Annotated in this window: 26 protein-coding genes (1 of these 26 running past the window's edge); 10 read left to right on the top strand and 16 right to left on the bottom strand. The window is 48.2% G+C overall.

The window, feature by feature from the left end; all coding sequences use genetic code 11:
• On the top strand, positions 1-2,003 hold the final stretch of the coding sequence (locus GO755_RS24300) for a hybrid sensor histidine kinase/response regulator transcription factor (RefSeq protein WP_157587905.1). 2,092 nt of this gene lie to the left of the window's left edge; only the last 2,003 of its 4,095 coding nucleotides appear in the window; the start codon falls outside the window, past its left edge; it ends in the stop codon at positions 2,001-2,003.
• 2 nt (positions 2,004-2,005) lie between these two features.
• Here the strand turns inward: GO755_RS24300 and GO755_RS24295 are convergent, their stop codons facing one another.
• The 7 genes from GO755_RS24295 to GO755_RS24265 all read right to left on the bottom strand — a co-directional run bounded on the left by GO755_RS24295 (position 2,006) and on the right by GO755_RS24265 (position 19,282).
• On the bottom strand, positions 2,006-4,381 hold the full coding sequence (locus GO755_RS24295) for an alpha-L-rhamnosidase-related protein (RefSeq protein WP_157587904.1): 2,376 nt from the start codon (positions 4,379-4,381) through the stop codon (positions 2,006-2,008).
• A gap of 83 nt (positions 4,382-4,464) precedes the next feature.
• Complete coding sequence (locus tag GO755_RS24290) at positions 4,465-7,887, bottom strand: VCBS repeat-containing protein (RefSeq protein ID WP_157587903.1); 3,423 nt, start codon at positions 7,885-7,887, stop codon at positions 4,465-4,467.
• 9 nt (positions 7,888-7,896) lie between these two features.
• On the bottom strand, positions 7,897-8,922 hold the full coding sequence (locus tag GO755_RS24285) for a GntR family transcriptional regulator (RefSeq protein WP_157587902.1): 1,026 nt from the start codon (positions 8,920-8,922) through the stop codon (positions 7,897-7,899).
• A gap of 18 nt (positions 8,923-8,940) precedes the next feature.
• Positions 8,941-9,111: a hypothetical protein gene (locus tag GO755_RS24280; protein ID WP_157587901.1), complete on the bottom strand. Its 171-nt coding sequence runs from the start codon at positions 9,109-9,111 to the stop codon at positions 8,941-8,943.
• A 187-nt stretch (positions 9,112-9,298) separates the two neighbouring features.
• Positions 9,299-10,891 carry a RagB/SusD family nutrient uptake outer membrane protein gene (locus tag GO755_RS24275; RefSeq protein ID WP_157587900.1) on the bottom strand — a complete coding sequence of 531 codons (1,593 nt, stop codon included), beginning with the start codon at positions 10,889-10,891 and terminating at the stop codon, positions 9,299-9,301.
• 13 nt (positions 10,892-10,904) lie between these two features.
• Entirely contained in the window at positions 10,905-14,099 is a 3,195-nt protein-coding gene (locus GO755_RS24270) for a SusC/RagA family TonB-linked outer membrane protein (RefSeq protein ID WP_157587899.1), read from the bottom strand.
• Between the two features lie 1,061 nt (positions 14,100-15,160).
• Positions 15,161-19,282: a two-component regulator propeller domain-containing protein gene (locus GO755_RS24265; RefSeq protein WP_157587898.1), complete on the bottom strand. Its 4,122-nt coding sequence runs from the start codon at positions 19,280-19,282 to the stop codon at positions 15,161-15,163.
• A 496-nt stretch (positions 19,283-19,778) separates the two neighbouring features.
• Here GO755_RS24265 and GO755_RS24260 point away from each other — a divergent pair, with 496 nt between their 5' ends.
• The 6 genes from GO755_RS24260 (at position 19,779) to GO755_RS24235 (ending at position 32,345) form a co-directional block, all read left to right on the top strand.
• Positions 19,779-22,913: a SusC/RagA family TonB-linked outer membrane protein gene (locus GO755_RS24260; RefSeq protein WP_157587897.1), complete on the top strand. Its 3,135-nt coding sequence runs from the start codon at positions 19,779-19,781 to the stop codon at positions 22,911-22,913.
• 39 nt (positions 22,914-22,952) lie between these two features.
• The gene (locus tag GO755_RS24255; RefSeq protein ID WP_157587896.1) at positions 22,953-24,446 is read left to right on the top strand and encodes a RagB/SusD family nutrient uptake outer membrane protein; all 1,494 of its coding nucleotides are present in this window, start codon (positions 22,953-22,955) and stop codon (positions 24,444-24,446) included.
• Positions 24,447-24,508: 62 nt separating this feature from the next.
• Positions 24,509-25,810, top strand: a complete 1,302-nt coding sequence (locus GO755_RS24250) for an SGNH/GDSL hydrolase family protein (protein WP_157587895.1) — start codon at positions 24,509-24,511, stop codon at positions 25,808-25,810.
• A gap of 12 nt (positions 25,811-25,822) precedes the next feature.
• Positions 25,823-29,815, top strand: coding sequence for a fibronectin type III domain-containing protein (locus GO755_RS24245; RefSeq protein ID WP_157587894.1), 3,993 nt, complete (start codon positions 25,823-25,825; stop codon positions 29,813-29,815).
• A 12-nt stretch (positions 29,816-29,827) separates the two neighbouring features.
• Entirely contained in the window at positions 29,828-31,759 is a 1,932-nt protein-coding gene (locus GO755_RS24240; protein WP_227687068.1) for a glycoside hydrolase family 88/105 protein, read from the top strand.
• A gap of 82 nt (positions 31,760-31,841) precedes the next feature.
• Entirely contained in the window at positions 31,842-32,345 is a 504-nt protein-coding gene (locus GO755_RS24235; protein ID WP_198174913.1) for a hypothetical protein, read from the top strand.
• A 666-nt stretch (positions 32,346-33,011) separates the two neighbouring features.
• On the opposite strand, the gene GO755_RS24230 is transcribed toward GO755_RS24235, so the two are convergent.
• A complete protein-coding gene (locus tag GO755_RS24230) occupies positions 33,012-36,041 on the bottom strand; it encodes a tetratricopeptide repeat protein (RefSeq protein ID WP_157587893.1) in 3,030 nt (1,009 codons plus the stop codon).
• A 236-nt stretch (positions 36,042-36,277) separates the two neighbouring features.
• On the opposite strand from GO755_RS24230, the gene GO755_RS24225 reads away from it, so the two are divergent.
• From GO755_RS24225 to GO755_RS24215, 3 genes are all read left to right on the top strand, one after another.
• A complete protein-coding gene (locus GO755_RS24225; protein ID WP_157587892.1) occupies positions 36,278-38,227 on the top strand; it encodes an autotransporter outer membrane beta-barrel domain-containing protein in 1,950 nt (649 codons plus the stop codon).
• Positions 38,228-38,270: 43 nt separating this feature from the next.
• A complete protein-coding gene (locus GO755_RS24220) occupies positions 38,271-39,986 on the top strand; it encodes a hypothetical protein (RefSeq protein ID WP_157587891.1) in 1,716 nt (571 codons plus the stop codon).
• A 115-nt stretch (positions 39,987-40,101) separates the two neighbouring features.
• A complete protein-coding gene (locus GO755_RS24215; protein WP_157587890.1) occupies positions 40,102-42,474 on the top strand; it encodes an SBBP repeat-containing protein in 2,373 nt (790 codons plus the stop codon).
• Between the two features lie 357 nt (positions 42,475-42,831).
• On the opposite strand, the gene GO755_RS24210 is transcribed toward GO755_RS24215, so the two are convergent.
• The 8 genes from GO755_RS24210 to GO755_RS24175 all read right to left on the bottom strand — a co-directional run bounded on the left by GO755_RS24210 (position 42,832) and on the right by GO755_RS24175 (position 57,396).
• Positions 42,832-43,902, bottom strand: a complete 1,071-nt coding sequence (locus GO755_RS24210) for an NADH:flavin oxidoreductase/NADH oxidase (protein WP_157587889.1) — start codon at positions 43,900-43,902, stop codon at positions 42,832-42,834.
• A 470-nt stretch (positions 43,903-44,372) separates the two neighbouring features.
• On the bottom strand, positions 44,373-46,088 hold the full coding sequence (locus tag GO755_RS24205; protein ID WP_227687067.1) for a PQQ-dependent sugar dehydrogenase: 1,716 nt from the start codon (positions 46,086-46,088) through the stop codon (positions 44,373-44,375).
• A 64-nt stretch (positions 46,089-46,152) separates the two neighbouring features.
• Entirely contained in the window at positions 46,153-48,930 is a 2,778-nt protein-coding gene (locus GO755_RS24200; protein ID WP_157587887.1) for a c-type cytochrome, read from the bottom strand.
• A 48-nt stretch (positions 48,931-48,978) separates the two neighbouring features.
• Complete coding sequence (locus GO755_RS24195) at positions 48,979-50,766, bottom strand: FISUMP domain-containing protein (RefSeq protein ID WP_157587886.1); 1,788 nt, start codon at positions 50,764-50,766, stop codon at positions 48,979-48,981.
• Positions 50,767-50,793: 27 nt separating this feature from the next.
• A complete protein-coding gene (locus GO755_RS24190; RefSeq protein ID WP_157587885.1) occupies positions 50,794-52,218 on the bottom strand; it encodes a RagB/SusD family nutrient uptake outer membrane protein in 1,425 nt (474 codons plus the stop codon).
• Positions 52,219-52,238: 20 nt separating this feature from the next.
• Positions 52,239-55,631, bottom strand: coding sequence for a SusC/RagA family TonB-linked outer membrane protein (locus tag GO755_RS24185; RefSeq protein WP_157587884.1), 3,393 nt, complete (start codon positions 55,629-55,631; stop codon positions 52,239-52,241).
• A 19-nt stretch (positions 55,632-55,650) separates the two neighbouring features.
• Entirely contained in the window at positions 55,651-56,664 is a 1,014-nt protein-coding gene (locus GO755_RS24180; protein WP_198174912.1) for a FecR family protein, read from the bottom strand.
• A 54-nt stretch (positions 56,665-56,718) separates the two neighbouring features.
• A complete protein-coding gene (locus tag GO755_RS24175) occupies positions 56,719-57,396 on the bottom strand; it encodes an RNA polymerase sigma-70 factor (RefSeq protein WP_157587882.1) in 678 nt (225 codons plus the stop codon).
• Between the last annotated feature and the right edge of the window lie 275 nt (positions 57,397-57,671).

Genomic DNA, 57,671 nt, shown 5'->3' with positions numbered 1-57,671 from the left:
TCACCCTTCGGCACGATCAGACCGTTATGACCTTCGATTTTGCCACCGTGGCATTTCAGGCGCACCGGAACATTCGATATGCCTACCGCCTGGACGGTTTTGAAAAAGCCTGGAACTTCGTTGGCCCGCAACAATCAGCGACCTACACCAATCTTGACCCCGGTACATATTCGTTTCGTGTGAAAGCCGCCACTTCCGATGACTTCGCAAAGGCCTCAGAAACTGTGCTTCAGCTTATCGTGCTTCCGCCCTGGTACCGCACCTACTGGGCCTATTTTTTATATGCAGGGTTAGTGGCCAGTCTGTTGATGCTCATTCGCCGGATGATTCAGATTCGGGAAGGCTATAAAACCGAGTTGCGTATTGAGCACATTGAAACCGAAAAAGCCCGTGAACTGGATCGGTTACGGTCTGGCTTTTTCACCAATATTTCGCACGAGTTCCGTACGCCTTTAACACTCATACTGACTCCCTTAGAGCAGTTTTTATCGGACCGAGCACCTGATCCCCGGCGACTTTGGTTCCAGACCATGCACCAGAATGCCAACCGGCTTCTGCGACTCATTAATCAGTTACTGGATCTCTCCAAACTTGAATCGGGTTTGCTCCGTCCCGAAATCAACCGGCAGGATGTATTGGAATTCGTTCGGCGGGTGGTAGGTTCCTTTGAACTGATTGCCGTACAGCAACGCGTAACCCTGCGCGTAGAAACAGAACTCACGACGTTCCCCGCCTTCTTCGACCCGGATATTGTCGAAAAGATATTGTACAACCTGATTGCCAACGCTCTGAAATTCACGGCAGAAGGTGGCACTGTTACCATTCGCTGTCAGGTACGTAACGCCAGTGAATCGCCCGAGTTATTGCTGGAAGTAGAGGATACGGGCATTGGCATTCCGACCAATCATGTTACGCACATTTTCGACCGTTTTTATCAGGTAAATGGGCAGCACCAACTTAAGAAAGCAGGTACAGGCATCGGCCTGGCACTAACGCGTGAACTGATCGAATTGCACCGGGGCAGCATTCAGGTCGAAAGTCAGCTTGGTGTTGGTACGGTGTTCACCGTAAGTCTGCCGGTATCCGAACTATCGTTCCCCATCGATTGGCTATCGAATCGTCCGGCAGATGTAGTTCCAGTAGCTGACAAGCCCGAAATCTGGCTAGAGACAGCCCCTAACGAAACGATTCCAGTCGTGCATATGTCCAGCGATTTACCCTTGGTTTTGATTGTGGAAGATCACGACGATTTGCGGCATTATCTGAGCGATTGTTTCAGTCAAAACTACCGGGTTTTACAAGCCACAAACGGCAGAGAAGCGCTGGAACAGGCAGAAAAAGAAGTCCCCGACCTCATTGTAAGTGATTGGTTAATGCCCGACATGGACGGCGTGCAGTTGTGCGAAGCCATCAAAACCAACGAAAAAACCAGTCACGTTCCACTCATTTTACTAACCTCAAAATCGAGTACAGAAAGTAAGCTACAGGGTCTGAGCGTTGGTGCCGATGACTATGTAACGAAGCCCTTCAATGTGGACTTACTCCGAACCCGAGCGAAAAACCTGATTCAGAGTCGGCAGAAGTTACGCGAGAAATACGGCCGGATGATCTATCTCCAACCATCCGACCTTCCGATTGAGTCCGCCGAAGAACAGTTTCTCAAAAAAGTCCTTTCGCTCATCGAAACGCACATCGCTGACCCTGATCTCGATATACAACGACTTGAGCGGGAACTAGGCATGAGCAATACGCAATTGTATCGCAAACTCAGGGCCTTAACCGGCAAAGGCGGGAATGACCTTATCCGTAGTATCCGGTTGGAACGAGCCCGGCAATGGCTCCGTGCGGGTGGGCATCAGGTAGCCGAAACCGCTTATCTGGTTGGCTTCAACGACCCCAATTACTTCATCCGCGCCTTCAGAAAGGAGTTTGGCGTTTCGCCTGGGGAATATATTCAGTCTACAAAATCCCAACAGGATATGGGCGACGTTCTGAAAGCGTAAGCTTATCGAACATGCTCACCAACAACCAAATGCTGGCTTCCGCCGTGAAGTTTTACTATTTTGTTATTCCAAACTAGTTCACCGGTCAATGTTGAGGGCAGTTTGATATCCGCCGTCAGTACTCCAGCCTTTTGGCTGAATTTCACCTGAATTAAACCCAAGGGATGTGGTACGTTTCCCGATGCCCAAGCTAACGGACCAAGTTGTGGAGTAATCCGAACGCTACTAAAACCAGGCGAGGCAGGTTTGATGCCGCATACCGTTGCCAGAAAGTCGTAAACCGGGCTTGCACTCCAGGCGTGACAGTCAGATCGGGTAGGTTCTGGTCGTTCGGCAAAGGTCGTCAGGCCCAGCGAAAGCATTTGCCTCCAAGGAGTTAACATAGGAATGTATTGACTCCCAAGGCCCGCTTTCAGGAATGCCTGATTCAAGTAGAATCGGTAATAGATCGTACATTGGACGATCGTTGTATCCACCAAAATTCGCTGGAGTAGAGCCGCTTGCTGCTCTTTCGGAATGGCATCTGCTAGCACACCTAGTACATTCACGTGCTGACTAAACTCCGTTCTAGCGGGTGTGTCGGCGAGCATTTTCCGGGAAGAATCCCAGCATAATTGATAGGTAGACTGGCTCAATTTATCGGCTAGTTGGCCATAGTGAGTGGCATCTGATTTTTCGCCGTACGCCATCAACAGAGCGGCTGCCTGACGTAGTGCCAGCACATATTGCAGGGTTAAAATAGACGAATTTCCCTCCAACGCACCGGCAGGAATACCGCTTAATTCTTCCTGACCTTTCCAAGGCCACTCGTTGGGCCAGTCGACAAAATTCCAGTACGGCATCTTGTCCAGCATGCCCTGTTTATTGACGTATTTCTCATGGAATTTCAACACGTCCCGAATTTGATTCAAGTATGATTTAACAAATGCATCATCCCGGCGATGCATCCAATAATCATGAATCATCGTGATCCAGAACAAAGAAAATGGCGGAATTACCTGATGCATATTGGACGGAAACCGGCTACTCGTTAGCCCTTCCGGTATCTGTGAATCAGCGAATTGCTGGATGGCGTTGCGCATTAACCGGTCATCACCCGACACGTAAAGCGAAATCAATGCCTGAATCCGCGTATCGCCAATGTACTGAAGCTGCTCATAATACGGACAATCCATATAGGTTTCATTGGCGCACAGCCGGGCAGTGCGCCAGCCCACTTCCCACATAGTCGCTAAAGTTGAATCACTACTAGCAAACGAGGCCTTTTCGATGAAGGAATAAGCGGTAAATCGACTGGAATAGTCATGAATAATTAACGGGTCCTGATGATTTTCAATCGTTAATTCAACGTAGCGAAAGGTGCGATACCAGAGCGGTCGATACAGTCGCTTCGTTTCCCCGTCCAACAGGAAAACGTCATAATCGCCCCTGATTCGTTTGTTCGTTATGTCATTCCGGTTCCCCTTCTGACCGGTTTTCGTATCGACCAATGCTTCTGCGTAGGTTGCCGTGATCTTGGCTCCGCGCCCTCCGCTAACCAGCAATTCCGGGTAAGCGGTTGTTAAGGAATCCTGATCAATGAGCAACGTAACAGTCGACCCGGCTGGAATGTTGATTGGTCCATTACCTGTCAAAAAAGCCGTATTGGCCGTTATCCCCTCTGCTCGCCGAATACGCGCGAACCGCTGTTGCCGTTCCTCCAAAAGGGGAATATTACGGGGCATTAATTTTCGAGGGGCTTTTTCAGAAGATGCGAACGGAATAGGTCGTTCGGTTTCGCAGGCGGATAGCCATTGATCATCCGCAAAAGTCGGTTGCTCCCAATTCCAGGGATATCGCTGCGCAAAAACCTGGTCAAATGGCCCGACGATATGGTTTATGTTGGACAGTGGTGTATACGCCATATTCTCCATGACTCGCCAGTTATGATTTGTATTGACGATGGCTTCAGCGGTAGAATGACCCTGAATCAATAGACCCGTCTGGTGCGACAACTGCGCCCAGGCCACTTGCTCACCCTGATTCCAGACCCAGGCAGCTAGTACATTTTTGCCATTCCGAAGAAAAGGCCCCAGATCAATTGTCTCGTACCGCCAATGTGCTGGATCGGAACGTTGCGGCCCCAGGATCACAGATTTGCCGTTTACAAATAACTGATAGCGATTGTCGGCGGATAGATGAACAACGAACGATTTGGGTTTGCTGGCCAGACTAAATTCTTTACGAAACATGAAAACGCCGTACCGTTTCAGGGACGTGTTGCAAGGCCCAATCCAACTGGCATCCCAATGATCAGGTGCTGTTGGATCGGGCTGTTGCGCTACTGCGGTCAGGTTTAGGAAAAGGGTTATAAAAAGGTGGAAGGTGATGTTTTGCATTAGAATTTATGATTGATAGAACGCTGATTTTTATAACTATTAAGATTAATCATGATTTTTAGATCAATCCTAAATCATAGTAATCATAAAAATCTGCCGGTCCGCCGGCGCGGGGCTATCACCTGCAATGGTCCATTGTTATTTGCCACTAACCACCAGACCGAACCGTCTTTACGTCGGAGTGGGGCTACCGCTTTGGCGTCTTTGTCGATAACTAAACCGGTATTCGAAACCGTCCGAAAATGCCCGGCACCATCGCCCGACAGTAATAATCCTTTCCCCGCATCGTGCTGGCCACCAATGGTTTCAGCTCCGTAGAAGTTGCCGACTAGTAACAAATCTAGCCGACCGTCGCCGGTGAAGTCTTCTGATTGAATCCCATAGATCGGAGCCATCTGGGCTTCTATGGGTAATTGGTGGACGACAAAACCGGCTTTGCCTTTATTTTCAATGTAGCAACTGGCCATCTGCTGAGCTTCCCGAACGTAGGCTAACTTTCGTTCGTCCTCCGTAAATAAGTCCTCGAACGGGTGGCTGGCGTAGTCATGAAACGTTGGGAAACGCTTTTTGATGGAGGGAATTTGTACCATCAATATGTCGCGCTGCGCTACTGGAACGTGCTCATGGTTCAGGTAAAATGTTAGAATTGGGTCAAGCCGACCGTTGTGATCGAAATCATCAGCGAATACGCGTACCGGCTCCGTTGGCGACGCGCGGAATTTGCAGTTTAATCCCAGATTTCCGGCTACGAAATCCATATCACCATCGCCGTCAAAATCCTTTGCCAGCAGCGAACACCACCAGCCCGACGCCTGATCGAGCCCATCTACTTTTTGCAGTACCAATCGACCACCTTCGTTATGAAACAGTGTTGGCGTCATCCACTCTCCTACCAACATTAGATCGACACGGTGATCGTTGTCCGCATCGGTCCAGAGGGCGGCTGTTACTAAACCAATGTGGCGAAGACCGGGCGCTAGTTGAACGGTCACGTCGGTGAACCGGGGCCCAGTCGATTTGCTCCCGTCATTCCGAAGTAAATAACTATCAGCCGGTTTAGGATACTGGCCTGGAATAATTCGACCTCCCCGGAATAAGTCCAGATCACCATCTCCGTCAAAGTCTCCAACCGTAACGCAGGCACCACTGGATCGGGTAGCGGGCAGGGCCGACGGTGGTGCGGGTCGGAAGGTTGGCTTCGTTGTACCATCATTGAGATAAAGTCGGTCCTGATAAGCAGCCGATAATCCTTCTTCACGGCTGCCACCACTCACCACGTATATATCCTGATCACCGTCACCGTCGGCATCGAAAAAGGCGGCACCCATGTCTTCAAAGGCATCGCTTCCGGGCAAGGTTATCGTTATAAACTGTCCATTTGCCTGTTGCATGTAAATGTTCGAAAGCTTGCCATAGTCGTTGCCCATGAAAAAATCGTCGAGGTGATCGCCGTTTATATCGCCAACAGCTAGGCATGGGCCGTTTTTCGAGTATTGATGTGGCAACAAAGGTGTTCGATTAAAATCGACGACTGAATTTTCCTGATGAGCTACCGTCAAACCGCTTTGTTGAGCAGAGAGTTCGGTAAATAGAGGTGGTTGGTCTGGCGCTTTAGCTTTCCATTCGCCTTCCGGTTTGTACGAAATAGCAAGCATCTGGTCAGCCGTATTCTGCCAGAGGACTTGTTTTTGGCCATTCGGGTAACGGATCACCAGCGAGTCAAAACGGCTGGCGGCTCCAAGGCCGAAGTGAAGCACGTTTTCGACAGTGGACACAAACCCACGAACGGGCGACAGCTCCTGCATCTGCATTTGGCCACCAGCATACAACCAGACTTTAGTGCCAATCGTAACGGGCAATCCCGGTGCGGGCGCAATGGTCAGTCGAAGCCAGTGATGTTCCTTTCCTTTTTCGTGGCTTTGCTGGTTGAGCCGATTTTCCAGTACAAATACCTCATCGTCAATATTGTTGGTCACCAAATCCAGATCACCATCGTTATCGAAATCAGCATAAGCGGCACCATTTGAATAACCAATCTGATTAAGCCCCCAGATATCCGAAACATCCTCAAACGTCAGCGATGCCGCCGGATTACCCCCCTGATTGCGATACGCGTATTTCGGAACCTTTACATCCGGCAGGCGATATAACTCCTCTTTTGTCTGTTTCCATTGTGCTTCGGGTGTCCCAAACGATGCCTGCTCGTGATTGAATACAATGAAATCGAGGTTGGTAACGTCACGCCGATAGCCGTTTGTGATGTACAAATCTTTCCAGCCGTCGTTGTCCAGATCAGCCAATAGCGGTGCCCAACTCCAGTCGGTTTTTTCGATTCCCGCCAGTTGGCCAATTTCGCTAAAACTCACTGTCGATTGCCCGTTTGCCTGGCTCGCTCCTCGGTTTAACTGCAACGTATTGCGCATATATTGAGGCTGATAACCAAGCTGTTGTTCCATCTGAAAACGATTGTAGTTGGAACCGGGCAGCATCATTTTCTGTCGGTAATTATCGGGTGGCAGCATATCGAGCACGACAATGTCGGGCAAGGCATCGTTGTTAATGTCGGCAATATCCACGCCCATCCCGTTATGGGTTTGGTGTTTCAACAACGTAGCCGCCTGATTAGAAAAAGCGGGCTTACCAATTCCGGGTCTGTTGAGCCACACCAGATCGTTCGACAAAAAGTCGTTGGCACAATACACATCCGGCCAACCGTTGTCGTCCAGATCACTGACACACACACCAAGACCGTATCCCTCTGCCAGAATGCCCGTTTCTCGTGATACGTTAGTAAAATGGGGTGATTTTGCACCTGGTGCCAGGCCATCGTTTCGGTAAAGCCGATCCGTGCTGGGTGCTTCGCCGTCGAGTCGTTTGGGTCGTAACGTATTGCGATTCGTTGTCTCGAGGGCGTTGGTTAGTAAGTAGCAGTCCAGATCGCCATCACGGTCGTAATCGAAAAATGCCGCCTGGGTGCTGTAGCCCCTATCATTCAGGCCATATTCAGCAGCTTGTTCGGTGAATGTTGGCACACCGTCGGACTGTAAACCATTGTTAATAAACAGCTTATTCGTTCGTTGGGTCGTGTCTTTTGTCGGGCCAGCCACGCTCACGTAGATATCAGGCCAGCCATCCTGATTGACGTCGGCCACGCTCACCCCTGTGCACCAGACAGTAGTACCAGTGCCCGACGACTGGGTTATATCTTTAAAGTGAAAATCTCCCTGATTTAGGTATAACTGACTCGACACCTGATTCCCGGCAAAATAGACATCGGGCAATCCATCCTTATTGAAATCCCCTACGCCAACGCCCCCGCCATTGTACATATATTCGAACGAGAGTACATTCACTGAATCGTTCTCTGTCAGTCGATTGACAAACGTAATCCCTGTTTCGGAGGATTTTCGCTGAACGAATAATTTCTCTTTGGATGTACAACTCCCAAGCAATCCAACCAGACCGATGATCAGCCATCGGACCTGATACCACGAAAAATAGAACATAAAAATAGCCTAGCAAGAAGCCCGGAATTGTAATTGAAGGGGAAGTGAGTAAGCCGGTTGGCTAGAGCCAGGTTGGCCAATTAGAATTTGCGCCACCAATCGGCCCACCTCGGCCGACGGATGGGAAATCACCGACACGCCACCCGCTAAAAGCCGTGTATATTCATTCTCGGTGAAGCTCACAACGCCCAGATCCTGACCAAGTTGGTGGGCATGCTGCTGACTGTAATCCACGAGCGTAATCAGGTCGGCACTGTCGGTTACGAAATACGCCTGATGCAGACAAATATCAGTCTCTGTGAGTTCGTCGAGCAGCTGAAAATTGAAATCGTGACGGGTGCAAAACTGTTGGAATGCCTGGATATAATCGGCCTCGAAGAAATCGAGATTTGGTAGTACCAGATTCAGTTGGCTATATTTTCGCAACACAGTTAACTGGCTTTCCAGCGCTTCATAAAAGGCTTTTTGGCCACCGTAGTAAATCTGATGACCATGTGTCAACAGGTCCCTCCATTGGCTACCAACCAAAATCAACTGATTACCTGGCAGGTTATTCAGACATTGAATTGACGTGGGATTGGTTTCGACCAGATGCGGCATCAGCAGGAAATAATGGTAGTTGCCAAGGTGCTTGTCGATCAATTGGCCCAGCAGATCCTGCCGGTAATTATAGGTGCAAATGTCGATGAGCGCCTTCCCGCCCACCTGCCGAACTATGGCGTCGTGGAGTTGCTTGACGCTTTCGGTTAGTTGGCCGGTGATGATCAATACCCGCTGAATCCGGCGATTCGCTTTACCCGCAATAAAGTACCCTTTTCGATACACAGACGTAATCAAGCCGAGTTGCGAAAGCGTGTCGTATGCCCGTTTAACGGAGTCTTTTGACAGGTACCAATCGGTGCAGGCATCGTTAATCGACGGCAACCGATCGCCAATACGCAACGAGCCACCTTCAATATCGCTAATTACGGCATTAACAACCTGTAGGTACTTCGGCGACCGCTGCCGATCGGTCATTGTTAAGGTGTCTTTCATAGGAATAGGAAATTTGTATCAGGACAAAGCCAGCCAGACAAGCCCCAGCAGCAACCCAAAAAGCAGCAAAAGTGCCAGGGGTTCCAGCCAGAGAATACTTTTTGGTTTGATCAATGACGCTTTCCCGAACTGACGCCAGTTTCTCCTGAGCAGCTTCATCGGACGAGCGTTCCAAGCTTTACCAATCATGATGTTTAACTTAATCTTGGTAAAGTGATACAAATATCTTCCTTCTCTTTGGTGGGCCGGTAGTACAGATTCGGCAAATGACTGGACAAATCCGGCAAATGGCTCAGAATCAGCCGGCCCTTTAAGACAACAGGCCGGAATCCGGCCTGTTGTACTTACTCCAACCTAAACTAATAAACCGGCAACCTTAAAAACCTGTATTCTGCACAATGGCGGGGTTTAAATCGCGCTCACTCTGCGGAACGGGTTTTAGTAAATTCTTTTCAGCCCAATTTGTATTGGCCGTTGTTCGACCAAAATCAACATCGGTTTTGATGTTAATCAGGCCCGCCCGGTGCCAACGAACAAGGTCGTCGTAGCGATGATCTTCCAGAGCAAGCTCTACGCGTCGTTCGTGCATCAACGCTTTAAAAACCTGGGCATCGGTACCAACGGCAACATCGGGCAGTATTTTTCCCGTTGCATCGGCGCGTTGGCGTACCTGATTGATAAGCGCCACCGCACCCCCATTATCTTTCGGGCCCAACAGCTTGCATTCAGCCAGCATGAGCAGAATATCGGCGTAACGAATTGTTCGTTGGTTATTGACACTCAATGGCGAGCGATAGTCGATGTTTACATCTTTACGGACGTATTTGGCGGGCGTTGAGCCCGTAATTGTCCAGTTTTTGCTGTATACCCATTTCTGGGAGCCATCAATATTGGTACCCGTATCGTACGAATCGCCATCCAGAAACAGTGTGGCCTGTCGGCGCGGATCACCAGCTTCAAATTCTTTCTGAAGACCTGCCGTGATCTCAATCTGCCCATAGCCTGTTCCCCCGGCTCCGGGTGCACAAACATTGTTTGGGCCACAGGCTGCCCGGTAATAAATAAGTCGTGCCGTGCCAGCCGATGATCCGTTCGAGAACACAAAATCGGCCGGAAGCCAGGGGTTTACACCGCCAATTCCCATTTGAACCTCAAAAACGGACTCCGCATTGTTTTCTGTGGTAGGGGTGAAGTTGTCCAGATAGTTTTTCACCAGCGAATATTTGCCGATTAAACCCTGAAACTCTGTTGCGGCTTCCGTGTAGAGAGCAGGTTTCTTTTCCCATTGTGCACGAAAAAGCAACAATTTACCCAGCATAGCAGAAGCGGCCCCACTTGTTGCCCGCCCCTTATTCGCGTCGTCCCACTTGACCGGCAAGCCCGCTTTCGCCAGCTTCAGATCAGCGATGGCCGCATCCCATAACTCGCCCGGTTGCGAATTACCTGCACGAGTTTGCTCCAATGTGCGGGGCGTAACGGTAACCAATGGCGCATTTCCCCAATTAATAACCAGAAAGAAATTAAAGTAACCCCGCAGAAAACGAGCTTCTGCTTCGAACACCTTCTTGGTGGAGTCGGGCACGCCCTTCGCGGTTGGCAGCTTTTCGATGATGATATTGGCGCGTTGGATACCCTTGTAGGTGTTCGACCAAAGCGCACTCCAGGTTCCGTCGTTCGAGCGCCAGTTGAATTCCTCAATATTATCGGCCCCGTTATTATGGCTGGTCTGATCGTCATCAATCATGCCTGTACCCTTAAACCAACCGCCCCCGTCGAATTGCTCATAGGTATAATTTAGCAGCGTCGAATAGGCTAAAACAGCTGCCCCTTTGAAATCGTCAGTCGATTGGTAATAGGTTTGTTCATCAAGTGCCCCCAATGGAGATAGGTCGAGCTTCTTCTCGCATTGCGAAAACAGTCCGGCAATCAGCAAGGTGGTAAGAAGTGTAAGAATATAAGATCGTTTCATAGGAGAGTTGCGCTTAGAAAGTAAGATTAGCCCCGATTTGCACCGTGCGAGGTTGAGGCATGTTTGCATTGTCGGTACCGGCCTGCAATTGCGAACTGAACGTGGTCACTTCTGGATCGAGGCCAGTGTATTTGGTGATTCTGAACAGGTTGCTAGCTGCTACGTACACCCGAACAGTTTGCGCCACTTTCAGTCGGTTGAGTACTGCTTTGGGTACGGTATAGCCCAGTTGCACATTTTTCAGGCGTAAAAATCCACCGGGTTCAATCCAGCGACTGGAAAACCGGGCATTTCCATTGAGATCACGAGCGGTAGCCCGAGGTATGGTATTGCTGGTGCCTTCGCCTGTCCAGTGTCCCAGAACGTTCACTAACTGGTTGTTTCCAGCACCGGACATTGTTTCGTTGGCGGCCCGGTAGGAATTATAAATGCTGTTCCCGGATATACCTTGAAACATAATGGCAAGGTCAAATCCTTTCCAGTTCGCATTCACGCCAAAGCCATAGAAAAAATCAGGAATAGTTTTGCCGAGATTGGTCCGGTCATCGGTCGTAATCTGACCATCGGGTGTGCCGCTGAATTGCTGACCGTTGGTGCCAGGGCCGTTGTTGTCCTGGAAAATCATATCGCCCGGTACAGGTTTCTGCTTGTTGACCGTTACATCAGGCACAGCCGCATTTGCCTGCTCCTGATTCTGGTAAATACCCGTCGCTTTGTAGCCATAGAAATACCCAATCGGATAACCAACCGCTGTACGATAGTTACCACTCGCAAACTCCTGAACGTTAGGCGCTAAAGCCACCAGCTTATTCTTGACCGTAGTTATGTTCCCGAAGAAATCCAGCGTCAGGCCCGACTTGAAGGATTTTTTATAACTGGTTTCAAACTCAAGGCCCCGGTTATTAACCAGACCGAGATTAACCGGAATGCTTGTGAACCCGGAGGTCGTATTGACGGGCAGGCTGTACAAAAAATCTTTTGTGTTCCGATTGTAATACGTAACCAGCAGGTTCAATCGACCGAAAAGTGTCAGATCGAAACCTGCATCGGTGCTTTCGTTAACCTCCCAACGGAGATCGCTGTTTACCAGATTCGGGATGCCCGTTCCGTTCAGCGACGACTGACCAACACCAAATGTGTACCAGGGGCCCTGCTGCACCCGCGCCAGGTAAGGGAAATCCAGTCCGATTTTATCGTTACCTAACTGACCCCAGCTACCGCGTATTTTCAGATCGGTCACGAAGGGTAGTTTATTCTGAAAAAACGATTCGTTAGAAATACGCCAGGCAGCCGATGCCGCAGGAAACAGTTTACTCCGGTTTTGAGGAGCAAAATTTGACGACTGATCGTAACGAGCCGTCAGCGTGACCAGATACGTATCCTTATAATCATAGCTCAACCGCCCAAACCGCGATGCATAGGCTTTTTGGCCCAGGGATGAAACAGCGTTGTTATAGGCAAATCCGCCATTCCCATTCGAATTTCCCTGTTGATTCTGAATACTCGAATAGAAATTAGGATCGGTACTTTGGAAATTAGCGCCACTGTAGCCCAGATAATTACTCTTTATTTGCTGATATTCCATACCTGCAATTGCGTTGATGGAATGCCCGCCAAATTGACCGTTGTAGGTCAGTGTATTAGTAAACACCTGTTGAATACCCTCACCACGACCGTCCTGGTAATTATTGGTATTTCGCTCCTGCCCCAATTCGGCAGCCGTATAGCCGGGCCGCCAGTAGCTTTGCCGGTAGGGAGAATAATCAACAGCGGCTACTGAGCGAAATTTCAAGCCTTTTATGATTTCCAGTTCGGCGTAGATATTGCCCAGCAGTCGGTAGGCATAATCATGGTTCTCATTGACGGCGTTGATCCCGATATTGTTCAGTCTTACAAAGCCCGCTACGTTCAGGTTGCCGGTATAGCCATAGCGATTGCCCGGAACGCGGTGATCGGTATCATAAATACTGAGTATGGGTGGCATATTCGTTGTACTGGCGTAAATAAAGCCATCACCCGTATTGTTGGAGCCCCGGTAGGTGTGGTTGTAGGTCAGCGTTAAGGCCTGACCAATTTTTAATCGACTACCCACTTTATGATCGCTGTTGACCCGGAACGAATACCGACTCAGATCATATTTATTCACCATCGCCTGTTGTTGGTAGTACCCCAATGAGATGAAGTAATTGGAGACATCATTACCGCCCGACAGGGACAGGTTATAGTTGCTAACGGGTGCATTCTTGTGAAGCGCAGCATCGCGCCAGGCTTTGCTATTGTCAATATTGAGATATGGGCTTCCGGGCCGCAGATCAGGCGATAACACTAAATAGCCTGAACTTCCCGGCACAAGACCCGCCTGAGCATTGGCGTTGTTAATGGACTCCGTAGCCAGCGCCACATACTGTTGAGTATTCAGCATGTCCAACTGATTAGGAAAGTTTTGCACCCCACTATAGACATCAACGTTTACGCGCGGCTTGCCTTGCTTTCCCCGTTTGGTCGTAATCAGAACTACTCCGTTGGCTGCCCGTAATCCATAAATTGACGCCGATGAGGCATCTTTTAGGACAGATATACTTTCTACGTCAGCGGGATTGATCTGATTGCTGGTGCCATCGCCAATTGGCACCCCATCTACCACAAACAGCGGCTGGTTGTTACCAACAGTGCTAACTCCCCGAATCCGAATAGCTACTCCTGCCCCCGGTGTTCCGTCAACGCTCGTAATCTGAACTCCCGAAACACGCCCCTGAATGGCGGCCTCCGGGCTAGAAACGGGTAATTTAATAATGTCACGCGCTTGAACTGTGCCAATGGATTCGGTCAATTTGCGCGTTGTTTTCTGGCCATACCCAACCACAACCACTTCATTTAGTGAACGGGCATCTGATTGTAATGACACATTGATAGTATTACTGCCACCTACTACTGTTTCCAGTGCCACATAGCCGACTGATGAGAAAACCAACGTGATTGGTCCATTTGGTACACTCAGTCGGAAGTTGCCGTCGGCATCGGTGGTGGTTCCATTGGTGGTGCCTTTCAAGAGAATATTGACGCCGGGGAGGCCATTATTTTCAGTGGCATCAAGCACTCGTCCCGTCAAGGCACGAGTCTGAGCCTGTATTGGCCTGGTCCATCCGAGCAGTACCGTCAGGGTCAGGACGAATAGCGGTATCCGCAAAATGTAGTACGTTCGATTCATACAAACGGGGGTTATAATTGTATTTTGACCATAAAGAACTAGCCTTAAGTCGGAAAATCTGGGTGGGTCTATACTGATTACCGTTGTAAAGGCATACGTGTTCAATTGGCCTAAACCATTGTTAACCAAATAGAAAATGGTGGGGAATACTTGAAACGGGTTAACTAATTAATCAGGAAGGCTTACTTCTTTATATTCCGAATGAATCGTTTATTAACAAATCCTACTTTCCTGTTAAAAGCACGTCTGCTAACTAAGTTATCTATACGCTTCCAGAGGAGCCCTTCCATTTTCAATGGTCATTGCCTAATCAGGAAGCGTACTTCAATCGTGTAGCTAGCGGCCTGACGAAGTTTAGATCCTCATTAGATCGGCTAATCAGTAATATCAGTTGAGCGTATTTATCCGTTTTACGATCACAATTGTCGTACCGGGCGCATGATCAATGTGCTTTATCTAATCCTTCACGATTTATTTGCGAGCCCGTTCTCGACTCAAGTGGCTACCCTATTGATTACAAAGCCGTCTGTTCCCGGCGTTTACAGGTAGTAAAAATGGAACAGAATTGGTTGGATTGGCCTATATTCAACTTACAGGCAGTTGAGGTGACGGATCGGTAGACAATTGACTAAATTACCCGTGTTAAACTGCTTTGTAACCAGACAGTTTTGCAATCTCGAAGCTAAGCACCTATTAAAGCAAAAAGTTAATCGAGCTTATATCCGAATCCCCCTTTAGTAAATTCGAGTACCTAGTTGATCGCCTACAAATCGACCGTCGGAAGGCCACTAAATAAGTGCGTAGCTTAGAGCAACTTGGCATGCTACGGTCCGAAAAGAAGTGGTAAGAAACTCTTTTTATTAATGTAGATCTACTCAATTTATTACGACAATAACCTGACTACTAATGCGATTGGCTATATAACTGTATTGGTTGATTCGGGTAGTTTAGTTTACCTGTAACCGTTCAAAAAAAAGAGTATTTATCATCATTAACTGAACTGGTCATAATCGGATACCAAAACCGTTTAGAAAAACGTCCCTTGGTTCTCGGACAATAGATTATACGGTATACAATCCAATCAATGCATCATTGAGGTAATCCTTAGGCGTTTTACCAAACTGCTTTTTAAATGACTTACTGAATGACGAAGGCGTTTTGAAACCAACTTCGTAGGTAATCTCAGAAATTGTCAACTGACGATTCATTAGTAACTCCCGCCCTCGTTGCAGGCGAATATGGTAAATGAGTTCCAGCGGTGTTTGGCCAGTTATGGCTTTCAGCTTGCGAAATAGATTACTTCGGCTCATCGAAACAGCATCGCCCAGGGCTTCTACACTAAACTCTTCGTTGCTCAAATTGGTCATAATCGTGTTATGTACTTTCTGTAAAAAGGCATTATCCAGCGGATGAAGTGTCGCTTCCGTTGATGGAAGAGATAGCGTTGGATTCGTTCGATATTTTTCAATCAATTGCTTGCGCATCTGAATCAGCGTTTGGACCCGAACACGTAATAACTCTGGCTGAAAGGGTTTCGACACATAATCGTCGGCACCGGTTTGGAGTCCTTCTAACGTATGCTCTACCGTAGCGCGAGCTGTGAGCAGTATGATCGGAATGTGGCAGGTATTCAGATCGCTTTTAAGCGTACGACATAGCTCGATTCCGTCCGTTTCAGGCATGATAATATCACTGATAATGGCGTCTGGCTCGTCTATCGAAATTTGCTGTAATGCTTCCCGACCGTTACCTGCCCGGATAACCCGGTAGTTCGTACGAAAAAGCGTGTATAAATAGTCTAGAATTTCATGGTTGTCATCGACAAGCAGCAAAAGCGGCTGATCGTCGATGGCATCGTTCGTATGACCATCTGCTAATTCATTTCCTATTTCAATGGGCACTTGAACCTGGTTTGTGTATGAACTAACCAGCGCTATCTGTTGATCAACAGTGGCGGAATTATACAGTTCGGTTCCTGGCAAAATCACCGAAAAACAGGTTTGAACACCAGGTGTACTGGTAACGGAAATAGTACCACCGTGTAGTTCAACCAGATTTTTGGTAAGCGAAAGGCCAACCCCTGTGCCGAATTGGCTCGTCTCTGACTGGAAAAAGCGCTCGAATACATGCGGCAATTCGTCTGCGGTAATGCCAGTTCCCGTATCCGTAACACGAAGACATACCGACAGATTAGCCTTGTTATCAGGAATCGTGTCCACCTCAACCCGAATTATACCTCCATCTGGCGTAAACTTAAATGCATTGGCAATCAGATTGGTAAGTACTTTTTCTAATTTATCTGCATCAAACCAAAAGGGTAGCCTTGAGTTCGGTTTCAATACCTCGAACGTCATGGATCGAGCAGTGGCCAACTGGCCAAAATTGGAACAGACTTCCTGGGTAAATTCGATGAGGTCCTGCCAGCCCGGTTTCAGTTTGAGCATACCCTGGTCCAGCTTTTCAAACGTCATTAACTCATCAATCAGATGAAGCAATTTCTGGCTGTTCCTTCGGATAAGACTGATTTTCTGCTGGACAACAGGCGGGAGATTATCTACCTGTTGTAGATCATTAACCGGGCCAACAATCAAGGATAACGGTGTTCTAAATTCGTGGGAAACATCCGTAAAAAACTGAAGTTTCGCCTGTTCCAGTTTCTGGAGTTGCTCTCGCTCTCGTTGTTCATAAAGCAACTGTTGTCGCTGACGGCTCTGACTTAGAATGTATCGAATAAATCCGAAGAGTAGCCCATTGAACAGCAGAACATAAAAAGCGATGGCCCATCCTGTTTTCCAGGGTGGTGGTAAGATAGTAACGATTAATTGAGCGGGCTGCGAACTCCATTCCCCGGCGTTATTAGTCGCTTTCACAAAAAACTGATAGGTTCCGGGGTCCAGATTGGTATAGGTTGCGGTTCGGTTGGCCGATGTCGTGGTAATCCAATCTTTATCGAATCCCTGCAACCGATAGGCAAACGTATTGGCCGACGGATTGGCAAAATGTAAGGCTGTAAAACCAATCGTAAAAACGGTATTCTGGTAATTAAGAGTTACCTCACGAGTAGTAGCAATTGACTGATTCAGAACAACATCGCCATGTATAATTTCACCAATACCAATCTCTTTATTGAAAAGTTTAAACTCCGTTAAGGCCACTCGGGGTGCTACTGTCTTTCGGGCAATCTGAGTGGGATCAACCTTTACAAATCCATCCGTGGTGCCGAAAAGCAGGTTGCGATCACTAAACTTATAGCGGCTGCTGGGCGTAAATGAAAGAGTAGGTAGATAATAGCTAAATTGATTGGTAGATGGATCGAGTCGGGCCAGACCTTTGCTGGTACTAATCCATAAATAACCAAGACTATCAGCCAGAAGGCTTTTAACCGATTGCTCCGGTAAGCCATCTGGTTCGTGGTAGGTTCGCACGGTATATTGAATCGCATTGCTTCCCGAAGGCTGCATACTGATCCGGTTTAGCCCCGATTCGGAGCCTGCCCAGATCACATTTTTGGGCGATTCGATCAGCGAATAAATAGCGCTACCTGTTAGCATCTGGTTAGGCTTTTGACCATTTATCGGCGTGAACACGCGAGTTTGTGGATCGATAACACCTAATCCATTATTTTCCATACCTACCCAGATTCGTCCCTGATGGTCCTCCAATAGCGACCAGATAAAATCAGGATTCTGCCGGCGCATCGATCCGAGTGGGCAAGCGAGTACCTTTCCTTCTTTGGTAATCTGAAGTAGTCCATTGGTTGTACCTACCCACACGTTGCCTTTTGAATCGGGTAAAAGCGCAAAGACCGCCCGGCCATTCAGGAGTTTTTGATAAGTTGCCAGTTGGTTTCCATGCATGTGCAGCGCGCCACCTAGCGTGCCAATCCAAAGCGCTTTATCGGGGCTAATTGCCATAGACCGAACAGACTGAAAGGAGGCATCTTCGGGTTGAAGCGACATCGTTTTTGTTATACCCGTTCGAATGTCATATTGGTATATTCCCTGCTTACCCGCTCCAATCCATATATGTTGACCATCGTATGTAGCCATACTCCGAACCTGATCCTGCGGCTGTAGCCCCGTGAAGGTATAGTACTGAAATGGCAAACTTGTCAGGTCTAACTTATTGATTCCCATTTCGGTACCGCACCATAAAACAGCCGTATTGTCAATGCGTACTTTATAAATCCGGTCGCTGCTGATGCTTTTCGTATTCTGAGGATTAGTTCGGTAAAACCGCAATTGAACGGATGGGGTATCCAGGTTTTCCAGTTTCGCCAGTCCCCGGTCGGTTGCCAGCCACAAATCACCGGCGTTATCCAGGCATAAATCAAAGAGTTCGGTTTGCGCCAGCGTTTCCCCGCTTCGCCCAAACCGGGTTAAATAGGTCAATGAATCATGAACGCCAGCTTTCTGGTTATAGGCCAGTTTAACCAATCCATTTGTGCTCGTTGCCACATACAAATCGTTTCCGCGTTCGGCCATTGCCCAGAATCGCTCCCCATAAGGATCGGCCCGAACACTCAGCCGATGTAGCGTAAACTGGTTGGTTCGAATGTTATAATGAACCAATCCATCGGTCGTTGAAATCCAGATATAATCGCCTTTTGAACGGATAATGCTATTGATGGTCGTTGTTAATGGATGCTGTTTGTACTGCCTGAACGACTGTGTTTTTGGCTCAAACGAAGTCAATCCGCCAGCGGTGCCAATCCAGACACGACCCGATTGATCGACCAGCAGGCTTTTGATTCGATCATGAATTAACGATGTTGGATTGCCCGGTTGGTGGTGAAAATTGGTAAACTGCTCGGTATTAGGATCGAACAGATTGAGCCCCTCCGAGCTACCAATCCAGATTCTATGAGCGGTGTCTTCACAAATGGCATAGATAAAATTGCCGGAGATATGATTGGGGTGATTGCTTTTATAGTATTTCTTAAACCGATAGCCATCGTACTGGCAAAGCCCGTTTTGGGTACCAATCCACAAAAAGCCCCGGCTATCCTGAAAAATGGCCCGTACGCGATCATCGGGCAAACCATCGTGGCTGTTGTAGCGCTCCACAACCAGATTAGGTACAATCGTATTCGTCCGATTCACCGCAAGATTACTCTGCCCAAACGACAAGTAAGTCTGGGTAATGAGCAACAGGACCAGATAAAACGAACCACTACGTGGCATAGACTTTATTGACAAAAACTGAAGGTATAAATAATGAGGAAGCCCGTTCCTACTTGATTACCCAGCTTCCTCACAAGAGCAGGTACAGCAGCCATAAAAACAAACCCATCAGTACGCTATATGCCAGGGTCATAATGGCCCAGTAGGTAAGTCGTTTTTTCATCATCGAGTAAGGTTGTCGGTTTGGCACCAGCGAAGTGCCGGGCGATTCAGTAAAAATAACCGACCACTTCAGGTAGCACCCCGACGAGATGGGTCAAATCCTGGTCGAAATGTTGCAAATCCGCACTCAAATTCAGCTATTCTAATATCCTGCAACATTTCGACACAATCCTGCAACATCTCTCCCCGCTGTTGCTAAACCAACAGGCGTACTTTGCTGGTGAATTTTATACTATTCAATGATATAACAAAACAATTCTATGTCGTTGAGTTCTGGATTCGCCAAACTGAATCTGCTGCTGATCTAGTCATAACCCCCTTATTCTTTCTACTTATGATGCAAAGTTTCCGAACACCTGGTTTGCTGCTACTGACCATACTTAGTCTGCTTGTTCATGTAAGCTTTAGTCAGTCAGTACTATTTACCGTTACAGGAAAAGTAACCGCCGATCATGGGGGCGTCCTTCCTGGCGTCAGTATCGTGTTGAAAGGAACGTCAACCGGAACGACCACCAACTCCGAAGGCACTTATCAATTACCAATCCCGGACGGGAATAGTATACTTATTTTTTCTTATATCGGTTATATGCCGCAAGAAGTGGCCGTTACTAACCGGACTCAACTGGATATTGTACTCACTACGGATAACAAAACGCTGAACGAAGTAGTCGTTGTTGGTTATGGCGAACAGCAGCGCAAGTTTCTTTCCACAGCCATCAGTTCGGTTTCGGGAAGTCAGCTCAAGGAAATTTCGGTTGCCAATCCTGCTCAGGCGCTGGCGGGTCAGGTGGCGGGTGTCAACATTGCACAGGCAGGTGGTCAGCCCGGCTCAGCTCCCGTTATTCGCATCCGGGGCATTGGCTCGTTAGGCGCGGGAAACAGTCCGTTATATGTCGTGGATGGCTATCCGCTTGCCAGTGCCGATAACTTCAATCAGATAAACCCTGGGGATATTCAGTCGATTGAAGTCCTGAAAGATGCAGCGGCTGCGGCCATCTATGGATCACGAGGGGGTAATGGCGTTATTATCGTCACCACCAAGCGCGGAAAAGAAGGCCAAACCCGTATCAACTATCATGGCTACACGGGTTTCCAGCAGTTACCCAAAGAAATTTCGATGATGAACAACCCGCAGTTTATCGCCTTCTCCAAGGAGTCAGCCGTGAATGCTGGTTTGAACTATTATGCCTTCTACGATAACCCACCTGCTAATTTACCGTATACAGACTGGCAAAAAGAAATCTTCCGAACAGCCGCCATGACACAGCACGAACTATCGGCTTCGGGCGGTACCGAAAAGTTCCGTTTCAATGTGTCGGGGGCTTACCTCAAACAGGATGGCATTCTGCGCAGCACTGGTTATGAGCGATTTACCTTACGGGCAAACCTGGATGCCCAACTAACATCCAGGGTAAAGTTCGGTTTGAATCTGGCACCTTCACTCACGAATACGCAATATCAGACGGTAGCGGGTACAAACGACGCAAGCGTAATTTCTGCGGGAAACGATCCAATTACATTTGCCCTGCAAACGCCGGGAGTTTTCCCGGTTAAACTACCCAACGGCGACTATGCAAATACGTTGAACTATCCGCTGACCCAGGGAGCTAATTCCATTTCGCCCAATTTCAGAGGTCCAACAGCCGCACTGGATTTATACCAGGATCGGGGCAGTAACCCACGTTTTCTGGGCAACTCGTTTGTTGAATGGGAAATTATTGATGGTCTGAAAGCGAAGACTAGTTTCGGCATGGAGTTTATCAATGAAACCCGTCAGCAGTTCTCTCCAGCGACCTTGCCCAGTGGCAATGCACCATCGGCAAACCTGAGTAACCCATTAGCCGCTGGGATTGCTGCGGCAAAACGAGTTGGCTCGACCAGTAACTGGCTGTGGGAAAATACGATTACGTATACAAAAACAGTGGCTAAAGACCACTCGTTTGCACTATTGGCCGGTTATTCCGCACAGTCGGCCGTTGCTAATTCGAACGTCATTTCCGGCGTTACGGGCACCTTTATCAATGATCTGGTCCAAAATGTAAGTGGAGCCGGGCAAACCATCAGCACCAATACCTATTCCAAAAATACGCTGGTATCGGCATTGGGTCGGATTAATTATAGCTTCAAAGACCGATACATTGTTTCGGCCGCTATTCGTCGGGATGGCTCCTCGCGGTTTGGTACCAATAACCGGTATGCTCTGTTCCCATCGGCGTCTGTTGCGTGGCGCGTAACGGAGGAACCATTTCTCCAGCGACTTTCCAGCATTAGCGAGTTGAAAATTCGGGGGAGCTACGGCCTGACCGGCAACTACAACATCGGTGATTATTCCGCCCAAAGCTATGCAACCCAGTATAATTACGACTTTGGAGCTGGCTTAGGTACGCGAGCCTATGGCTATGCTGCTAGTAATATTGCCAATACCGGTTTAACCTGGGAAACCAACAAACAGGTTGATCTGGGCTTCGAACTGGGCTTGTTCCACGACCGAATCTACTTCACCGCTGATGCCTATTACCGAATCACAACCGATTTGCTCAATAACCGGAACGTACCCGCCATTGTTGGTACAGCGGCCACGATTGTGCAGAACATCGGCCAGATTCAGAACAAAGGACTGGAGTTCGTGCTGACCACGCAGAATATAACCGGTGCATTCAACTGGAAGACCAATGCCAATATTTCCTTCAATCGAAACAAGGTCGTCTCGCTGGTTAACGCAAACCCCATTTACTATAGCGCAGGTGGTTTCAACAACTACGTGATTGTCGTAGCGGGGCAGCCCTTAGGTGAGTTTTATGGCTACCGACAGACTGGCGTTTTCAAGAATCAGGAGGAAGTGAACGCAGGGCCACAGTGGGCAAACGGTGGCTCAAAACCGGGCGATATTAAATACGAAGATATAAACAAGGATGGGAAAATCGACGCGAACGATATGACATATCTGGGCAATCCCATTCCCAACTTTACTTACGGACTGACTAATACCTTCAGTTACAAAGGCTTTGATCTGAATGTTATCGTTCAGGGTTCACAAGGCAATAAAATAGCAGCCCAGTGGCTGCGGGCAGGCTATTATTTCAATGGGAATGCCAACTCCATCTCGGATGTGGCGAACCGGTGGGAATCGCCCGATAACCCAGGCAATGGCTGGCAACCCCGAGCCACCATAACCTCATCGGGCGGCTCCAACAACTTCTCTACCCGCTACATTTATGATGCCTCGTTTCTGCGAATCAGAACGGTAACGCTGGGTTATACCCTTCCAAAAGGCCTTACCAATAAACTGAAATTGCAAAACATACGGATCTACGCGAGTGGGCAAAATCTGTTCACGTTTACCAAATACATTGGCTATAATCCCGAGGCTAACGATAACGGTAATACTACCAGTCCTACGTATGGCTATGATGCCAGTGCCTATCCGCTGGCCCGGACGATCACCGCTGGCTTGCTCATTGGTTTATAACAATACGCCGTATTTCGGACTAAAAACTCATTATCCAAAATGAAACGATATATTCTGGTTCTTTCCTTCCTGATTACCCTGCTGTCTTCCTGTAAAGACAGTTTTCTGGACCTGACAGATCCCACCAAAATCCCGACGGATAACTTATTTACGTCGCAGGCAAATGTAACGGCGGCTGTCAATGCGGTATATAATGGATTACTATCCATTTATAACCCTACCTATTTTGTGTTCGGGGAGCTATCTACCGATAACGCTTACGAAGTTGTTTCGGCCAACGCGCATTACTTCTTTAATATTTACAACGTCGATCCCAGTAATGCGAACCTGCAAGCCATGTGGACCAGCTCCTACAAATGCATCAGCCGGGCCAATACCGTACTAGCGAAGGCCGGAGCGGTGAAGATGGACACGACACTAAAAAATCGCTATCTGGCTGAAATGAAATTTATCCGGGCTCTGAACTACTTCAACCTGGTACGCATCTGGGGGGATGTTCCGCTCGTCACGGATGATCTTAGCGACAACTATCAGGCAGCGTATGCCTATGGCCGAACACCCACCGCCAAAGTATATGATCAGATCATTCTGGATTTAAAAGCAGCCGAAGCGGTATTGCCCACGACCTACGCGAATGCCGATCTGGGCCGTCCAACGAGCGTTTCCGCTAAGGCTTTACTCGGGAAAGTTTATCTCACCCAGCAGAATTACGAACAAGCCGTAGCCAAACTAGGAGAACTCATTCCGGGAACGCCGACAGCAGGAAAATTCGCTACGGTGAATAGTCTGATAACCACGTCATACGGTGATATTTTTTCCACTGCCAATGAAATGAATAAAGAAATTGTCTACGCCGTACGGTATCTGGCGGGTGGCATTGGGCTCGGCAGTACGTTTGCCAGTGCCTTTGAGCCGCTTTTTTCTGGAGCCGACATTGTTCAATTGGGCGGGGTCGCTCAACGGCTGGATTTGTATACGGCCTATGCTGGTGCCGATAAACGAGCTACTTTTTCAACAACCTATTACACCAAAAGTGGACAGGCTGATTATTTCACCCGGAAATACATCATTAATGGCCCACCCTATGCCGTCAATGATGGTGATAATGACTGGATTGTACTCCGCTATTCCGATGTGTTGTTGATGCATGCTGAAGCCTTGAACGAACTGGGCAAACCAACCGATGCGCTACCCTACATCAATCAGGTTCGGGCAAGAGCAGGATTACCCAATCTGACTGGTTTGTCCCAAAGTGATCTTCGATTAGCCATTGAAACCGAACGGCGCCTGGAATTTAGCTTCGAGGGCCATCGATGGTTCGACCTGGTTAGAACCAATCGGCTTATTCCAGTTATGAATGCGTTTTATACAAAGTATTCATCGGTTCCGAATACGGTAGACGTGCCAAATAAAGGGCTTTTCGTTAAAAGTGGTGGGGCCATTGTTCAGGTGCAACAATCCCAAATGCTGTTTCCTATCCCGCTGGCAGAAATCCAGTATAATCCTATTCTGACACAGAACCCCGGCTACTGATTCAACTACTCGGTATGGCCTACCTCATTCCCTGCCTTACAGTCTAAAGCAACGTTAGTAACATGAATCGAACTACTCTAATTTTACCCCTGCTGGTTATCACGGTGCTGTTGAGCGGGAGTTGCCCTAAGCCATTATCAACAAAAGCATCTCTGGCTCAAGGCAGGTTAACGGATACTCCCGAATTTCATCAACGGGGTGGTCTGCCGAATTTCTTTCAGAAAATAAAGGAAGGGCGTGAAATCAACGTGGCCTATATCGGGGGTAGTATTACAGAAGCCGACGAGGGATGGCGGAGCCTAACGTTTAACTGGCTCCGCATTAATTACCCCCATAATTCGTTCAACGAAATCAATGCAACCATCGGTGGTACGGGCTCAAATCTGGGTGTTTTCAGAATTGATCATGATGTATTGATTCGCAAGCCAGATCTGGTTTTTGTGGAATTTGCCGTCAATGATTCTGGTCGTTCTCCTCACCAGATTACCCAGTCAATGGAAGGGATTGTTCGGAAAATCTGGGAAGCCAACCCTGCTACCGATATCTGTTTTGTGTACACGCTGTCGGCCAATCAGTTAAAGGATTTACAGGAAGGTCGCTACCAGGTAACGGCGCAAACGATGGAAGAAATTGCCAATCGCTATCAGATTCCATCCATTAACATGGGCGTAGAAGTGGCTCGACTGGCAACAGAAGGGGCGCTGATTTTCACGGGAAAGCCCGAGGAAAATCCGGGCAAGATTGTCTTTACGACAGATCGAACTCACCCATTATCCAAGTCGGGCCATCCGATTTACGCCAGCGTCGTGCGCAAATATCTGGAAGCAATGGAACCTATACATGGTAAAAACACGCATGGTTTGCCTGCTCCATTAGCGACTGATAATTGGGAGCCAGCCCAGTTAATTACACTTTCGGAATTACCTCCCTCGGCCCACTGGGAAAAGCTTCCTGCCGATCATGAACTAGTGAAGTTGTTTTCCAGTTTCATGCCTGCCATTTACAAAGTAAGCTCACTAGAGGCTGTTCTACGCATTCGATTCAAAGGGACTACGCTGGGTTTTTATGATGTAATCGGGCCGAAATCAGGGATGCTGGACGTAACCTTAGATGGGGTAAAAAAGGACATTCAACGCTTCGACCAATTTTGTCATTATTACCGAAAGAGCAGTTTTTATCTGGAAGGGCTCAGCGATAGTGTACATGAGGTAACCGTTCGCGTGCCAGGAACCCCATTCGACAAGGCGGCCATTATTCTAAAGCGAAACATCAAAATAGACGATCCCAGCCGTTACGCCGAAAATAACTGGTACCTCAGCAATCTTCTCCTGATTGGCAAATTAGAATCCCTTCACTGGGACTGAACACGTAGCACTATGCTTTTTTTTTGCCGTATTTTCTGTATTCAGTTGCTGCTGGTAAGCCCAGTCTGGCTATTTGCGCAAGCAGCTCCGACCGTTTTAGTCGCGCCAGCAAACTGGCAGCAACAGGGGCTTTTGATTCAGCTACGAGACGAGCTAAACCATCCTAAAATGAACTGGCCGCTAACCCGGCTTCGGTATAACCTTGATTTTAAGGAAGCCGGAGTAGCATTAAGGAGTTTACATTTACGCGATGCCGGAACAGGAGCCGAAGTACCTTTTCAATTGACCGACGTTCAGCTAACCAGCGGAAGCGTACGAAAGGCAACGCTATATTTCCTGACCGATTTACCATCTGGTTCGACGAAAACATTTCGACTCACGAGTGAAAAGGGCTCAGCTAAACCTGCTACCTTAGAGAATATTTCGGTTGTATCGATCCAAAAAAATGCCAAGACGCTGGTGCTCTCAAATGGCTTTGTACGGGCGGAATTACCCTTAACGACCAATTCGTCAAAACCTGTTCCACCTATGCTGCGGGTAGGAAATGCAACAACATGGCTCGGTAGTGGCGTCTTGACTGCTGGCTTAAAACCTACTTCACTAACCGTAACCGAAGGCAGCATTGGGCCGCTACTGGCTGAATATAAGCTGGCTTACACATTCGGTAAAATAAAACGGTATACGGCTACTATCCGGCTAGTGGCAGGCATGGATTTTCTGGAACTGGATGAGCGCATGCAAGGCTTTAGCCCGAACGATTCACTTGCCTGGCAATTGGTTTGGGATCATCTCAAACCAGACTTTCGTTACACCCCAAATCGTCCTGGGGCGCCCGTCAACCCATCGTCAAAGGGTTACACTAGTTTTGCCTGGGAACCAATCGGTGGTGGCCCAATAGACACGTCGGCCAAGAAACATCCGCTGCTTCCTTACGATCAACAAAGTCAGGCGAATGGAAAACTCCCTTTTCAGCTTACTCCCTACGATAATTGGCTAAGCTGGTGGAACCTCCATACAGTCGCGTTCTGGAATGAATCCGAGAATCAGTCCATTGGCCTTTTCATCAACGAGATGGAAAAATGGAATGACGGTGATTATGCCTTATGGGGGTCGAACGAGAAACTGTGTATCCAGTTTTTTCGTCGCAACGAGGTGCTATACTGGCGCTTTCCGCTCGTAACAGGAACCCGCTCAACGGGCTTGGCCATTTATCCGCACCAGAAAGATGTCGATGTTGTCAATAAGACCAATACGCCTTTTGTCTATATTGATTACCTACGTCGATGGTACGGCTGGATTTCGCTGGATAAAGTCAAAAACTGGGTATTGAACTATCCTGGAAAAGAAAATCTATCGCCCATTTTCTTTAGGCCGAATGCTGAAAAAGCCAGTACGGAAGTCGCCAGTTTGGTTCAAACATTTGCCAGTCAGCTAGACTTAGTGGCTGATCATTCAGAACGATCAACTGGACCTAGTCCGGTTGGCACCCGCATCTATTACGAAACCATTATGCCGAGATGGGATGCGTATCGGCAGATGATGCAGCCGGAGCAGGCACGGCAAAACCGAGCGGCCTTCCTCTTCATGAATCAAGTGTTTATGGATGAATCGCTAATGCCGATTCGTACCATGCTGAGTGGCCATCCTAATTTTCTGGCCGATATCAAAGGGGTTCCCGGACTGGCTGCGGCTATGTTTCCGAATCACCCTCAGGCCAGGGATATGGCCGACCATTTTGAAAAATCCATTGCCTTAAATTTCAAGTACCACGTTCGTCCCGACGTACCAGCCTGGCAGGCAACGGGTGGTCGCTGGACGGAAAACATTGGTACCTATACCTGGGCGTTCCTGAAGCCAACTTTACGCACGAGTTATCTGTTGCATCATCAGTACGACGGTCGAAACCGGATCTTGCAACCCAACCTATCACAATATGCCAACTGGCTACTAAACGGTCTGACCTCTCCTTTGGAAAGTGCCGGAAACAAGCGTGTTAACCCTCCACAGGGTGCTCATGCACACGGCATAACTCCATCCAACTTACTGAGAATGCTGGGGCAGGAGATGGTCTATTACGATCCATTAACAGCTGAGCATTTATTCTGGGTTACCTCGCCCGACGATAAAGGATTTGAGTATGTAAATGGTCGTGTCGATCCGTGGGGCAGTATTACTGATAGCGAATGGAAAGATAATAAGGGCACGAATCCACACCTGCGCTCAGCCAAGTATACGGGCTATGGGTTTACGCTACGTCACGGATTTGGTACAACTCACGAAATGTATGTTCACCTGCAACAGATCGACGAAGGACCTAACTACCGTTGGGGCCGAGCAGCGCAAGGGGGGAATGGGGTTATTTATTATTACGCCAACGGAAAACGCTATAGCCATAACGGGCCGGAGGATGTTGGCGATGGCCCGTTCGGCGATGTGGAGCGATGTACCAATTTTGGTGTAAAAAAGCCAGGCGGCTACCGACATTTGGGAGTTTATCGAAGCGTTGGGCCCAACGATCTGGCCGAACCGTTAAGTAATTTCGGCTTTGCCCAATTTGCCCAGATCAACGCCAATAAAGAAGCCTTGCCTGACTACCGCTCCCGTTCGGTGCTGCAATCGGGTGGCGATTATATTCTGATTTTTGATGAGGTCAGTAATCCGCAAACGGAAGGCCGCTTTGCCTGGTTTGTGGGAAAAGACGACGACTTTCCAATCATTCAGCAGCTATCGCCCGGTGTTGTCCCTGTAGATGCGGATATCCAGCCATCAAAGAGTAATTACCACGATGATAAAGGCGAACGGCTAACAAAAGGCCGTTATTATGATGGAAAAGGCAGTTTCCTGACGGTAGTTACGCACAAGTCAGACGTGAAGGCCCAAAAAACGGATTACGGATGCCTTGTAACGAAAGATGCCGGAGCTGTCGACTGGGCCTTTCGGTCGACAGCCGAGAAAACCGTTTCACTGGATGGAATGGTCTTTCAGGGGACGGCCGGGATTATCCAGCGGGGAACGGATCATACGTACAAAGCAGCCCTGTTTAGCGGCAAACAGATTGGTATTCCAGGGTTACTGATCACGTTTACGAAAAGCGGTAAAAATGCCCTTAGTCTCGAACAGCAAACCAATGGATTTAGTGGGTCCATTCAGGCACAGGAACCCGTTCTGGTTACGTTTGTATTGACTAAACCACAATCCAAACGCTTGATATTTTACCTGAATGGCAAGATGCTACCAACTCAAGACCTAGCTGGTAATGCAGTGAAGGTCAGACTAATTAATGGCAATTATACCTGGCAATGGTCCAATACGGGTGTTATTCCGGCTGCCACTTCCATTACCAGTACAACTCACCGAAGCGAGGGAGCTATTATTACCTGGAAATCCATTCCGGGGGCCGCTCTATATCGCGTTGAATTAAGCAAAGACGGTGGAGTAAGTTGGGGAACCATAGCGGATAACCTCCCAAAAACCAGTTTACCACTACAGGGTCTAACGAATGGTACCAAAGTACACGTACGTATTCTGGGTAAGGGAGCTGGTGGCTGGAGCGCCCCTTCCGATGAGTACCCGATTTACGTCACGGATCAGGTTCCGCATGCGCCTGAGGGATTACTGGTTGAGCCATCGGGGAAAAGGGTGTCCATCCGATGGGGACAAATTCTAGGGGCCAATCGCTACTCGCTCTACCGACGCGAAAAGAATGGCGATTCGACCCGTGTTATAAACGTCTATTCAGGGCCAGAACGAGTTTTTTTTGACAAAACCATTCAGTCTGCCAAGGTCTATGAGTATTGGGTTACTGCCACGAATGGCAATGGTGTCAGTAAACGTAGTACGATGAGTGATACTGATCCGGCCCGTATGATCAACTGGTTTCCTAAGCCAAATGAATCATTTCGTAGGGATACCCGCAGTCACGAAAATGGCTACGATGAATACAATCCATTTGTAGAAGCCGCCAAGCCTATATTAACCTATCCGGCCTCAGCTCCCCCTAACTAACTACGCGTAACGATGGTGAACTTTCTTTTCCAATTGCCTTCCAGAAAAGGCATGGTCCTGACTATTGCCCAAAAAAATGGTATTCGACTGAATTATCAACTCTTGATTCAGGCAGCCCTGCTATCCCTTTTGCTTCTGTTTGCTATTAATTCAACCGCACAACAGGCCGGTTCAGAACTCCGCCAACAAAATATTAGCGCGCTGACCAATCCGCTGGATGTAGTCAAGCTGATTGGCGATAAGTTAATTCGAGATACTCCATTTGCTTATAGACTGGTCAGAGGCCCTATCAATCATACCTTCAACGATCTTCAGTTTGTTGATTTTGGGCGAGCATTTGGCGTTGGCAAGCCAGCTGTAGCTTACGCCTTTACAAACCTGAGCGTGACAGATGATCAGGAATTTACGATACAAACCGAGCACAATGACGGCTGTAAAATTTGGCTCAATGGGCAACTGGTTTACGTAAAGCGGGGAGATCATACCATCCGGCTAGCGCACGAAGAACGCAGTATTGAATTACCTAATACCCTAAAACTGGCCCTTCGAAAAGGCAACAATGAATTGCTTATTAAGTCGGAGACTCAAGGGAAGGAATGGCGCGTTTACCTGCAACCACCGAGCGAAAAAGGGGCCATACTGCCGACAACGAATCCGTATCCACAACTTGGTCTGGCGAACGTGACTAATGTCGATACAGCGATCAATTCGTTGACCAACTGGTTGATTATTGGCCCGTTCGACAATCCAATAACGAACGATCAGCGAACGGGCATCGACACCCCTTATACCCCCGAAGCAGAAAGGCAATTTGGCGTTATGTATCCTGGCTTGGGTGGTCCCGTCACCTGGACAATTCCGAAAATTGATATTCTGGGCGACCTAATCAATCCGCAACCCTGGGGTACCAATTACCACTGGAATTACCACAATGGCGGGACAGCCTGGGCGATGCAACAACTGGCTGAACTTACCCACGAGACAAAATATGATGACTACGCGAGCAATTTTTGCGATTTTCATTTGAAAAGTGCTCCTTTTGTTCGTTATCAGGTTGGTGCACTCAATGCCGTTAATTCGGCTAATAATCACCTAATTGATACGCCATTGCTGGATTTTACTCTGGCTCCTTCGCTACCGTTTATTTATCGACTACGACAAACTCGTTCATTTTCTCACCGGGACGACTATGCTCAGTTCATTGAGAAGATGATGAAGTATGCCCAGCATGAGCAGATCAGACTCCCCGGTTCGAGAATCTATACACGGGTAACGCCGGAAATCTACACGACCTGGGCCGATGACATGTTTATGGGAATTCCATTTCTGGTTCAGGCCGCTCTGTACACGCCCGATCCAGCCAGGAAGAAAATCTTTCTGGACGATGCGGCCAATCAGCTCATTGGGTTTACTAATCAGGTCTGGGATTCAACCGCGAATCTGTATATGCATGCTCGTTACTCAGCACGGGCGGTTAAACTTCCTCATTGGTCACGGGCGAATGGCTGGGCAACCTGGGCCATGACCGAAGTGCTGATGAATCTGCCTAAAACTCACCCGCAGTACAAACCGATTCTTGCTCAATATCAAAAGCATATAGCCGCACTAGTGAAATTACAAGATGCAAGTGGGTTCTGGTTGAATGTATTGGATCGGTCTGATTCACCAAAAGAAGTTTCGGGTACGGCTATTTTCACCATGGCCATCGCCCGGGGTGTGCGTTATGGTTGGCTAAACGCCAAAACCTATAAACGAATTGCTCAGAAAGGTTGGGAGGCCCTTAAAACAGCGATAGAACCAGATGGAACCGTACATCGTATCTGCATGGGAACTATGTGTTCTGAGGATGTCAACTATTATATCAATCGCCCGTATTACGATAACGATACACATGGATTGTTTGCCGTATTATTCGCTGGCCTTTCCATGTATCAAATGCCGTAAATCGTTTCCACACGGCAAAATTCTTATTTCATGACTGCCTTTTCATTGTAAATTCCTTCTAAAAAGCACATAAAGAGTCATCATGAAATCAATGTTGTATACATCGCTCTTTATAGTCAGTAGTATTTTGTTGGCACGTACAACAACCCAAGCTCAACAACGACTGCTTTTACTAGCTGGACAAAGCAATGCTGTTGGGCAGGGCGATAGTCGGACATCAGCGAAATACCAATGCTCGATGTGCTTCGATTATCACACAAAAAAGGATTCTCTGTCGGTATTGAAAGATCCTGTCGGGCAAGATGATCAGTATTTCAATAAGGCCAATACGGGCAGCATTGCACCAGCACTAGCCACCACCTTACATACGCTTACAGGAGATTCGATCGTGATTGTTTCTGCTGCGAGAGGAGGCAGTTCCTGTCATCAAAAAGCCGAATTAAAGACGTACGGCAGTTGGGCCGAACAGGGTCGAATTCTTTTGTTCAGTCCAACAATCGAAAAGATTAAGAAGGCCGAACACCGGGTAAAGCGCCGTGTAGACGCCAGCGTAAGGTTGCCAGACAAGTGCCAGGCGTCCACGTAGTTTCTGTTGATCCAGGGGAATTTCCCGAAAAAGACTGGATGACAGACGAGATTCATTACAGTCAGGCCGGCTTAAATAGAATTGGAGAAGCCGTCGCTCAGCAAATCGTTAAAGTAAAATAGGAAGTAGTGGGTCTATTTTATGGTTAGAATTTTTCGAATTCTCATGTTGTAACTTGTTCTGAAAACTATTGATCATAGTTTGGTTTGACTTGTAAACTTCGCAAGAAACACGCCAAATCTGCCATCAGACAATTGATTGACTCCGTTCTTTTAACCAGACACTTTTGTCAATCGAATAACTACATTACGCTGAGTAAGAAAACTCAAAAATCCATTGTCTGTAAACGAGCAATTTGGATAAACTGCCCTGATTTCTTTCGAAATAAAGTACGGGCAAGTGATCCCATTCATAGCAGATTGGCGCACTTCGATCCGAAAAGAAGTAGAATGAAACGCTTTTTATTAATATTTATCTCTTCAATTTGTTGCCTCAAAAGCTAGGCCACCTATCGACTTTGAGTTATAACTTACCTTGATCGGATTCTCCTAATTAGTTCATTTGTCATCGTTCACAAAAAGGGATTCTGACATCATTTATCGAACTTGTCCTGATCGGCGATCAAAATTGTTCAGAAAAACGTCCAGTTAAAATCAGTACAAGACACTACTCCAGGCCGCCCATACCCGACAATATGGTTGGCCCCAGGTATTCGCTGGGCAGTACTCCAAACTGTTCGCGGAAACACTTGGCAAAATACGACAACGAATTGAAGCCTACCCCGTAGGCAATTTCCGAAACGTTACCAGCCCGCCCTTCCAGCAGTTGGGCGGCCCGCTTCAACCGCATCTGTCGGATAAAATCTCCCGATGATTGACCCGTCAGGCTGAGGAGTTTGCGGTGCAGTTGCATCCGGCTTAGGCCCACTTCGCGCCCGAAGTGCTCAGCACTGAACTCGGCATTACTCATGTTTTCTTCCACAATTCGTATTACCCGCATCAGGAATTTCTCGTCGGCGGAGGTAACAGTAATATCTTTGGGCTGAATCCTGATTTCGCGGCTAAATCGTTCGTGCAGCGTTTGGCGGCTGGCAATCAGGTTTTGTGTGCGGACCAGCAACTCCCGCGAATCGAACGGCTTGGTTAGGTAGTCGTCAGCCCCGGTTTCGAGGCCCGTCAGCCTTTTGTCCTGAGCCGATAGGGCCGTTAGCAGAATAAATGGAATGTGGTTGGTGCGATCGTCGGTTTTGATCCGGTGACAAAATTCGAGGCCGTCCATGTCGGGCATCATCCAATCGCTAATGATGAGATCAGGCAGATTTTCCTGGGCGGAAAGCAGCCCCGACTGGCCGTTTCCGCTTTCCAGCACTCGGTAATTTCGGCTCATCTGCTCCCGAACAAATAGGCGGATGTCGTCATTGTCATCCACAATTAGCAACAACGGCTGATGGCTGGTATCTACCTGATTTGTAGAGAATTTTCGCAATTCCATGACTTCCGATTCAGCTATTGGCAAGGGGTCATCTGCTTCGAAAATGGTGTCCAGTGTAACCGGATTGGGAGTCGATTCGCTGATAGCTAATTCGTTGACAGGAGCGGTTTGGATGGCTATTGGCAAGCAAACAACAACCCGGGCACCAGGGGTAGGTTTGGGTTCAATTCGGATGGTACCACCGTGCAACTCCACAATCTCTTTGACCAACGACAAGCCAACGCCCGTGCCCGGTTGCCGGTCCTGCTGGGGGGCTGTTCCCTGATAAAACCGCTCAAACACCTGTGTCGCCTGATCGGGGGCTACACCAATGCCGGTGTCGTCAACCGTCAGTTCCACAAACGCCTGTTCGTGAATCTGTACCGACCCGCCCGAGAGGGTGATTTCGCCCCCATCGGGCGTAAATTTGAAGGCATTTGACAGTAGGTTGGTCATTACTTTCTCCAACTGATCGGGATCGTGATTCACCGGCAGCGGAAAGGGCGAAAGGTGTACCGATAACCGAATATGCCGCTGACTGGCTAAGGACGAAAACAAGGCCGACACCACGTTGAGCAGCGGGCGCAGGTCGCTGGTTTGTGTTTGTAAATCGAGCCGACCCGATTCAAGTTTCGACAAGTCGAGTAATTGATTAATCAGGTGCAGGAGCCGCTGGGCATTGCGCTGCATGACGGTGGCCTCGTTTTTATACAGCAAAGTTTCCGGGCGATTGGTCAGTTCATACATTTTTGCACTCATGGTCCCCATAATCAGCGTCAACGGAGTGCGAAATTCGTGGGTAATGTTGGTGAAGAACCGGGATTTAACCGCGTCTAAATTCTTCAGTTTGTGAGCCTGCTCTGTAAGTGTAACTGCCTGCTCTTCCAGGAGATGCGTTTGAATTTCTAACTGACTGTTTTTCTCCGCTACGAGTTTGCTTTGATCCAGCAGTACCTGATTACTATGAATTTTAAGCCGTTGCTGACTCACCACCAGCCCCGCAATGAGCAACAGGGCCAGCAAGCCCGCACCTATGCTGTTGCGCCACAACCGCGATACCTGCTGATCTTTTTTGAGCAGTTCGATCTCGGCCTGTTTCTTTTCCGACTGGTACTCGGCCTGAATCCGGGTAATTTTTTTGGCATTTTCTTCCCCAAACACGGAGTCGTTCAGGGCCACCCATTTTGACTGAAACTGGTAGGCTTTGGCAAAGTTGCCGGTCTGGGCGTTGGCCGTTGCCAGCCCTTTATACACCATCAATCGTTTCTCGTTGTCTTTCGACTCGCTGGCCAACGCATAGACTTTGTCGAAAAAGGCAAAACTCTCAGCGACCCGCCCGGTCTTTAACCGCATAGTACCCAGCCCCAGCAGAACCTCCATTATATTGTCCTTGTCGTTGATTTGGCTACCCAGTTGCAGCGCCCGCTGGAGAAACCGTTCGGCCTTTGCGTACTGACCCAGCCGGGAGTACGTTTCGCCGAGGTTGTTATCGCAGATAACCAGGCCACTTGGTTCGTTAAGAGCTGCGTAGCGGGTTCGGGCCTGAGTCAGATAGCTAATGGCTTTGGTATAGTCTTTTGTCAAGATACAAATCGACGCCATGTTCACCAGAACACCCGCCTGATGGTTGGGTTCGATGCCTTCACTTTTTGTGTAGGATTGCTGCAAGTAATAAAGGGCCTGATCGTACTTCTGCTGGCCCTTTAAGAGTACGCCTATGTTATTAAGGAGGTAGGCGATTCGGGCCTGGTTGCCTACTTTTTCCCACAGTTTGAGGCTTTTAAAGGAGTACTCGGTTGCATGCGAAAAATCCCCCATCCCTTTATAATTTATACCTATGTTTCCGTAAGCTGATGCCAATCCATCTGCATCATTCAGCTCCTCAAAGTAGGGGATCGCTTTTTTTGTATAGTCCATACCGGTCTGATAATTGCCCTGGAACCAATTGTAAATACCCAGGCTAATATAGCTGCGCCCAATGCCCCGCCCATAACCCAGCTTTTGAGCCAATTGCATAGCCTCATCGGCATATTTTTTGGCTTGTTGGGGTTTGTACGTGTAATAGAAACCAACTGCCTTGGTCAGAAGAAGGACTCGGTTGGTATCAGGGCCGGCATGTTTGAGCAGATTGTCGAGGCTGTCGCGCTTGCTCTGTTGGGCGGTCACCAGATGCGGGGGAGACAGGAAGTATAAGCCAAAAATCAGGATGAGTAGACGTATAGCCATAGTACGTGTTGTGCAAGGGGACGGTAAGGTATCATCATATTCTGACTATCTGACAAATGATTTATAAATCGGCACAAAAATGATAATGGTGTGCAAAAACCTGAATGCCAGGGCGTTTTGACGTGATTTTCAAGCGATTTTGAGGCATGTTACAGGAGTGCTATAAGATGTTACCAGCCTGTTAACAGGGGGAAATGCGTTCCCGGTACGTTTGCACTGCCTTTGCTAAAACACGCATGAAAAAGAGAAACGTTTGCCGGTCAATAGCGATACCTTGTGGCCTACTGGCCATCGGTACCAATTATTTCCTCTTTTCGATTGCCAGAAATGGGTATCCCAACCCGTGGATTGACTACCAGAAGCGTAGCGATACTTCGTCGGACCGTCCCAGCTGGCTGATCTGGTTACGTCGCCTGTTGTATAGCAGCGGGTTGTTATGGCTGTCTTTTTTTTCGGCTCAGGCCCAAACCAACTATGTCGCTAACACGGCCAACTCCCCTACCCCCGCTACGCTGAACACACTGATTGGGCCGGGGGCGGGCAACGCTGCCATGACGGGTACTGCTAACACGTTTGTAGGCTATCAGGCTGGTTCAATCCAGTCGCAGGGGAGTGCTAATGCGTTTTTTGGAGTTCAGTCGGGCCTTAACAACACCAAAGGGGCCAACAACGCCTTTCTGGGCACCTATACGGGTTACTCCAATTCAACGGGTTCCGACAATTCGTTTGTGGGGTTTCAGGCGGGAGCCAATAATACGGTAGGTAATCAGAATAGTCTTATTGGCCGGTATGCAGGGTATCGCAACGGAACAGGATCGGGTAATGTGGCCCTTGGTGCAGCAGCTAATTATACCAATACGACCGGGAGCTATAATGTAATACTGGGTGATTCGGCGGGTTTTAACAACACCGCATCGGGTAATATATTCATTGGGTCAAAGTCCGGCTTCAGCAGCACTACGGCTGTACAAAATACCTTCGTCGGTTTTCAGACGGGATATTCCAACTCAACCGGCAGCGGCAATGCCTTTTTGGGCTACCAAACAGGTCTTTACAACACAACAGGTTCGGGCAATTCGTTTGTGGGAACTTCTGCTGGTGCGTCTAATACCACAGGTTCTTATAATGCATTTCTGGGCACGAATGCCGGCTCGTCTAACTCAACGGGCAGTAACAATGCTTTTCTGGGTATGCAGGCCGGGGTTTCCAACACAACGGGTAGCGACAATGCTTTTCTGGGAAATCAGACGGGCTTCGCCAATACCACGGGTTCGGGGAATACATTCGTGGGTAGTGAGGCTGGTATCCATAGTACAACAGCGCAGGGCAACACGTTTCTAGGCTATTATACCGGATTTAGTAACACGACTGGGCAAAACAACGCTTTTCTGGGAGCCTTTTCGGGCTATGCCAACACGACAGGGTATTATAATGTATTTCTGGGGAATGGTGCTGGTTATACCAATTTAACGGGGTCGAACAACATCTTTTTGGGTAGCGGAGCTGATGCACTTCCGGGCCTGACCAACTTGACCAATGCAGCGGCCATCGGAGCCAACGCCCACGTAGCCATCAACAACGCCATTGTGCTGGGCGACAGCGCCCAAAATACCAAGGTAGGCATTGGCCTGACGGCTCCGGCCTACCCCTTAGACGTTCGTGGCACTATCAACATCCGTAATCACGGTAGCTTAAAGTTCGCCCAACGGGTGAAGTTGCAGGCCGACGAGCAGGAGTATCTGGTGTTGACAGCTGGAGCCGAAGGCCAAAGCGGACTTCGACTGGCGAACCTGAGCAGCGGTTCGCCTACCGTGAACATCACCGACCGTTTTCTGAGCGTGGATGCCCAGGGGCGGGTGGTGTTGAGCCACTACCGGGTGCAGGTGGCACAGGCCAACGAGTGGAGCGACAAGGTGTTTGCCCCAACCTATCACCTTCGTTCTTTAGATGAAGTGGCCCGGTACATTACGGTCAACCAGCATTTGCCGGGCGTTCCCTCGGCCCAGGAGATGACCCGGCAGGGCATGGACGCGGCCCTGTTGAACGCCAAACTCCTGGAGAAAATCGAAGAACTCACGCTCTATCTGATTGCCCAGCAGAAAGCAATGGCCGCCCAGCAACAGGAACTAACTATCCTGCAGCAACAAATGAATATCCTGTTGCCTAAAGCAAGCCAACCTAAGTAGTACTGATTTCAGTTGGACCAACTATCGATACCCCCTTTTCACCATGACAACTCGCTCAGTACTACTCTGGATTACAGGTCTGTTACTGTCCTTTTCGGTGGCTCAGGCCCAATTGAACTACGTGGCAAACACAGCTAATTCAGTAACGCCCGGTGACCATAACACAATCGTCGGTACAGCGGCCGGGCCTGTTAGTACGACCGGGAGCTACAGCGTATTTTTAGGTTATAGCGCGGGACACGGCAGTACCGGTGGGGATGACAACACATTTTTGGGGTCTTTCGCGGGGAACGCTAACACCACCGGCTACTACAATGCGTTTGTGGGCTACTCCTCGGGAGCCTTCAATACCACCGGGTTCAGCAATTCCTTCATTGGCAATCTCACGGGAGTACACAATACAACGGGAACCTACAACACGTTTGTGGGAGGTGCTACAGGTTACCAAAACACTACGGGTGACTATAACACATATATCGGCGCAGGAGCAGGTTATGACAATGTAACGGGTAGCAACAATGCGTTTGTCGGCTGGGGTGCGGGCAACAACACACTGAGCGGCAATAATACCTTTTTGGGCCATACAGCGGGGTATCTTAATACCGTTGGGACTAGTAATACGTTTGTGGGGAATGAAACAGGCTATAAAAATACGACTGGCTCTGACAATTCCTTTCTGGGTACCCACGCCGGACACTCCAGCATAAACGGTGCTTCTAATGCGTTTGTCGGTTCTTATGCCGGTTACAGCAACACATCCGGTACGGCCAATGCTTTTCTAGGGTCGTATGCTGGCTACAACAATTCGACGGGTGATTTCAACGCCTTTGTGGGGTTCGAAGCTGGTGTCTCCAACACCATTGGGCAACAAAATACGGCCATAGGACGATTTTCCGGGCATCAGAATAAAACAGGCTCGGGTAATGTTGTGGTAGGCGCGGCAGCCAGCTATAACAACACCGACGGGAGTTATAACGTCATGCTGGGCGACTCGGCAGGCTTCAAGAATACCCTATCGGGCAATGTGTTTGTAGGCTCTAAGGCAGGCTATAATAGCCAAACCGGTCAGAGCAATACCTTTCTGGGGTATCATGCGGGCTACAATGTCACCACCGGTAGTAACAATATTATTATTGGCCCGACTTCGGGAATGACCATTACCAATGGCAGTGATAACGTGCTGATGGGCTACAACAGCCAGGCCGATGAGGGCATCTTCAATGGAATCGCTATTGGGTCTAATAGTAGGGTAGCTATGAGTAATGCCCTGATACTAGGTAACGGGGTGAACGTGGGCATTGGGACTTCGACTCCAATGGATCGGCTGGAGGTCGTCAGTCCATCCCCCAATAAAAGTGGTATTCGCCTAACCAATCTCACCAGGAGAAGTCCCACCAACCAGGCTACAGATCAGTTTTTGGCGGTCGATGAACGGGGAGAAATTGTCAAAGCTCGTTATCAACTGCGGATCAACAGTCCTGATGAGTGGAGTGATAAGGTCTTTAGCTCCACCTACCAACTGCGTTCTTTGCCCTGGATTGCCACGTATGTAGCCCAACATGGACACTTACCGGGTGTACCTTCGGCTGAACAAGTGACTAAAGAAGGGATTGACTTAGTCAGGATGAATGCAACTCTACTAGAGAAAGTAGAGGAATTGACGCTGCATCTGATTGACCAGCAAAAGGAGCTGGTTATCCTGCGTCAGCAAATGGACACCCTCCTCCGGCCTAAAATGGCCCCATCGACCCTGCACTAATTTCCCGACTATAAAACGTCCTCTCTTTATGATCTGACCACTCTGCGATGGGAACATGCCCCTTCGTACCGACGCCGATTCCATCCTTACTGTTTATTTCTAACCAATTCTTATCATGATCTATTCTCTACCGAATCCTGTTCAATCTGATTTCCAGCCGGTTGTTTTCCCGGCAGCTACTACCCCATCGCCGGGTGTTGTGGCAAATGTCCGCCCATGGCTACTGGTACTCATCTGGATGCTCCTGAGTTGGGGATTTAGCCAGACCACTCAGGGCCAGAAATTAGTCTGGGCCAAACAACTCAGCAGCACCAATAGTAACCTTGCACAAGTAGGCACGTCGGTGGCCGTCGATGGAGTGGGTAACGTTTACACCACCGGTAATTTCCGAGGCACGGTCGATTTTGATCCCGGTGCAGGGGTATTCAATCTGACCTCGGCGGGAGGTGATGACATCTTTGTGAGCAAATTCAACACGGGGGGCAACCTTATATGGGCCAAACAACTCGGCGGCAGCGGTGATGATGTTGGCAATTCAGTCGTGGTAGATGGGTCGGGCAACGTCTACACCACCGGCTTATTCTATGATACGGTCGATTTTGATCCCGGTGCAGGGGTGCTCAATCTGACCTCGGCAGGATATGATGATATGTTTGTGAGCAAGCTCGACGCAGGGGGCAACCTTGTCTGGGTCAAACGAATCGGCGGCATCAGTCATGATGGGGGTGCTTCAATAGCGGTGGATGGGTCGGGCAACGTTTACACTACCGGCTATTTCTTAGGTACGACCGATTTTGATCCTGGTGCCGGGGTGTTCAATCTGACCTCGTTGGGAGATTATGACATCTTTATGAGTAAGCTCGACTCGGGAAGCAACTTTGTGTGGGCCAAACGAGTCGGTGGCACAGAAAATGACGAAGGCACCTCGGTGGCGGTGGATGGGATGGGCAACGTCTACACCACTGGCTTTTTCTTAGGTACGCTCGATTTTGATCCCGGTGTAGGTGTGTTCAACCTGACCTCGGCGGGGAAGAATACGGATGTCTTTGTGAGCAAGCTCGACGCGGGGGGTAACTTTGTCTGGGCCAAACAACTCGGCGGCAAATATCATGATGGGGGCACTTCAATAGCGGTGGATAAGCTGGGCAACGTCTACACCACCGGCTATTTTCAGGATACGGGCGATTTTGATCCCGGTGCAGGCGTGTTCAATATGACCTCGGCGCCGGGGGCATATGAGGACATGTTTGTGAGCAAGCTCGACGCGGGAGGTAACTTTGTCTGGGCCAAAGGAGTCGGTAGCACAGGTAATGATTACAGCACTTCATTGGCGGTAGATGGGTCGGGCAACGTCTACACCACCGGCCTTTTCTATTATACGGTGGATTTTGATCCTGGGGTGGGGGTGTTCAATCTAACCGCGGCATATTCTGCCATGTTTGTGAGCAAGCTCGATGCGGAGGGCAACTTTGTGTGGGCCAAACAATTCGGTGGCAGCAATGATTATGTTTTCAGCAATTCGGTAGCTGTGGATGATGGAGGAGGGGTTTATACCATCGGTAATTTCCAGTATACTGTCGATTTTGATCCCGGTGCAGGGGTGCTCAATCTAACCTCGGTGGGGTATAGAGACGTTTTTGTGAGTAAGCTGCATCAATACACCCCGGTGACTCTAAACACCTGGGTTAGTTCCACTACGGTTAGCGCAGGCAATACCCTGACCATGTCCGTAACAGCCACGGGAGGCACGCCCCCTTATTCCTATACCTGGGCAGCTCCGGCGGGCTTTAGGCTGTCGGCCACCAACACCAGTGAGGTCTCGGCCAGCGTGGGGGCACGCCTGAGCGGGGTTCAGGCGTTCACCATCACCGTAGCCTCTTCAGATGATTCCCCCGCCGTCACCGATCAGGTGCGCGTGATCGTCAACCCGCCCCCCACAGCTACCTTCAGCATCACAGGGGTAACGACGGTGAGCTGTGAAACCGTAACTGCCAGTCAGTATCGGGTGACGTTTACGCCACAGTACGAAGGACTGGATGGCTCCCCGGTGAGCTTCTCGATGGTCAACGAAATGCGGTCTACTACGAATCAGGGCCCTTATACGCTAACACTGTACACCGACAATCCTACCATCACCCTACAAGCCACTCAAATCAGAACGACCACGGAGTTTGCCTACAACTGGTTGAGGGCCTGCACGGCCGCAGCCCGGCTTGGGGTTAGCGAGGAAGGATCTGGTTTACAGGTACGGGTATTGGGCAATCCGGTCGATAGCGAATTAGCTACAATCGAGATTATTGGAGTAATGGGCCAGCCTGTTCAAATCGAGCTGGTCGATACGCAGGGACGACCTTATCACCAACAAGCCCTGACGCAGGCTAATGGGTTGGACCTTGTTCGTTTACCGCTCGGGAACCGTCATGGCATCTTGCTGATTCGGGTTTCGGCGGCCGCTCAACGGTATACGGTCAAACTCCTCCGATTATAAGACAACAACCCCGGTCTGTGTAGGGTCGGTTTTTTGTTCTTCTAATGGGATTAATTAAATTTCAATGGCATCGTAGCTTTATCATCTAGGGCACACTCCGAAAATGACTGGAGATAAATCTCAGCAGAGTGATTTTTCAATTTTATGACAAATACCCTGAAGAGCAAAATGAGTTTAAGCAAAAGGTTTTGGAACCTGATTTCCTAAATGTGGTTCAAAACCTCTCCCATTGAGATTAGCTGGTCAAAGTTCCGAAATTTCCAATATTGGACTGCCAAGTGCTGTTTTTAGGAACTATCTCTCTCACTTAGAGTTCATTTAAACGTCCCTTGACTCTTGGAGAAGACAATTGACTATTCACAAATTTCGGGCCCGTTCGTATTGCACAGGCCAACTAACCTGATCGCTCAGCACCGATGCAGCCTGTAAGGGGAAATACGGATTGCGTAAAAACTCCCTGGCCAATAAGATCAGATCAGCTTGGCCAGTTTCAAGAATTGCCTCCGCCTGATGCGCCGATGTGATTAAACCTACCGTGGCTGTCATTATACCCGTTTGCTGCTTAATGCGGGCCGCAAAGGTTACTTGATAACCTGGCGAAACTGGAATTTTTACATTGGGTAGATTGCCCCCAGAGGAACAATCGACGACATCAATTCCTTTCGCTTTGAGAATGGCCGCTAAAGCGACCGAATCGTCTAGCGACCAGCCCCCCTCTGCCCAATCGGTAGCTGATAGCCGCACAAATAAAGGTAAATCGGCTAGCCACACCGTTTGAACGCACGCGATGACTTCCAGAAGCAGTCGAATGCGATTGTCAAAGGAGCCACCATACTGATCGACTCGATGATTACTGAGCGGTGACAGAAACTGGTGGATCAAATAACCATGAGCCGCATGAATTTCAAGCACTTGAAAGCCCGCTTTTAATGCCCGTTGGGTAGCCGCCATAAAATCGTCCAGTACGGTCTGAATGCCAGCAATCGTAAGCGCTAGGGGCTTTGGTCCGGATTCCAGAAAGGGCATGGCTGAGGGAGCCACCGTCTGCCAACCGAGTTCACTCGTTGGCCCAATGGAAGCTCCTCCCTCCCAGGGTCGTTGGTGGCTGGCTTTCCGACCGGCATGGGCTAATTGAATGCCAGCTACGGCACCCTGTTGCCGGACAAACTCTGTAATTCGTTTTAGACCGGGAATATGGTCGTCCTGCCAGAGTCCCAAATCATTTGGGGAAATCCGCCCTTCAGCTGATATAGCTGTGGCCTCAGTGAAAATAAGGCCAGCCCCTCCAACCGCTCGGCTTCCCAAATGCACCAGATGCCAATCAGAAGCAAACCCATCCACACTTGAATACTGGCACATGGGCGACACGACCAGGCGGTTCTTCAACCGTATATCCCTGATGGTTAGTGGCGAAAAAAGAATGGACATGAGTTGTAAACGTAGATTACGGTTGATGTAGTCAGTGACAATGTCAGCAGAACTTTGTTGAGGGGAACAGGATTAAATGGGTACCTTAGTCCATACCCTCTGATTCGGCTGTGTACGCCTTGTGCAAATTTGCATGCCACTCAACGCTATTCTGTATAAAACGCATTCAGAATTTGATGCATATTCGAACACTATACTTGTAGTAGTACAGAAATAAATCAATTGAGAAAGTGATCACGCAACTGGTGAGAATTTACTAAATTACCAACCTATCTTAAAATTATCGTACCTTCAGATGCTGAGGTTAGGCGGACAGTTGACCACTCAGCAGGTGTCTTTAGCTGCCTGAAGTTGATCACCATTGTAACGGGTTTAACGATCTCAGGCATTTCGGCAAAATACCTATCGAAACGCATCGTGATAACTGTCCAACCGATTGCCTAAATCACTCCGCCTGTGGTTATCTATGATCACTTCGGCTGAAAACCGATCACTTTATAGAGTTTCCCATCAGCTTTGGTGAAAAAATACAGTTCTCCGCCGGGGCCTATCCCTAGACGCGAGTCGGGCTTGGCCGTACCGTTCAGTTTCTGAAACGTGGTGCGCTCATTATCCACCCATAGATCCAGTTCCTGGATTGGAGCGAGTTTACCTACCAATAAATCCCGGTTTTCTGTCATGAAAACACGGCCATTGGTGATATCAGAAAAAACGTATTTACCTTTTAGAGCCGGTATCGTTTGGCCATCATAAACAAAGCCTCCAGAAATAGCTCGCCCTTCGTCGTGATCGTATTGTAGAATCGGGTTTGTATATTTTTTATCAGACTCAGTCGTAGACACAGCGAAAACTTTATTAATGTCGCCCCTTGGATCGACCCGGAATGTTCCTTCCCGTTCGGGCCAGCCGTAATCGGCTCCGACTATGCCAAGGTTCACTTCCTCGATATTGGACTGGCCAATGTCATCGATGAGCATTTTGCCGTCAGGCGTCCAGATGATGCGGTTAGGGTTCCGAAAACCCCGGCAATAAATCTCTTTGAGTACTGTTGGGTCTTTCTCAAAGGCAAACGGATTGGTTGATGGAATACCATACTGCTGATTTCTACTAGTTCGCCCTAGTGGGTCGATTCGCAATACCGACCCACTAGGTACTTTATTATTGCTGCAAAGCGGATAGAACCCTTTTTTCTCCGCTGAGCCCCCATCCCCAATGCCAATGTAGAGCAGGCCATAATCGTCATGACTTTTCCGGACTAAGGGATTAAACGTAATTTCCTGCACGCCATGCGCTATGGTCAATAGGTCGATTCGTAAGACTTCACGGCTCTTTCCGGTGAATGGCAGTTTGGACGAATTATCGATTTTCCATTCCGTTAATACCCATTGCAGACCAACTTTTATCGAATCGGCGAACCCTAAATCGCCACGCACCGAATGGACTTTCTCTGCATGGGAGGTATACAGTAATCCATTTTCGCTAAAATCTGGATGAAACGCGAAGCTTCCTAAGCCCGTACCTAAACCCGGCGACGTCGTAAAATGGGTACGCAAGGGCCGAATGTCCAGCGCGATGTGCCACGTTTTATCAGTAATCTCGTACAAAACCCCTTGCAAATCCACGACAAAAAGACGTTCCTGATCGCCTGTCAATACCTGCATTTTGTTGATCCGAGCCAGTGGAGCCGTGGAGCCGGTTGCCGGAGCGGTGGAGTGATACTGTAAAAACAATTGCCCGCCGGTTTGTGGTATTTTGGCCGGAATGGGGTCTTTTATAGCTATGTCGGCTGATGCCTGCTGTGCGGTTACCACTTTCTGGTTTTTATGAATATAGGCGAGAATAGCGTCCACCTGATCATCGGCCAGCGACGGAAACGGAGGCATCATCTGCTTGTATTCCCCAAACAGCCGAGTGGCCCTGGCATCCCCTGAACTAATCATTGCGGGAGCGTTTCGGATGAATTTTTTCAGCCAGACTTTTGGTGATTCGGTGGTAGCCTGGTGCAATCCCGGTCCAATACTCCGTTGCGAAAAATTATGGCACGACGAGCAGTAGTTCTCAAAAAGCTGTTGCCCGGTTGCCAGAATTTTCGTGTCTGACGAATAGTTGCCAGAGGATTGCCCGGCTTTTTGGCCGAACGCGATCCCAATAACCCCGGTCAAAAGCAGGAATAGAACACGTATCATCTTCCAACTATAACACTCACAAAACAGATTTACCATAGCCAATCGCATTACGCTCCAGTTTCGACTAATATTTCAAATACATAATGTACAATAGCAAAGCCTCAATATCAGAGTCAGATAGGACACCCTGGAAAGACGGCATTTCAGCATCATAACCTTTTACGACTTTCCTGCTGGGCTCAAGAATCGATTCTTTCAGATAGGCTTCGTTGGCTTCAAGGGTGGAGCCATCGGCCATTTTTCGTATTGAGCCATACAGCCCTTTAAAGGGTGGTCCATACATCCCAGCGGTTTCGGTTCCGGGAGAATGGCAGCCGATACACCCCATTTTCTCAAAAAGCTCTTTGCCCCGCTCTCTGGTAATGGGAGGATCAAACTTGACGAGAGCGGAAAATTGCGCCTTGCTCAGCTGAAGTTTTTTTAGATCTACGTTCGCAAAACCCTGTGGTTGAAAGCCTAGATTATCTAGCTGATTGACACTAAACCAGACTCCATCACGGACTGGTTTTCCATCGCTGGCAGTCACCTTGTACAACACCTCCATCTGGTCAACTTTCTGCATATCAGGAACAAGTAGGAGAATTTTCTTTTTGTCGGCAGACAGATACGCGGCTAATACCGGGAGGATCTCTTCACCGGGCGTACCGTCCAACTTGAAATGTCCCGAGCCATAAGCCTCCGTTCGTTTATAGTTCCACCGCTTTACCCGGTAACTGGATGGATCGGTAGCGTTCCGGACATCCAGTGCCGAATCGAAGGAGAGCAGGATACCTTGACGACCGACTTCAACGTGGTTAGGCATATAACTCCTCTTGCCGGTGTATCGTAGCCGTTGAATGGCACTGATGCCTTTCGAACTGCTACCAAACAGGTTAAAACCGGCCATGTATAGTTGCCCATCACGGGGGCCAATAGTTCCTTTGAGGATGGGCGTAGAATAATAGGCATTAACCGGAGCCACTGCCCCCTGCACCCCGTTGGACGTCGAATCAATGAGTACCTCAAAGAGACCGGGGCGACCAAATGAAAAATGCAGAAGTTTGTTGTTGAGTGGCCCCATTGACTGGCTGGTAACCCAGACCTGACTACCCGCCGAACGATCGATCCGGTGCGGAATCCAGGTGATTGGTCGTTTTGGGTCTGGCTTATCAGTCCGGTGACTTGTGGCAGGGACACCAAAAAAATCACCCTTTTCAACTAAGTAGATCGGTGTACTGGGCACGTAATTCCCTTGCTGATCGGTTGCCGTCACCATGCCGGTAACCGGATGAAACCCAAGATAAGGGGCCCGAAAGCCAGTGCTGATTTGTTCGGTCTTTTTCCCATCCAGTGAGATTCGCATAATCACTCCCGAATGGTTTGAGCCCGCCCGAAAGCCCTCAGTCAGCGTTTTTGTGATGCCCGGCCTTGCTGTTACCCCTCCCCCTTTCGCAATCAGGATACCATACTTTTCCGAGATGACCATATCGGCTGCCCATTCGTAGGATTCCGCTGACTGCTGCATTAAGTCGCAGAAATTCTCGTAATAATCGGCTTCTCCATCTCCATTCAAATCGTGTAACCGGACAATACCAGCCTTCCCAAAAATATACAGTTGTCCTTTGTAGGCCTCGATACTCATGGGTTCATACAACCCCGAAGCAAATCGTTTCCACGACAGATGCTCCAGTTGTTGATCAATTCCGCTGACCAGCCATACGTCACCCTCAAACGTAGTGACCGCAGCCCGCTGCTCATCCAGAAAGGCAATGTCTGTCACTCGCACATTTCGCTTCCAGGGATTGGGAATGGGCAATGTCAACAAATCCGTTACAAACGCAGCCGAATCGGGTGCGATTTTTCCCTTGGTAAGCACCTTTTCCGGCCAATGGGAATGGCCTCCCGCCTTAAATACGGGTAGGTCAATACTGGCCTTATCTGTCACGGAATGGAAGCGATTCAGATGGTTAGCCAGCCCTTTCCATAAACAGACGGTTACCTTTCGGGTTTGATCGGATGGCGGGAGCGATACACTGAAGTATTGTCCGTTGACTACCCGTACCGAGTTCCCATCCTGTTTACTGCCTACGGCGATCACCGAATCCTGATGGGTACCGTAATAGATGTAGGCTGTTTTACCATCACTGACGGTTTTCGTGCCTCCCCGTACTTCGGCCGCATTCAGGAAAAGCGTGTCGGATGATGCGCCTACTTGTAGGGTTCTGGTATAAACGATCTCCTTATCCTGTCGGATACAACCAGGCATTTCGAAAATATCGGTACCGGCAACGCTATACGCCAGAACTAACTTACCCCCATATACGTAACTTCCTTTCCAACGTCCATGATCAACAGGTAGCGGCCCCCAGGTGAAACCTTCCCGGTATTGGGCCTTAGGGCGAATCTCATTCAGAACTGGTTTTCCAGCCGACCATCCGGGATAGATCCCATTGGCTATATCTGGCTGGCCAGCCACCAGCGGAACCGTATTCTTTTTGTTGAAGAAATCGCGGTACGACACCTCCGGCAACATACTCTTCGTGAGTGATTTACCGGACCAGGCCACCGACCAGCGTAACAAATCCTGATCGAAACAGACGTAGGCACTATCATCCAGGTGAATGACCAACCCACGGGCAACGACATTATCGTCTGGAAAGAGTTTTCCTAACTTTCGGGCATCCAGATACGTACTTATAACCGGGAATCCTGGTTCCACGAATGAGTTAAGGGACAGACTATCAAACTTATTTTCGGTAATGGGAAGCGTTGCCGAATGGCAGCCCAAAAGACTAGCGGACAGCAGGCCAGCAATGGCCCATAGGCATACCATCACTACGCCCCAATGACTCGTTGAGTTCATACAGAATACGTCTTAAGCGTTAGAATGACTGACGATGAGATTGAACGCTTATTTCACGTCGTCAATCCACCAATGCTTGACATTGACACTTGCGCCAACCCCATAGCCAACCGATCCCTGTATCAGGACTTTCTTCGCCTGTTTTGGATCATATTTCCCAACAACCTCAATAGCCGAGTACGAATCGAGCGTTTTTTGTACCTTTTTAAGATACTGACCATTGTCCCAATCGATCCCATTTTTGGATGCATAGAGCACCAGATTCATTGGGTCGCTGCCAAAACTGCCACTACGACCCACCATAAAATAGTAGTTGCCAATTTTTTCGCTCATCTGTGCATCCCGAACGCGCTTGGCCATATAGGTAGTCTTTACTTCACTCCAGGTTCGGCCTTTATCACTACTAATCACGTAGGGCAAGTTATACTCGTCATTGAGGTCATAGGAGTAGACAATAAACCGCCCGTCGTCCAGTGCTTTGGCTGTCATGTAGTAATAATTGCTCTTATATTTCCGGTGTTGGAATAGCCCTTCACTCACTTTGGCAAACGTCTCGCCATTGTCGTGCGAGGCATAAAACGAGTATTCACCTGTACCGTATCCGCCGATAAAGACGGTATAGATTACCCCATCTTGCACAAAAGAAGCCCCATCATCGTTGGTCAAACTAATTTCTTTGGCCGTAGCTATCTCATCGACCTCCTTTGGCTCAGTCCAGGTTTGCCCATTGTCATGGCTCAGGATGTACACCGGCGTTTTAAATCCCAGATAGTTATCCCGATTACTGGCCAGTTGCCGGGACAAAAAGGCAACAAGCGTTCCGTTGGGGGCTGTAATCACCGAACGAACAAATGCCGCGATGTATGACTTTCCTTTAGGCAGGGAATCGCCGGTGACCCGGTTAACGTCCCAAACTTTTCGGGAGTAAGAGACAACAACTGGATTGCCCCAGGTTTTCCCCCCATCAGTCGACCGCTTATACTCTGACCAACCAGCTATGCCATGCCCCTGGAATATTTTACCCGATACGTTGGTGTAAAACGCCAGAATATCCCCGTTTTTACACTCAGTTAGGGCTGAGCCGTAGTGTCCAGACCGATTAACAGACTCATTATCAATGAACATAATGCCGTCGTTAGGGAGGTTTTTCGGAGCAATGCTAAAGCTTGTGTAGGCAACCCTTCGCACGCACCTGACCGACATACCGACCCCTTTTTTGAGAAAGCTGAACGTTTCTGTCGAATCGACACCATCGTGTTTATGACCAAGGCTAAAATATAAGGCAGCCTCTACTCCTTTTGACGAATTGGTCCAGAAATAAGTATACTTACCCAGATCATGAAACAAGCCGCCAATGTAACGCACCCCGGCCGGTAGGGCCCCGAATCCCCGTTCGTCAGAACCGGGTAAACCACCCGCCCAGGCCGATCTGCTTTTTAGTTTAGCGCCACTCTTGGGGCCTAGTTCTGTTTGTAAGTTCTGGAGTGCTTCCCGGGTCGCAATATCCCACCCAACAGGGCTAATACCGCGTGGGTCGTTAATGGCAAACCAGTTATACAGCACGCCATATGTACTGGCATTGGCCGGATCATTGTTGTAATAACACCAGGCGGGCGTTCCTTTTTCGGCTGCTTTTTTCCAGTCGTCGTCGGTTTTTGCCTCCGGGATGGGATCGCCATTTCTGAAATGCGTCACCTTGAGATTTTGAGCCGACCATTCATACATGCCAATCACGGCTCCCGGCACCTCTGCTGAATAGGATGTTGCCGGGTAAACCAGACAAACCATCGCTAAAACTAACCTACACAAGACATGGATTTCGGCGATAGAGCTCATTTGCTTATTTAGGTAGTTGCGTTGACATTAATACCCCAGATTTTGATCCTTCACGGCGTCCAACGCGCCATTGTAGTTCAGCTCCGACAGCGGGATTGGCCACAAATAATGCTTGTCCGCAATATCTTTTCCTGTTGCTATCTTGATATACTCTTTTGCCTTACCTGTTCTCTTCAAATCAAACCACCGCTTCCCCTCAGACTGTGTCTCATAGCCCCGCTCTTTTCTGACCAGTTCGATGAATGATGCCTTTGTATAATCGGCGAGTTTGAAATCTACAGGCGATGCCTGCGAGGAGTTATAGCCATACGCTCTTCGGTGTACTTTATTCAAGGCATCAAGACTGTTTATGTCGGGTAGCCCCACCGCTTCACAGGATGCCTCGGCGTACAGCAGCAACAAGTCAGCATATCGATATAGGGGGTAATCATTCCTGGGTTGCAGACTGCCCGGATCTGAAAATTTCTTATTCAGAATGGTATTGGTCCCAAACGCCAGTGTGGATTTATACCAGCCATACGACTTTCGGAGATCGTTTTTATCCCAATTGGCATAGACGTAGTTTTGTTCCTCACTATATAACGCTCCGCCAAAGCCTGCTGCCAGCATGTAGGGGCTTTTAATGGCATGGGTGAAGAAAGGGTAACCCCACTGTTGATCTTTGGAGTATTTTAGGGATAAGATTTCCTCTGAAGATGAGATGACTTCAGGGCCAAATAATTTTGTAAAATCGTCGGCGGTACTTACCTCGACCAACGCGTATTTCCCGGAATCAATCACTTCTTTTGCCTTATTGGCTGCTTCTGGATAACTTCCGGTATAAAAATAGACGTCAGCCAGGAGGGTTTTTACCGCCCACTTCGTGGCTCGTCCGGGGGCGGGTTCGGTAGCGGGCACCAGGTTTTCGGCAAATAACAAATCATCTTTAATCAGTTTGTAAACCTCGCTCGACGGGCTTCGTTTCACATTCGTTTCGCCCATATTGGCTTCGGTGCGTAGTACCAAATCTCCGAAACATCTCACGAGTTGAAAATAGATTAAGGCACGCATGAACTTAGCTTCGGCCAGGTACCTGTTTTTGATCTCGTCGCTTAGCTGTTTGGTTTTGGGCACATTGGCCAGGACTAAGTTGGCGTTCCGTATCCCCAAATAAAAACTTTCCCATTTGGTGCCAGCCCGGGTTATGTTTGTGCTATTCAGGCCCTGAAACTCACTATTGGGTGCATAACTGCCCCCTCCTTTATGATAGTCGGTTGAGGATTCCAGCAAAGGCAGATATTCTGAACCATAAATCGTTTTAAGCGGAGCATAAATGGCCGCGATGGCTCCTTCTACTTCTACGGCAGTATTATAAAATGTTTCTACTGCAATTGACTTTGGCGCTTCGATCAGTAGATCGTTGCAGGAAGTAAGCAGCAACAGCAAACAAATGGGTAAGATATTGGCTTTCATAAGAATATCTGGTAAAAAGGTTAAAAACCGACACGGAGACCAACCGTATATGATTTGGCGACAGGGTACGTCGAGAAGTCAATTCCCTGCGTAACCGAACTTGCTCCACCAGCAGAATTAACATCGGGATCCCACCAGGAATACTTCGTGAAGGTTAACAGGTTCTGTCCACTGACATAAATCTTGGCGTTTCTAATCCAGGTGAGATTCCATTTGGCCGTTGGCAGCGAATAGCCAAGTTCAATATTGCGGAGCCTTAGGTATGAGCCATCTTCAATGAATCGGTTTGAGAAGTTAATATTCTGAAACATCGTGACTTTGGGGTATTTCGCATTCGGGTTTTCCGGTGTCCAGGTGTTGTTCAGTACATCTTTCAGCATATTCATACCCCAACTGTAATGCAACGTATTGCCGATTCCACTGATATTGGCAATATCATTCGCTTGTGAACCTTGCCAGAACAGTGAAAGATCGATTCCTTTATAGGACATAAAGGAATTCAAGCCATAGATGAATTTGGGGTTCGGGTTGCCCAGGATAACTTTATCGTTGGTGTTAATGACTCCGTCGTTGTTGATATCCTTATATTTTACGCTACCCTTTTGATCGTAACCATCTTCCTGATAGCCATAAAACACGCCCATCGGCTCACCCTCACGGAGCATGGTAATATTGTCATCAAAAATCAACACACTTACCCTGCCGGTCAAAATTTGCTGCCCACCGTACAGCTTGACCACTTTCGATTTGTTAAAGGCGATATTTCCGTTCAGGTCCCATTTGAAAGCCCCTTTGTTCACCACCGCGCCGTTCACCGAAAATTCAAAGCCTTTGTTCTGGATGATTCCGATATTCCGAATAGTATTGGTAAATCCCATTGAAGAGGGTAGCTGGACGGAATTGAGTAGATCCTGCGTGTTTTTTATATAATAATCGGCAGTAACCTGAATCCGGTTGTTCAGGAATGCCAAGTCCATTCCGAAATCAGTTTGCTCGGTTGTTTCCCACTTTAAATTTCCGGGAAGGGTTGTGCTGGGGGCGAAGGTGTTGTAAAGTGCATCGCCAAACACTGTTTTCCCAACAGCTAACTGGTTTAAGGTGGCATACGCATCAATGGCCTGGGAACCCGTTCGGCCCCAGCTACCCCTAAGTTTCAGATCAGAGATAACGTCGTTTTTAGCCAGGAATGGTTCTTCTTTTACTTTCCAGGCTAGGGCAGCAGAGGGGAAAAAGCCCCATTTATTTCCTTCACTATACTTTGACGAGCCATCGGATCGGAAACTTACGGTTGCCAGGATGCGATCGTTAAAGCTGTAATTGACCCTTCCTAGATAGGATAACAGGACAGATTTAGCGTAGCTAGACCCAGGAATACCCGGTATGGTGGCAGCAGCGAGATTATAACTTTCGGTTACATCACTTAGAAAGCCGGTGCCGGAAGCGCTTAAGGATGTATTGACAAAATCCTGATACGTAAACCCACCCAACGCCACGATTTTGTGCTTGGCGCCAATGTTTTTGCTATAGGTGATTGTATTTTCATTCAGCAGACTGGTGAATTGCGTGGTGGTTACGCTAGCATTGGATTGCTGGTTAAAGAAATTACGGGTGCGGTAAAAATCATTTCTGTCGTCGCTATTTTCTACCCCCCCGTATACTTTAAGGATCAATCCGTTGAGCGGTTCAAACGACAGCGAAGCGTTGGCGAGAACTTTATTAGAAAAGCCTTTGTCGGAGGTTTCATTGATAAAGTTTAATGGATTAATAACAATAATAGGTAGTGGTGATGTCAGTACCCGATAGGTGCCGTCGTCGTTGTAAGGGGTCTGGATAGGTGAAGCGACCAGCGATGCACTGATCAGCGATTGCCCCTGAATTCCTCCTCCGGAGTTTTGTCGCGAGGTTTGATTTCTAGAAAGGGTAGTAGAAAACGCTACCTTGATTTTGTTGCTGATACTGTGGTTAATATTGGTTCGTAGGCCATAGCGTTGATAATCGCTCCCTTTGATAATGCCGTCCTGACCATAATAGCTACCCGAAACCGAAAACTGCGTTTTGGCATTTCCTCCGCTGATGTTAAGCGAATGGGTTTGGATAGGGGCCTTTCGGAACACAAAGTCCTGCCAGTCAAATCCTTGGCCAAAGCTATTGATTTGCTCTTGCGTATAGGACGGACTTGTCCCCTGGTTTGCACTTAAGATGTTGTAAAATGTTGCATATTCCTGTGCATTCATTAACTCAATCTTTTTACGCAATTGTTGAGAGCCGTAGTTCGATTCGTAGTCAACCCGCATTTTGCCTTCTTTTCCTGACTTCGTCGAAATTAATACGACCCCATTAGCTCCTCTGGAGCCGTAAATGGCTACTGCCGATGCATCTTTAAGGATTTCAATACTTTCAATCTCCGAATTATTCAACATCAATGGTTGCCCACTAACCGGAAATCCGTCAATGACATATAAGGGTTCGTTGCTACCCTGAATCGAATTGGTGCCCCTAATTCGAACACTTACTGTCCCACCTGGAGCACCGGTATTTTGTTTCACTTGTACACCGGAAGCTCTTCCGGATAGCCCCTGCATGACGTTTGCGCTCGGGAAGGCACTTATATCGGTTCCTTTAACTGAACTCACCGAGCCGGTCAAATCACTCTTTTTGACGGTTCCATAGCCAACCACCACCACTTCGTCCAGACTACGCTGGTCCACGTGCAGGGTTATAGCTAGTGATGTTTGGTTGCCAACTGCTATTTCCTGCGTTAGGTAGCCTACAAACGAAAACACCAATACAGATGGCTCATCAGGCATAGCGAGTTTGAAACTCCCCTCCGAATTGGTTGTCGTCCCTTGTTGAGTTCCCTTGATCAAAACGGATACTCCGGGTAAGCCCTCCCCCCGTTCATCCGAAACCTTTCCTATGATGACTTTTTCCAAAGGTGATGCCGTTTCAGTAGGTCGAGATTCCTGATTGACCGGCCTGGATTCCTGAATTAGAGTGGGGGTCTGAACCGAACTGGGCTGCGGATTTCGGTCGTCGATTGCCCCTATACGTTCCGTATTTTTGGTGATCGCGTACGTATTGTTTTTTAGCTTTTTGAATGTCAAACTAGTGCTTCGAAGAATAATGGCTAAATTTTCCTCAAGGCCCAATCGAAAATCGACGTCTTTGGTAGCAACCGAAAAATTTTCTACCGCTCGGTCTTTAAAAACAATATCTACTTTATAATGCCCCTTAAGTGCCGTAAAGGCCTCCTTAAGCGAAATACGTTTTTGCCCTGCGTGGCCCGGTTGTTCGGTTTTATTGGTTTGTTGGCTGAAGGCCAACGCTCGTTGAGCGAGCCCCTCCTGCGCAACTCCTCCTACGAGTAGATACAATGCTACCGCACAACAATTTGAGTAAAATTGTTTTTTCATGAAAAGTAGGGTACGAATGTTAAAGGTTATCCTGTGAAATAAAGACTTTGTTCTCTTGGCGAGTGATATGAAGATCCAGTACTGTTTCTAATAAGTTGAGGAATTCATCCACATTGTCGGCTGTGAATGTTCCCGAAAGCGTTTGGTCGAGTAATTCTTTCTTATCGACTTCAGCGCTGATACCGTAATTTTCGTACAGTAAATAGTTGATTTCCCGAAGCGTTGTCTGCTTAAAAATATACCGATGGCCCATCCAGGCAGCGTGGAGTTCGGGTTGAGGAGTGACGGTTTTTTGTATTCGATTCTGGTTATCCATCGTAATTAAATCCCCAGGGCTCATGGCCATGGTCCGGGTTTGGGAGCCGTAATGCAGATGGAGCTGAACTTTCCCTTTATTCAAAACAACTTTTGATCCTCGCTCTCTGGTAAATACGGTAAATTCCGTTCCTAAAACCTCAACCTCAAATTGGTTGGATGTTCCAACCATAAATTTTTGGTGCGTTGGTGTATGCTTAATGGAGAACGAAGCTTCTCCTTCCAGAAAAACCTGGCGGGTTGTTTGGCCGAACCCCCAACGAGGTACCTTGAGTGATGAATTTGAATTTAGCGTCACCTGACTGCCATCCTCCAAATGAAGTGTCCTGGTTTGTCCGAAGGCTGTTTGGAACGTTTGGTATTTCCAGGTATTTCTCGTCAGCCAGGCTGTAAGAAACAGACACAGAATAACCGAAGCAGCCATACTCCACCTTAGCCATGTTGACCTACCCATCGTCCGAACTTTAGTTGTTGACTCAACTTCAGGGTTATTGGAAACTGCTTTAATCTTTTTTAAAAAGAAGTAGTACTCATCAATGGCTTTGTCAACATTCGCTTCATATTCTGGATACATGGCTTCATATTCTTCTAGCCATGTGTAATACAACTCCTCATGAGCCAGCTCTTTTGCCCATTCATCAATCATCTGCTTTTGCATCGCTGAGGTTTTTCCCATAAAATGAGTAAAAAGCAGGTCTTTCGTGATTGCTGATTTCATATACATTCGGATTGTCGTATGTAAGACGAGCAACGTCTGTTTACCACTTACACGTCAGTGCGGAAAACTAGTAGAAAGGCAAAAAAAGATAGAAAGCAACCATTTATTTCTAAGCAGTGTCCGGATGTATTTGTTGGCTCGGTACAGCTGAACCTCCACTGTTTTCACGGATATAGTCAGTTCATCGGCAATTTCCTGATAGCGCTTTCCTTCAAATCGGTTCATCAGGTAAATCTTTCGCCGTTCAAACGGCAAAGAATTTACTGCGTTTTGAACATCCTGATACATTTCTTCGAATTGGCTTATCGTTTCTGGACTTTGTTCTGTCGGAAAGGCCGCTTCATGTGCATCCTCAAAATGTTCCGTTCGTTTTAATTCCCATTTAATGTAACTAAATGCACTATTTCGAACAGAACGGAATAAATAATACCGATAGGAATACCTGACTTCCAGAAATGCTGAGGTTTTATAAAATTCATAAAATACCTCCGACACTAGATCCTCGGCTACCGCTTTCGATCCAACATACTTGATCGCATGACTACAAAGTGGCTGAAAATACCGTCTATAGAGCAGTTCTACCCCTTTTTCGGGATCATTGACCATAGCTCTCCTGATGAACAATTCATCATTCATGGTCAACGAAGCGAGATCCATTTGTTGATCTGGTAAAGGCAACGAAACGTGTTCCTGAAGCGATTCGCCTGAAGTAGAAGCATCTAATTGTGCCATTCCTTATGCACTGTGTTTAAGCTGGATAAACAGTTAAACTTTACTTACACCTTCAAGACTAGCAACTCTCATTTTTCACTTACAGCGAATTGAATTTTTTTTTTAGAAAATGATGATTTCTTAATAAAGAAAGCACCTTTATGAGTTTGAATGATATGGTCTAATCAATGGGCACACTGAACTTGCGAAATTAGACAAGCTCAGTGTGCCCATTGATTAGACCATATCTGACGAGTGAGTGTGTTCACATTGAGGTAATCCCGAAAAGCGTTCCA

This window comes from Spirosoma arboris (assembly GCF_009754945.1).
GTDB lineage: Bacteria > Bacteroidota > Bacteroidia > Cytophagales > Spirosomataceae > Spirosoma > Spirosoma arboris.
This window is presented reverse-complemented; position numbering and strand designations above follow the sequence as displayed.

Coding starts and splice junctions, on each gene's coding strand:
- GO755_RS24190 (WP_157587885.1), bottom strand. CDS start 52,218: ATGAAAGCCAATATCTTACCCATTTGTTTGCTGTTGCTGCTTACTTCC.
- GO755_RS24255 (WP_157587896.1), top strand. CDS start 22,953: ATGAAACGATATATTCTGGTTCTTTCCTTCCTGATTACCCTGCTGTCT.
- GO755_RS24265 (WP_157587898.1), bottom strand. CDS start 19,282: ATGCCACGTAGTGGTTCGTTTTATCTGGTCCTGTTGCTCATTACCCAG.
- GO755_RS24195 (WP_157587886.1), bottom strand. CDS start 50,766: ATGAGCTCTATCGCCGAAATCCATGTCTTGTGTAGGTTAGTTTTAGCG.
- GO755_RS24285 (WP_157587902.1), bottom strand. CDS start 8,922: ATGAAAGACACCTTAACAATGACCGATCGGCAGCGGTCGCCGAAGTAC.
- GO755_RS24215 (WP_157587890.1), top strand. CDS start 40,102: ATGATCTATTCTCTACCGAATCCTGTTCAATCTGATTTCCAGCCGGTT.
- GO755_RS24225 (WP_157587892.1), top strand. CDS start 36,278: ATGAAAAAGAGAAACGTTTGCCGGTCAATAGCGATACCTTGTGGCCTA.
- GO755_RS24205 (WP_227687067.1), bottom strand. CDS start 46,088: ATGATACGTGTTCTATTCCTGCTTTTGACCGGGGTTATTGGGATCGCG.
- GO755_RS24245 (WP_157587894.1), top strand. CDS start 25,823: ATGCTTTTTTTTTGCCGTATTTTCTGTATTCAGTTGCTGCTGGTAAGC.
- GO755_RS24290 (WP_157587903.1), bottom strand. CDS start 7,887: ATGTTCTATTTTTCGTGGTATCAGGTCCGATGGCTGATCATCGGTCTG.
- GO755_RS24230 (WP_157587893.1), bottom strand. CDS start 36,041: ATGGCTATACGTCTACTCATCCTGATTTTTGGCTTATACTTCCTGTCT.
- GO755_RS24280 (WP_157587901.1), bottom strand. CDS start 9,111: ATGATTGGTAAAGCTTGGAACGCTCGTCCGATGAAGCTGCTCAGGAGA.
- GO755_RS24200 (WP_157587887.1), bottom strand. CDS start 48,930: ATGAACTCAACGAGTCATTGGGGCGTAGTGATGGTATGCCTATGGGCC.
- GO755_RS24260 (WP_157587897.1), top strand. CDS start 19,779: ATGATGCAAAGTTTCCGAACACCTGGTTTGCTGCTACTGACCATACTT.
- GO755_RS24250 (WP_157587895.1), top strand. CDS start 24,509: ATGAATCGAACTACTCTAATTTTACCCCTGCTGGTTATCACGGTGCTG.
- GO755_RS24220 (WP_157587891.1), top strand. CDS start 38,271: ATGACAACTCGCTCAGTACTACTCTGGATTACAGGTCTGTTACTGTCC.
- GO755_RS24180 (WP_198174912.1), bottom strand. CDS start 56,664: ATGAAATCAGCAATCACGAAAGACCTGCTTTTTACTCATTTTATGGGA.
- GO755_RS24185 (WP_157587884.1), bottom strand. CDS start 55,631: ATGAAAAAACAATTTTACTCAAATTGTTGTGCGGTAGCATTGTATCTA.
- GO755_RS24240 (WP_227687068.1), top strand. CDS start 29,828: ATGGTGAACTTTCTTTTCCAATTGCCTTCCAGAAAAGGCATGGTCCTG.
- GO755_RS24270 (WP_157587899.1), bottom strand. CDS start 14,099: ATGAATCGAACGTACTACATTTTGCGGATACCGCTATTCGTCCTGACC.
- GO755_RS24295 (WP_157587904.1), bottom strand. CDS start 4,381: ATGCAAAACATCACCTTCCACCTTTTTATAACCCTTTTCCTAAACCTG.
- GO755_RS24275 (WP_157587900.1), bottom strand. CDS start 10,891: ATGAAACGATCTTATATTCTTACACTTCTTACCACCTTGCTGATTGCC.
- GO755_RS24210 (WP_157587889.1), bottom strand. CDS start 43,902: ATGTCCATTCTTTTTTCGCCACTAACCATCAGGGATATACGGTTGAAG.
- GO755_RS24235 (WP_198174913.1), top strand. CDS start 31,842: ATGAAATCAATGTTGTATACATCGCTCTTTATAGTCAGTAGTATTTTG.
- GO755_RS24175 (WP_157587882.1), bottom strand. CDS start 57,396: ATGGCACAATTAGATGCTTCTACTTCAGGCGAATCGCTTCAGGAACAC.